The organism is Thermostichus sp. OS-CIW-32, from assembly GCF_054060415.1.
Window position 1 is genome coordinate 1 of sequence record NZ_JBSSDD010000012.1, and the last position, 55,162, is coordinate 55,162.

General features: G+C 58.5%; 55 protein-coding genes (1 of these 55 cut by a window edge). 27 read left to right on the forward strand and 28 right to left on the reverse strand.

All coding sequences use genetic code 11. The annotated features are described in order from the left end of the window. The first annotated feature begins 295 nt into the window (after positions 1-295). The gene (locus tag ACVWY8_RS11660; RefSeq protein WP_457395081.1) at positions 296-2,848 is read left to right on the forward strand and encodes a glycoside hydrolase family 10 protein; all 2,553 of its coding nucleotides are present in this window, start codon (positions 296-298) and stop codon (positions 2,846-2,848) included. Positions 2,849-2,914: 66 nt separating this feature from the next. On the opposite strand, the gene ACVWY8_RS11665 is transcribed toward ACVWY8_RS11660, so the two are convergent. Then, positions 2,915-3,328 (reverse strand): hypothetical protein, encoded by a 414-nt coding sequence (locus ACVWY8_RS11665; RefSeq protein ID WP_011431749.1) that lies wholly within the window; start codon positions 3,326-3,328, stop codon positions 2,915-2,917. 147 nt (positions 3,329-3,475) lie between these two features. On the opposite strand from ACVWY8_RS11665, the gene ACVWY8_RS11670 reads away from it, so the two are divergent. Further along, positions 3,476-4,075 carry a pseudouridine synthase gene (locus ACVWY8_RS11670; RefSeq protein WP_041436950.1) on the forward strand — a complete coding sequence of 200 codons (600 nt, stop codon included), beginning with the start codon at positions 3,476-3,478 and terminating at the stop codon, positions 4,073-4,075. Positions 4,076-4,353: 278 nt separating this feature from the next. On the opposite strand, the gene ACVWY8_RS11675 is transcribed toward ACVWY8_RS11670, so the two are convergent. The 5 genes from ACVWY8_RS11675 to ccsB all read right to left on the reverse strand — a co-directional run bounded on the left by ACVWY8_RS11675 (position 4,354) and on the right by ccsB (position 10,846). Next, positions 4,354-5,703: an adenylosuccinate synthase gene (locus tag ACVWY8_RS11675; protein WP_011431751.1), complete on the reverse strand. Its 1,350-nt coding sequence runs from the start codon at positions 5,701-5,703 to the stop codon at positions 4,354-4,356. Positions 5,704-5,914: 211 nt separating this feature from the next. Then, positions 5,915-7,414 (reverse strand): S41 family peptidase, encoded by a 1,500-nt coding sequence (locus tag ACVWY8_RS11680; protein WP_457395084.1) that lies wholly within the window; start codon positions 7,412-7,414, stop codon positions 5,915-5,917. A 165-nt stretch (positions 7,415-7,579) separates the two neighbouring features. After that, positions 7,580-9,250: a trigger factor gene (gene tig, locus ACVWY8_RS11685; protein WP_457395087.1), complete on the reverse strand. Its 1,671-nt coding sequence runs from the start codon at positions 9,248-9,250 to the stop codon at positions 7,580-7,582. 76 nt (positions 9,251-9,326) lie between these two features. Continuing rightward, complete coding sequence (locus ACVWY8_RS11690; RefSeq protein WP_414384315.1) at positions 9,327-9,710, reverse strand: lipopolysaccharide assembly protein LapA domain-containing protein; 384 nt, start codon at positions 9,708-9,710, stop codon at positions 9,327-9,329. 83 nt (positions 9,711-9,793) lie between these two features. Further along, positions 9,794-10,846, reverse strand: coding sequence for a c-type cytochrome biogenesis protein CcsB (gene ccsB / locus ACVWY8_RS11695; RefSeq protein WP_457395090.1), 1,053 nt, complete (start codon positions 10,844-10,846; stop codon positions 9,794-9,796). A 225-nt stretch (positions 10,847-11,071) separates the two neighbouring features. Between ccsB and ACVWY8_RS11700 the strand changes: the two genes are divergently transcribed. Beyond that, positions 11,072-12,424, forward strand: a complete 1,353-nt coding sequence (locus ACVWY8_RS11700; protein ID WP_457397130.1) for a hypothetical protein — start codon at positions 11,072-11,074, stop codon at positions 12,422-12,424. A gap of 256 nt (positions 12,425-12,680) precedes the next feature. On the opposite strand, the gene ACVWY8_RS11705 is transcribed toward ACVWY8_RS11700, so the two are convergent. Beyond that, on the reverse strand, positions 12,681-13,823 hold the full coding sequence (locus tag ACVWY8_RS11705; protein WP_414357479.1) for an AI-2E family transporter: 1,143 nt from the start codon (positions 13,821-13,823) through the stop codon (positions 12,681-12,683). A 175-nt stretch (positions 13,824-13,998) separates the two neighbouring features. Between ACVWY8_RS11705 and ACVWY8_RS11710 the strand changes: the two genes are divergently transcribed. From ACVWY8_RS11710 to folD, 4 genes are all read left to right on the forward strand, one after another. After that, complete coding sequence (locus tag ACVWY8_RS11710) at positions 13,999-15,192, forward strand: RNA-guided endonuclease InsQ/TnpB family protein (protein WP_457395182.1); 1,194 nt, start codon at positions 13,999-14,001, stop codon at positions 15,190-15,192. A 34-nt stretch (positions 15,193-15,226) separates the two neighbouring features. Further along, a complete protein-coding gene (gene xseA, locus ACVWY8_RS11715; protein ID WP_457395184.1) occupies positions 15,227-16,456 on the forward strand; it encodes an exodeoxyribonuclease VII large subunit in 1,230 nt (409 codons plus the stop codon). Continuing rightward, positions 16,437-16,673, forward strand: a complete 237-nt coding sequence (gene xseB, locus ACVWY8_RS11720; RefSeq protein WP_414357481.1) for an exodeoxyribonuclease VII small subunit — start codon at positions 16,437-16,439, stop codon at positions 16,671-16,673. Before xseA ends, xseB begins: the two co-directional genes overlap by 20 nt. Before the next feature lie 92 nt (positions 16,674-16,765). Then, complete coding sequence (gene folD / locus ACVWY8_RS11725; RefSeq protein ID WP_011431762.1) at positions 16,766-17,647, forward strand: bifunctional methylenetetrahydrofolate dehydrogenase/methenyltetrahydrofolate cyclohydrolase FolD; 882 nt, start codon at positions 16,766-16,768, stop codon at positions 17,645-17,647. A 263-nt stretch (positions 17,648-17,910) separates the two neighbouring features. On the opposite strand, the gene ACVWY8_RS11730 is transcribed toward folD, so the two are convergent. The 4 genes from ACVWY8_RS11730 to ACVWY8_RS11745 form a co-directional block, all read right to left on the reverse strand. Continuing rightward, entirely contained in the window at positions 17,911-18,387 is a 477-nt protein-coding gene (locus tag ACVWY8_RS11730; RefSeq protein ID WP_457395096.1) for a hypothetical protein, read from the reverse strand. A 337-nt stretch (positions 18,388-18,724) separates the two neighbouring features. Further along, complete coding sequence (locus ACVWY8_RS11735) at positions 18,725-19,342, reverse strand: Npun_F5749 family FMN-dependent PPOX-type flavoprotein (protein WP_414423877.1); 618 nt, start codon at positions 19,340-19,342, stop codon at positions 18,725-18,727. Positions 19,343-19,390: 48 nt separating this feature from the next. Continuing rightward, positions 19,391-20,665 carry a GNAT family N-acetyltransferase gene (locus ACVWY8_RS11740; protein ID WP_457395099.1) on the reverse strand — a complete coding sequence of 425 codons (1,275 nt, stop codon included), beginning with the start codon at positions 20,663-20,665 and terminating at the stop codon, positions 19,391-19,393. A gap of 227 nt (positions 20,666-20,892) precedes the next feature. Then, a complete protein-coding gene (locus tag ACVWY8_RS11745; protein WP_414422439.1) occupies positions 20,893-21,546 on the reverse strand; it encodes a DUF3386 domain-containing protein in 654 nt (217 codons plus the stop codon). Positions 21,547-21,891: 345 nt separating this feature from the next. Here ACVWY8_RS11745 and murA point away from each other — a divergent pair, with 345 nt between their 5' ends. The 3 genes from murA (at position 21,892) to sixA (ending at position 26,254) form a co-directional block, all read left to right on the forward strand. Then, complete coding sequence (murA, locus tag ACVWY8_RS11750) at positions 21,892-23,208, forward strand: UDP-N-acetylglucosamine 1-carboxyvinyltransferase (RefSeq protein WP_414331363.1); 1,317 nt, start codon at positions 21,892-21,894, stop codon at positions 23,206-23,208. 185 nt (positions 23,209-23,393) lie between these two features. Beyond that, positions 23,394-25,529 carry a lytic transglycosylase domain-containing protein gene (locus ACVWY8_RS11755; protein ID WP_457395102.1) on the forward strand — a complete coding sequence of 712 codons (2,136 nt, stop codon included), beginning with the start codon at positions 23,394-23,396 and terminating at the stop codon, positions 25,527-25,529. A 137-nt stretch (positions 25,530-25,666) separates the two neighbouring features. Beyond that, the gene (sixA, locus tag ACVWY8_RS11760) at positions 25,667-26,254 is read left to right on the forward strand and encodes a phosphohistidine phosphatase SixA (RefSeq protein ID WP_457395105.1); all 588 of its coding nucleotides are present in this window, start codon (positions 25,667-25,669) and stop codon (positions 26,252-26,254) included. 61 nt (positions 26,255-26,315) lie between these two features. On the opposite strand, the gene ACVWY8_RS11765 is transcribed toward sixA, so the two are convergent. Then, on the reverse strand, positions 26,316-26,606 hold the full coding sequence (locus ACVWY8_RS11765; protein WP_414408575.1) for a DUF3082 domain-containing protein: 291 nt from the start codon (positions 26,604-26,606) through the stop codon (positions 26,316-26,318). 79 nt (positions 26,607-26,685) lie between these two features. Between ACVWY8_RS11765 and ACVWY8_RS11770 the strand changes: the two genes are divergently transcribed. Next, on the forward strand, positions 26,686-27,366 hold the full coding sequence (locus ACVWY8_RS11770) for a J domain-containing protein (RefSeq protein WP_011431771.1): 681 nt from the start codon (positions 26,686-26,688) through the stop codon (positions 27,364-27,366). Here ACVWY8_RS11770 and ACVWY8_RS11775 read toward each other — a convergent pair. The 3 genes from ACVWY8_RS11775 to ACVWY8_RS11785 all read right to left on the reverse strand — a co-directional run bounded on the left by ACVWY8_RS11775 (position 27,358) and on the right by ACVWY8_RS11785 (position 30,152). Next, the gene (locus tag ACVWY8_RS11775; protein WP_414350282.1) at positions 27,358-28,227 is read right to left on the reverse strand and encodes an SDH family Clp fold serine proteinase; all 870 of its coding nucleotides are present in this window, start codon (positions 28,225-28,227) and stop codon (positions 27,358-27,360) included. The two genes, ACVWY8_RS11770 and ACVWY8_RS11775, sit on opposite strands and share 9 nt — an antisense overlap. Before the next feature lie 70 nt (positions 28,228-28,297). Then, positions 28,298-29,179: a hypothetical protein gene (locus ACVWY8_RS11780; protein ID WP_457395108.1), complete on the reverse strand. Its 882-nt coding sequence runs from the start codon at positions 29,177-29,179 to the stop codon at positions 28,298-28,300. Position 29,180: 1 nt separating this feature from the next. Beyond that, positions 29,181-30,152 carry a fatty acid desaturase gene (locus ACVWY8_RS11785; RefSeq protein WP_457395111.1) on the reverse strand — a complete coding sequence of 324 codons (972 nt, stop codon included), beginning with the start codon at positions 30,150-30,152 and terminating at the stop codon, positions 29,181-29,183. Between the two features lie 357 nt (positions 30,153-30,509). Between ACVWY8_RS11785 and psaK the strand changes: the two genes are divergently transcribed. Beyond that, positions 30,510-30,755: a photosystem I reaction center subunit PsaK gene (psaK, locus tag ACVWY8_RS11790; protein ID WP_011431775.1), complete on the forward strand. Its 246-nt coding sequence runs from the start codon at positions 30,510-30,512 to the stop codon at positions 30,753-30,755. Between the two features lie 121 nt (positions 30,756-30,876). Continuing rightward, a complete protein-coding gene (locus ACVWY8_RS11795; protein ID WP_414332566.1) occupies positions 30,877-31,014 on the forward strand; it encodes a photosystem II reaction center protein K in 138 nt (45 codons plus the stop codon). A gap of 338 nt (positions 31,015-31,352) precedes the next feature. Here the strand turns inward: ACVWY8_RS11795 and ACVWY8_RS11800 are convergent, their stop codons facing one another. Beyond that, the gene (locus ACVWY8_RS11800) at positions 31,353-31,892 is read right to left on the reverse strand and encodes a DUF3611 family protein (protein WP_011431777.1); all 540 of its coding nucleotides are present in this window, start codon (positions 31,890-31,892) and stop codon (positions 31,353-31,355) included. A gap of 88 nt (positions 31,893-31,980) precedes the next feature. Then, a complete protein-coding gene (locus ACVWY8_RS11805; RefSeq protein WP_457397133.1) occupies positions 31,981-32,325 on the reverse strand; it encodes a DUF4168 domain-containing protein in 345 nt (114 codons plus the stop codon). Positions 32,326-32,713: 388 nt separating this feature from the next. Here ACVWY8_RS11805 and bchI point away from each other — a divergent pair, with 388 nt between their 5' ends. Continuing rightward, complete coding sequence (bchI, locus tag ACVWY8_RS11810) at positions 32,714-33,772, forward strand: magnesium chelatase ATPase subunit I (protein ID WP_011431779.1); 1,059 nt, start codon at positions 32,714-32,716, stop codon at positions 33,770-33,772. Between the two features lie 3 nt (positions 33,773-33,775). Here the strand turns inward: bchI and ACVWY8_RS11815 are convergent, their stop codons facing one another. From ACVWY8_RS11815 to ACVWY8_RS11825, 3 genes are all read right to left on the reverse strand, one after another. Continuing rightward, positions 33,776-34,474, reverse strand: coding sequence for a cofactor assembly of complex C subunit B (locus ACVWY8_RS11815; protein ID WP_414355440.1), 699 nt, complete (start codon positions 34,472-34,474; stop codon positions 33,776-33,778). A gap of 384 nt (positions 34,475-34,858) precedes the next feature. Further along, entirely contained in the window at positions 34,859-35,392 is a 534-nt protein-coding gene (locus ACVWY8_RS11820) for a thermonuclease family protein (protein ID WP_457384643.1), read from the reverse strand. 202 nt (positions 35,393-35,594) lie between these two features. Continuing rightward, the gene (locus ACVWY8_RS11825; RefSeq protein WP_414328685.1) at positions 35,595-35,723 is read right to left on the reverse strand and encodes a hypothetical protein; all 129 of its coding nucleotides are present in this window, start codon (positions 35,721-35,723) and stop codon (positions 35,595-35,597) included. 492 nt (positions 35,724-36,215) lie between these two features. On the opposite strand from ACVWY8_RS11825, the gene ACVWY8_RS11830 reads away from it, so the two are divergent. The 3 genes from ACVWY8_RS11830 to ACVWY8_RS11840 all read left to right on the forward strand — a co-directional run bounded on the left by ACVWY8_RS11830 (position 36,216) and on the right by ACVWY8_RS11840 (position 38,566). Then, positions 36,216-36,803, forward strand: coding sequence for a CPBP family intramembrane glutamic endopeptidase (locus tag ACVWY8_RS11830; RefSeq protein WP_414328684.1), 588 nt, complete (start codon positions 36,216-36,218; stop codon positions 36,801-36,803). A gap of 120 nt (positions 36,804-36,923) precedes the next feature. Next, complete coding sequence (locus tag ACVWY8_RS11835; protein WP_457395118.1) at positions 36,924-37,772, forward strand: alpha/beta hydrolase; 849 nt, start codon at positions 36,924-36,926, stop codon at positions 37,770-37,772. 143 nt (positions 37,773-37,915) lie between these two features. Continuing rightward, a complete protein-coding gene (locus ACVWY8_RS11840) occupies positions 37,916-38,566 on the forward strand; it encodes a peroxiredoxin (protein WP_414355410.1) in 651 nt (216 codons plus the stop codon). Positions 38,567-38,736: 170 nt separating this feature from the next. Here the strand turns inward: ACVWY8_RS11840 and scpB are convergent, their stop codons facing one another. After that, a complete protein-coding gene (gene scpB, locus ACVWY8_RS11845; protein ID WP_414350273.1) occupies positions 38,737-39,234 on the reverse strand; it encodes an SMC-Scp complex subunit ScpB in 498 nt (165 codons plus the stop codon). Between the two features lie 171 nt (positions 39,235-39,405). After that, positions 39,406-41,562, reverse strand: coding sequence for an NAD(P)H-quinone oxidoreductase subunit 5 (locus tag ACVWY8_RS11850; RefSeq protein ID WP_457395121.1), 2,157 nt, complete (start codon positions 41,560-41,562; stop codon positions 39,406-39,408). Positions 41,563-41,898: 336 nt separating this feature from the next. Here ACVWY8_RS11850 and ACVWY8_RS11855 point away from each other — a divergent pair, with 336 nt between their 5' ends. Next, the gene (locus ACVWY8_RS11855; protein ID WP_414408589.1) at positions 41,899-42,255 is read left to right on the forward strand and encodes a single-stranded DNA-binding protein; all 357 of its coding nucleotides are present in this window, start codon (positions 41,899-41,901) and stop codon (positions 42,253-42,255) included. A 25-nt stretch (positions 42,256-42,280) separates the two neighbouring features. On the opposite strand, the gene ACVWY8_RS11860 is transcribed toward ACVWY8_RS11855, so the two are convergent. After that, the gene (locus ACVWY8_RS11860; protein ID WP_457397137.1) at positions 42,281-43,129 is read right to left on the reverse strand and encodes a cobalt-precorrin-6A reductase; all 849 of its coding nucleotides are present in this window, start codon (positions 43,127-43,129) and stop codon (positions 42,281-42,283) included. Between ACVWY8_RS11860 and ACVWY8_RS11865 the strand changes: the two genes are divergently transcribed. From ACVWY8_RS11865 to ispG, 3 genes are read left to right on the forward strand one after another with little or no spacing between them, the layout of a single operon-like run. After that, positions 43,128-43,643: a bifunctional nuclease family protein gene (locus tag ACVWY8_RS11865; RefSeq protein ID WP_457395186.1), complete on the forward strand. Its 516-nt coding sequence runs from the start codon at positions 43,128-43,130 to the stop codon at positions 43,641-43,643. The two genes, ACVWY8_RS11860 and ACVWY8_RS11865, sit on opposite strands and share 2 nt — an antisense overlap. Positions 43,644-43,673: 30 nt before the next feature. Next, complete coding sequence (locus tag ACVWY8_RS11870) at positions 43,674-44,495, forward strand: MOSC domain-containing protein (RefSeq protein WP_457395127.1); 822 nt, start codon at positions 43,674-43,676, stop codon at positions 44,493-44,495. Positions 44,496-44,544: 49 nt separating this feature from the next. After that, positions 44,545-45,774 (forward strand): (E)-4-hydroxy-3-methylbut-2-enyl-diphosphate synthase, encoded by a 1,230-nt coding sequence (gene ispG, locus ACVWY8_RS11875; RefSeq protein WP_414381657.1) that lies wholly within the window; start codon positions 44,545-44,547, stop codon positions 45,772-45,774. 69 nt (positions 45,775-45,843) lie between these two features. On the opposite strand, the gene ACVWY8_RS11880 is transcribed toward ispG, so the two are convergent. Next, positions 45,844-46,236 carry a hypothetical protein gene (locus ACVWY8_RS11880; protein ID WP_457395130.1) on the reverse strand — a complete coding sequence of 131 codons (393 nt, stop codon included), beginning with the start codon at positions 46,234-46,236 and terminating at the stop codon, positions 45,844-45,846. A gap of 127 nt (positions 46,237-46,363) precedes the next feature. On the opposite strand from ACVWY8_RS11880, the gene ACVWY8_RS11885 reads away from it, so the two are divergent. Both ACVWY8_RS11885 and ACVWY8_RS11890 read left to right on the forward strand, forming a co-directional pair. Next, positions 46,364-47,035, forward strand: a complete 672-nt coding sequence (locus ACVWY8_RS11885; RefSeq protein WP_414350264.1) for a hypothetical protein — start codon at positions 46,364-46,366, stop codon at positions 47,033-47,035. A 205-nt stretch (positions 47,036-47,240) separates the two neighbouring features. Beyond that, a complete protein-coding gene (locus tag ACVWY8_RS11890; protein ID WP_011431796.1) occupies positions 47,241-47,537 on the forward strand; it encodes a DUF2470 domain-containing protein in 297 nt (98 codons plus the stop codon). Positions 47,538-47,556: 19 nt separating this feature from the next. Here ACVWY8_RS11890 and grxC read toward each other — a convergent pair whose 3' ends face one another. The 3 genes from grxC to ACVWY8_RS11905 all read right to left on the reverse strand — a co-directional run bounded on the left by grxC (position 47,557) and on the right by ACVWY8_RS11905 (position 50,936). Then, positions 47,557-47,817, reverse strand: a complete 261-nt coding sequence (grxC, locus tag ACVWY8_RS11895; RefSeq protein WP_011431797.1) for a glutaredoxin 3 — start codon at positions 47,815-47,817, stop codon at positions 47,557-47,559. A 91-nt stretch (positions 47,818-47,908) separates the two neighbouring features. Further along, entirely contained in the window at positions 47,909-50,704 is a 2,796-nt protein-coding gene (gene polA / locus ACVWY8_RS11900; RefSeq protein ID WP_457395132.1) for a DNA polymerase I, read from the reverse strand. A gap of 28 nt (positions 50,705-50,732) precedes the next feature. After that, complete coding sequence (locus ACVWY8_RS11905) at positions 50,733-50,936, reverse strand: hypothetical protein (protein ID WP_457394863.1); 204 nt, start codon at positions 50,934-50,936, stop codon at positions 50,733-50,735. Between the two features lie 108 nt (positions 50,937-51,044). On the opposite strand from ACVWY8_RS11905, the gene ACVWY8_RS11910 reads away from it, so the two are divergent. The 4 genes from ACVWY8_RS11910 to cpdA all read left to right on the forward strand — a co-directional run bounded on the left by ACVWY8_RS11910 (position 51,045) and on the right by cpdA (position 54,457). After that, the gene (locus ACVWY8_RS11910; protein WP_457395135.1) at positions 51,045-51,728 is read left to right on the forward strand and encodes a polysaccharide deacetylase family protein; all 684 of its coding nucleotides are present in this window, start codon (positions 51,045-51,047) and stop codon (positions 51,726-51,728) included. Positions 51,729-51,792: 64 nt separating this feature from the next. Then, positions 51,793-52,551: a PspA/IM30 family protein gene (locus ACVWY8_RS11915; RefSeq protein WP_011431800.1), complete on the forward strand. Its 759-nt coding sequence runs from the start codon at positions 51,793-51,795 to the stop codon at positions 52,549-52,551. Between the two features lie 263 nt (positions 52,552-52,814). Beyond that, positions 52,815-53,339 carry a photosystem II reaction center PsbP gene (gene psbP, locus ACVWY8_RS11920; protein ID WP_414400767.1) on the forward strand — a complete coding sequence of 175 codons (525 nt, stop codon included), beginning with the start codon at positions 52,815-52,817 and terminating at the stop codon, positions 53,337-53,339. 323 nt (positions 53,340-53,662) lie between these two features. Next, a complete protein-coding gene (gene cpdA / locus ACVWY8_RS11925) occupies positions 53,663-54,457 on the forward strand; it encodes a 3',5'-cyclic-AMP phosphodiesterase (RefSeq protein WP_457395138.1) in 795 nt (264 codons plus the stop codon). On the opposite strand, the gene ACVWY8_RS11930 is transcribed toward cpdA, so the two are convergent. Then, positions 54,454-55,162: the 3' portion of an ABC transporter permease gene (locus ACVWY8_RS11930; RefSeq protein ID WP_457385586.1), read on the reverse strand. The gene runs 116 nt beyond the window's last position; 709 of the gene's 825 nt are visible here — the last part of the coding sequence; its start codon lies beyond the right edge, outside the window — the gene reads right to left on this strand; the stop codon is at positions 54,454-54,456. The two genes, cpdA and ACVWY8_RS11930, sit on opposite strands and share 4 nt — an antisense overlap.

A 55,162-nucleotide genomic window follows, 5' to 3' on the forward strand; every position in this document is an offset into this window, starting at 1 on the left:
GTCAGCGGGACGTAGTCCTCAAGCGCAGGAAACGTCCTTTTCGCGTTAGCGGCGCGGAGCGCTTTGCGTCAGCATGAGTGCGGGAGTATGTCACACTCCAAAATAAGCCCTATTTCTCAACCTGGACAAGCAACGGGATCCCTCGCCTGCCCTAGCGCCGCCTGGGGATTTCCCCCTTCCACTGGCAGGGATCCTCACCAACATCATTGTTGAATTGAATAATGTTGAATGGTCTGGGCGGGTGCAGGTTCATATCCGCGCTCCTGACGGATGGTCTTCAAAGAAAGGAGATCCAATGCTGTTGGCGGTTCGGTTCCCCAGTCCTTTGGCGGGACGGAGTCCTCAAGCAGGCTGGTCTGGGGTGGTGAGGGATCGTTTCTGGGGCTTCATCTTAAGATCCTTCAAGCCCCTGGCAGTTTGTCTGGGTTTCCTCTGGGTGGGTCTGCTGGTTTGGACGGGATCCCCGGTTGCCCACGGCCAAAGCGCTGTCCCCGCTGCGGAGCACTTTCTGACGGTGGTACGCTTGCCAGGGCAGAACTGGGCCAATATCGAGCGGCAACTGCAGCAGAGCGGCCTCAGCTACCAGGTGATCGACGGGATCGAGCCAGCAGGTTTGCGGGGGCGCAGCACAGTCTTTTTGCCAAACGTGAATCGCCTAACCGTTGCTCAAGCCCATGCTCTCGCCGAATGGATGCAACAGGAAGGGGGTCAGTTGATCGTCAGCGGCCCGCTGGAAATCCCTGCTGAGGCACGGGATCCCTTACGCAGCCTGATTGGCGCCTACTGGAGCGGAGATATTCCTCTGGCCAGTGCTGTGCGCCTGACAGAGTTTGCTGAAGCATGGGCCCGCAGCGTTCAGGCGGCCGATCGCGCCAGCGGTGCGGAGCACTTTGTGGTTGCCGGGGGAGCCCTCTTGCCCACCGGCCCGGAAAGTCGTCTGGTGGCCGTCTGGGAAGAGGTGGACATGGGGGACAATGCCTATGCGGTGATTGCCAGCCGCCAGAGTGTGTACCTGGGTTGGCGTTGGGGGGAGTTTCCCGAGGAGACGGCGCAGTTGGATCGGGAGTGGTTGCAAGCGGCTCTGCGCCGGGCCCAAGGCCGTTTCGCTGCCCTCAGACAGGCTGCTGCCACCCCATCCCCTTTGCCAGCGGTGCGGAGCACCATCAACACCCTGGAGTTGCTGGCCATGCGCCAAGAGCTGGGGAGCTTGCTGGGTCGGGTAGAGGGATCCCTGTTGCTGGCTCGGGCCACTCAAGGGGGGGTAGAAGCAGCCGAGTACAAGCCCATTTTGGAGCAAGCCCGCAGCGTGTTGCAACAGCTACCGGCCTGGGTGGAGGCAGGGCAATACGAGCAGGCGCGGCAGGCTTTTGAACAGGCACGGGCGGATCTGTGGGCCCACTACCCGGTGGATCGGTTGACGGCTTTGTCTGAGGTACGGGCCATTTGGCTGGATCGGAGCACCATTGTCGAGGCAGGCTCTGAGGCAGGGCTGGCTCAGATTTTCGATCGCCTGGCTCAGGCTGGCCTCAACACCGTCTTTTTCGAGACGATGAATGCTGGCTTTGCCATTCATCCCAGCCGCGTCGCCCCCCAACAGAACCCCCTCACCCGTGGCTGGGATCCCTTGCGGGCGGCGGTGCGCTTGGCTCATGAGCGGGGCCTCGAATTGCACGCTTGGATTTGGACTCTTGCGGTGGGCAACACCCGCCACAATCTGCTGCCGGAGATCAACTTGCCCCAAGACTACATCGGCCCGGTGCTGACGGCTCACCCCGATTGGGCCAATCTGGACAATCGTGGCCGTCTGTTCCCGCGCGGGCAGCCGGAAACCTGGCTAGACCCAGCCAATCCGCAGGTGCGCAGCTATCTCCTGGCTCTTACCCGCGAGCTAGTGCAAGACTACCAGGTAGACGGAATCCACCTGGACTACATCCGCTATCCCTTCCAAAACGCTGCCAGCCGCCAGGTGTTTGGCTTCGGTCGGGCCGCTCGTCAGGGGTTTCAGCAGTTGTCCGGCGTCGATCCGCTGGAGTTGGATCCCTTGAGGGATCGCTCCCTCTGGCAGTTGTGGACCCGCTACCGCACCCAGCAGGTGAACGAGGTGGTGGAGGCCATTGCCCGCACCGCCCGCTCCCTCAACCCGCGCGTGATCCTCTCGGCAGCTGTCTATGCTCTGCCCAAGCAGGAGCGCCTGCAAAGGCTGCAGCAGAACTGGGAAGAGTGGATCCAGGCAGGGGAGCTGGATCTGTTGATCCCCCTCACCTATGCGGGCAATACACGGCGTTTGGCGCAACTGGTGCAGCCCAATTTGGAAATTGTCAGCCGCTTCTCCACCCTCTTCGTCCCCAGCCTTAATTTGTTGAACTTGCCGCCCGTCGAGTTCTTGGATCAACTGCAGGTGGTGCGGGATTTGCCCACCGGGGGGTTTGCTTTATTCTCGGTGCGGCAGCTTACCCCAGAGCTGGAAGCCATCCTCAGGTCCTCCGCCATTGCCTCGACTCGCATTCCCTATCGGGATCCCTTTGGGGCTGTTCGGGATCGCTTCCAGGCGCTGCGGCAGGAGTGGATGTTTTTGCTCGAGCGGAAACGGTTGGGGTTGTGGGAGCACAGCCAATGGATGGAGCAAATAGAGCGGGTGCAGGGATCCCTGGCGGCCTTGGCAGCGGATCCCACCCCGGAAGCCCTGGAACAAGCCCGTCAGCAACTGGGCAACTTGAAAACCAATCTTGCCACTTGGATGCGGCTGGAATCTCTGCGCAACCCCTATCGAGTTCAAGTTTGGGGCAACCGTCTCGCGGCTTTGGAGATGATGCTGCGCTACGGAGAGCAAACCCTGATGAGGGCATGAAGCTCCCCTCTTGCGGGATGGGGATCCCATCTATCCCCAGAACTTCCCCAGAACCGAAAAAAACTGTTATGGGGTATCTTTCGGCATTTCCTCTGCGGGGTCAGGCCCTGTATCCGGCTCCTTGGGGAGAGCAGAGTCCTCAGGGCTGGGCAAGGACTCTGTCCTGCTGGCGCGAACTGCTTCCGGGGAGGTTTCTGGCTCCTCGTCATCGCTACGCGACGCTTCTGGGAACCCGTCAGCAGTGTGTGGCGCTGAAGCGGGCTGAGCAGCAACAGGTTCAGGAGCAGAAGGAGGAGGTGCAGCTGGGATCCCGGCTTCTTCTGCAGGAACAACCGCAGGTGGCTGAGCAGCTTCTTTTTCCTTTTGCTGTTCGTAGCGGCGACGTTTGTTGCCCTCATCCACCAGCACGTACACCAGGCTGAGGAGAGAGAGCCCTGCTGTTCCAACCAAAACCCAGAGTAAGTTGTTGTCTATGGTCATGGGGTGAGCCCCGTCAAACGCTGCTGGCGATGGAGGGATATTGCTCCTTAAGGCTTGATCTTACCGTTGAAGCCGCTCTGCCAAATCTTTCTGCCAAATCTTAAAGATTGGAAAGGTTGGGTTCACAGTTTTGTTGTTTTGTGTGTCATGCGCTATCTCAAGTTCTACAAGCCCTATGGCGTGCTCACCCAATTCACCGACCGAGAGGGACGGCCCACCCTCCAGTCTTTTATCCCGGTGCCCAGGGTTTATCCGGTGGGGCGACTGGATCGCGACAGCGAAGGGCTGCTCCTGCTGACCGATGATGGTCGCCTCAATGCCCGCTTGATCGATCCCAAGTTCGGCCATGAGCGCATCTACTGGGTTCAGGTGGAAGGGATCCCCACCCCCCAAGCCCTGCAACAGCTGCAACAGGGGCTGATCATCCAAGGGCGAAAAACGCGCCCGGCCCAGGTCAAAGTCTTGGCTGAGGAACCCACCCTGCCGCCACGGGATCCCCCCATCCGCTTTCGCCGCTCCATCCCCACCACCTGGCTGGAACTGACGCTGCGGGAGGGTCGCAATCGCCAGGTGCGCCGCATGACTGCCGCTGTTGGGATCCCAACTTTGCGGTTGGTTCGGGTTGGACTGGGGCCCCTCTCTCTGGCGGGGCTTGCTCCTGGCCAGTGGCAAGATCTCAGTGAGGTAGAACTGGCCCAACTGCGGCAATATTGTTTTTCTCAAACCATTAGAGTCATTTCAAGTTAGATTAAGACGCTTCCTATTCGCTCGGCAGTGAGGAGCTGGGAAGCAAGACAACGGAACAGTTTTATTCCCTCTTAAATGACTATAAACTAGGACAATGCATCCACACCTAAGACGTTGAACGCACAGGGCCGGAAGGCTTTTCTCCGTAGCTTAGGCGTTTCACCCTAACCTGAAATGACCATAACTTAACTCACATTGATCATTACTGAGCATTTGATCACTACATTGTTAATGATTGCCCTATGATTGCCCTTGTTCCCAATTGTTCTTGAGCCCACTCAGTCGGGCATGAGGGCGTGGGCGCGCTTGCCACCATTGGGGTAGAGAAGGGCCCGCTTGGGGCCGTGGATGGGATCCTCGACGATAATCGTCTGGTCGCGGCTGGCCCCCAGAGAAACAATGGCAATCGGCACCTGCATCAACTGTGCCAAAAACTTCAGGTAATCATGGGCTTCGGGGGGCAAGTCTTGGATGGAGCGGCAATCTTTGGTGGAACATTTCCAGCCCGGCAGGGTTTCGTAGATGGGTTTGCACTGGGCGAAAACCCGGGCATCGCTGGGAAAGTGACGAATTTCCCGCCCCTGGTACTCGTAGGCCACGCACACCTTGATCTCATCCAAGCCATCCAGCACATCCAGTTTGGTGATGGCCAGGCAGTCTAGGCCATTGATTCGCACCGCGTAGCGCCCAATTACCCCGTCAAACCAGCCGCAGCGCCGTTGTCGCCCTGTGGTGGTGCCAAATTCAGCACCGGTTGCCCCCAGGTACGCCCCGATCTCATCTTTGAGCTCGGTGGGGAAAGGGCCTTCGCCAACGCGGGTGGTGTAGGCTTTGGCCACCCCGATCACCCGGTCAATGCTGGTGGGGCCGATCCCAGCGCCAATACAAGCGCCACCGGCAATGGGATGGGAGGAGGTGACGTAGGGGTAGGTGCCGTAGTCGAGATCCAACAGGGTGCCTTGAGCCCCTTCAAACAGGATGTTCTCCCGATCTTCGATGGCTTGGGTGAGAAGCAGAGCAGCGTCGGTAACATAGGGGCGCAGCCGCTCGGCATAGGCCAGGTATTGCTCGATAATTGGCTCGGGATCCAAGGGCGGCAAGTTATAGATCTTTTCCAGCAAGACATTTTTGTAGGGAATGGCCCAACTGAGGCGCTCCCGCAGCTGGTCAGGGTACATCAAGTCCACGACGCGAATGCCCATGCGCTCGGCCTTGTCGGCATAGGTGGGGCCAATGCCCCGGCCGGTGGTGCCCAGCCGGTAAATGCCACGCCGCTCCTCTTCTGCGATGTCAATGACCCGGTGGTAGGGCAGGGTGACGTGGGCCGTTTCGGCAATGAACAGGTTGTCGGTGGAAATGCCCAATTGATGCAGTTGGTCGATCTCGGCCAGCAGAACCTCGGGATCGATCACCGTGCCGCTGGCGATGATGCAGCGTTTGTCGGGGTAGAGAATGCCAGAGGGGATCAAGTGTAGCTTGAAGGTTTGGCCCCCCACCACCAGGGTATGCCCTGCATTCACCCCACCTTGATAGCGGACGACCACATGGGCCTTTTCACTGAGGAGGTCGGTGATCTTCCCTTTTCCTTCATCGCCCCACTGGGCACCGACAACCACGACGTTTGCCAAGAGCTTCTCCTACAGTCCGTAGATGGCACAAAAAATCCCCTTTGCGGGGGTTGCTGCACTAATCTACCGCATCGCTCCGGGCGATGTTGAGAGATCAGGACAAAAAGATTAACAATCGATTAACTTTTCTCCGGCAGGGGACAACGTGGAGATGGGCGGGATCCCCGAACCCTCTGGCAAGCCAACAGAGATTCCCCAGTTGCCCTCGCCTTCAGCTCCCCGGCTTGAACAGGCCAATGGCCGTGACCTGGTTGGATCCCACCTCAAAGGCAAAGGCCAGGCCCAGGGCATCGTAGTTGACGTAGTAGCGGTCGTCGCGCAGATATTCTCGGCTTCCCTTGGGATAGGGTACCACCTCGTTGTAGCCGTTCTCGCCGGGCCCGCCGTAAACGGCGATCACTTCCGAATAGGTGGAGCCGATGCGGATCCCTTCGCCGGTCATGGCTTCCGGGTGGGTGGTGTAGATGCGGTTGGCGAAAAAGCTATCCACAATGCCCGGATGACGGTAGGTGAAGAGGATGTAGTCTTGTAGGTAAAAGATCTTCAAGTCGCTGTTGGGCTGAAACACATTGGCTCCAGAGGCCGCTGGGATCTGATCGACATTGCCCAGCAGGTGGGTATCCACGTTGCGGGTATCCATGCCCAGCTCAAAGCGACCGACTCGACCCTCTTGCACCAGCACTGTAGGCCGTGGGGGCAGGGTGGGTCGCCGTGGGGGCAAGGCCAGCGCTTGCAGGCCGGCATTCAGCCAAGCATTGTCATCTCCTTCCACCGTCTGCAAAGGCACTAAACCTCGCTCCAAAGAGCGACCATCTCCTGTCTTCCAGGTGGCCACGGCCAGTTCCACCGCCGCGCCGGAGGGAAGGGCAAAGAAGCGGGTTTGTCGTTCGCTGCCCTGGGTGGGCTGTCCCAAAATGAGGGTGCTACCGCTGGCTCCCAACTGGGCAGCCAGGAGGGTGGCCCCCTGGCGGGTGTTGCCATCTACCAGAACGGCCAACGGGATCCCGGCGGCAATGGGCAGATTTTCGCTGTTCCAGAGGGTGGGCTGCCCAAATCGGTCTTCGGTAATCAGCAGCGGCTGGACGGAGCGGGGCAAAAACAGGCGCGCCACATCGGCCACCACTTGGGGGTCGTAGCCCACAGCTCCGCGCAGGTCGAGGACAATGCCCTGGCTGTAGTCTTGGGTGTAGAGGGTTTGGCGGATCTGCTGAGCCGTGGCTGGGGTGAGATCCGGCACAGCCAAGTAAACCTGGCGCGGGCCAATCCCGCGGGCTTGTACGGGAGGACGGGGACGGTTGAGCAAGTCCTTGAAAGCTTGCGGATCCCAGAAACGATCGGCGGGATCCCCATACTCCCGCAGGATCTCTTGAATGAACTCGTACTCCACCTCAATAGAGGGGCGGGGATCCCCGTAGCTTCGGGCCAACAGGCGGGTGTAGAGGTCGTTGTAACTGACTGCGGCAGCTTGGTTGCCTGCACCCAAGGACTCGTTGATGAACAATCCCACCAGATGGCGGAGATCCAGCCCGACCGGCTCACGGGGAGGGGAAGGGGCTGCCGGGATCCCTGGATCGGGAAACGAACCTTGGGGATCCGAGGGCATGATGGGCACAGGAGGCAAGGCCGATTGGCCCACAGCGCTGCCGGGCGAGATCCCGGCGATCAGGGTGAGGATCCCCCAAGCCCCAAGTACGCGCGCAAATCCCTTCATGGCAGCCTGCCCTCTTGCAGATGTTGCGAATAGGATAAACCCTAAACGCTCCCCTTTGCCACTGCCAGCAGTGGTAGATATCTATTTTTTGCGACTTGGAACACTAGGGGCTGCGCCCCCTTGCTTTTGAAGGAAATGCCCTCAGCCAGAAAATCCCCAGCGCATTCACTTGCCTTTTTTGTCCTTTTTGCTCGGCTTGGGCTTTTCTGCTGCCGGGATCTCTGTAGCGGTCTCTGCCGCTTTCTCCTCAACTGGGAGCGTTGCCTCTGCCGCAGAGGCTGAGACGGTTTCAGCAGGGGATGCTTCTACAGCCTTTTCTGTAGCTGGCTCGGCTTCCGCAGCTGCAGCTTCTCCATCCGTTTCCGCCCCCGTAGCCGTCTCTGATGAGGATTCAATTGCCTCAGGGATCCCAGATACCTCTGCTTCTGGCTCATCGGCCTCAAAATCGGCCTCTGGCACTGCAACCTTCTCCTCCGAGCCTGCCAAAGAAGTGGGCGCCTGGGTTGGATTCCCCTCGCTATCGACCCAGTTGACCGTGGTCTGAGACTTCAGCCAAGCCATCACCTTGTTGGTCAGCAAGCTTTCATAGACGGCTTGGCGTACTCGTTCCCGATCCAGCTTTTGGCCTTGCTGGGCATAGGCCGCCATCACCTCTTCCACCTCCACGTCCAACTCCGTGGAACCTACGGCAATTTGCTCTTGCCGAACGATGGCGCTCAGGGCCAAGGTGCGCCGCAGCCGGTCGATGGCTTCGGGTCGGTGGCGCTCTTTCAACTGGTTAAGGGTTTCGGGAGGCAACTCGGACAAGAACTTACGGAGCTCCCCTGGCTTGATGCCTTCCTGCCGCAGGGCCTGGAGACTCTGGGCCAGCAGTTGTGTCGTTTCTTGTTCGATGAGGGTTTCCGGCAAATCCACCTCAGTAGTCTCCAAGATGGCGTTGAGGATGGCGGTTTCCAGGTTCTCCTCAGATTGTGTCAGGGCATCCTGTTCAAGGCGCTTTTGCAGGTGTTCCCGCAACTCGGCTACCGTTTGGAAGCTGCTGATCTCTTGCACAAAGGCATCGTCCAATTCGGGCAGCTCTTTGGCCTTGATCTCCCTCAGGCAGACAGTGAAGGTAACCGTTTTCCCGGCCAACTCTTTTCTGAAGTAGTCGTCGGGGAAGGTGGCTGCGATCTCCTTGGTTTCGTCGAGCTGCATGCCCACGATGCCCGCCACAAAACCGGGGATGAAGTTGTCTTCCTTGAGTTCCAGCTGGAAGTCCTGGGTGGTCATCTCGTCGAGGGGATTGCCTTCTGCATCGCGGGCTGCAAAATCGATCACCACCACATCCCCCAACTGAGCAGGCCGATCTTCTACCGGCAAGAGGGTGGCCCGCTGATCCCGCCATCGGTCGATGAGCTGGTCAATTTGCTCAGGCTTGACGTCAACACGGGTTGCCGTAACGGTCAGCCCTTTGTATTGGCCAACGCGGGCTTCGGGGTACACCTCAACGTATCCCGAGAAGCTGAAGTCTGCCTCGGGGTTGAACTGAGCCAAGAGCTGCCCCACCTCGTCATCCAGCTCGAACCGGCTAATGGGAGTGAGCCGAGCTTCCTTGAAAGCCTGTTGAATGGCCTCGCTGATCAGGTCATCCACAGCACTGGCCATGATGCGCTCGCGGCCCACCTGCCGCACAACGAGGTTGCGGGGGGCCTTGCCCTTGCGGAATCCCGGAATTTGGATATTCTGCTCCAGTTGACGCAAGGTTTTTTCGTAGGAGCGCTTCACCCGGTCGGCTTCTACCACGATTTTGAGACCGACCCGGCTGCCAGGGCGTTTTTCTTGGATAACCTGCATAGGAAGTATGAGCTAGGGAGAGGGGCAAGTAGAAGTTCAATTCTACCTCAACGGCCTGTGGGTCAACCTGGGGATTTTAGGCAGGGGATCCCTCGGTGGCCACTTCTTTCACATCCTGGATGTCCTCTTGGGGTTCGGCACGCTTGCTGGGAGGCAGTTGCTTCACTTTGGCTTCCAGCTCCACCACCATTTCCTTGAGTTCGGTGATGGTGACTTCCTTCTCCTGCAGTTGCCGATTTTTTTCCCGGGCTTCGATGCTGAACTGTACGCGCATCCAGAGGCTATACAGCCAGGCGAGGGCGGCCCCAATCCCAGCAGCAGCCAGAAGTTCCATCACCAGAGGGCTTTCGATGCTGACGCCAGGGGCAAAAGTAACCGTGACCGGGGTGGCGTTTTGCATGGCAAAGAGGGCAATGGCCAGGAGGGCTGAAAACAAGATCAGGTAGTTGAACAGTCGCATCGTTTTTCTCCTCTTGTCTCCTCTTGAGAGGGATCCACTACGGCTTGCCAGCACCAGGATACTCATAAACGGGGATCGGTTTCTTAGAAAAACCAGCCATAGCTGTGTAAGCCTTTGCCCAGAAAGTTGACCCCCAGGTAACATACCCAAACCACTCCAAAACCCAAGCTGGCCAAGAGGGCGGGGCGTCTGCCTTGCCAGCCTTTGGTGATGCGGGCGTGCAAATAGGCGGCAAAGGCCAACCAGGTAATCAAGGCCCAGGTTTCTTTCGGATCCCAGCTCCAGTAGGTACCCCAGGCTTCGTTGGCCCAAACGGCGCCGGCAATAATGCCGATGGTGAGCAGGGGGAACCCCAGCCCGATCAGCCGGTAGCTGGTGTTGTCCAAGATTTCTGCCAGGCTCAGCCGTTGCCAGGGGATCCCTTCGGGGGCCGGTTGGGGGGGGAGTTCAGCCGACGAGGGGGCAGGACGGGGGGAGCGGAGGCCGGCGTAGGCCAGTTCTGAAGCCGGGGAAGGCAGGGTGGCTTCCGCCCATTCGGGATGGGTTTGGGGTTGGGGAGGGCGAAATTGCAGGCCGAGGGAGTTGCCCTTGAGATGCACTTCCTGACCGCGAGTGACGATGAGAAAGCTGATGGAGAGAAGGGATCCCACCAGCAGCGCCGCGTAGGCCAGCAACATCACAGTCACGTGCATCATCAGCCAGTTGGATTGCAAAGCCGGCACGAGGGGCTGGGCTACCTGCATATCTTCCGGCAGCACCAAGGCAGCAAAGGCTACGATCCCGGTTACAACTGGGGCAGTCATGACCCCCACCCAGCGGCTGCGGCTCCAGTGGAGGGCCAGCAGGTGTAAAGCGGTGATCCCCCAGGCCAGGAAAAACAAAGACTCGTACAGATTACTCAAGGGGAAGTAGCCTGCATCGATCCAGCGGGCCGTCAACAGGGCGGCCATCGTCAAGTTTGCCCCGATCATCCCCGCTAGGCCCAATTCGGCCAAAAGCTGCACCTGGGGAAAAGCTGCCCCACCCCAGTAAAACAGCATGGCCCCCAGAGAAATGGCAAACGCCACGTTGTTGAGCAGAGCTTGCCACTGGGCCAGATCCATGCCCGCAAGAGCTGTTATCGCCAACAGAGCCATACACGACCTCAAAAGTGTCTCCGACCCGGCTTGAGCCAGGCCAGTTGATCCCATTCTAGGGCGGGGGAAGGGATCTTCCCCAAAGGACACATGCTGGTAATGTGGGGATGGCTTGTCTGCGGCTCGGCAGGATACAAAGAGCATTGGGATGTAAGGCTCATGCAAGAACACGCGGGAAATGCCAGGTTGAGAAGGTGGGGGTTGTTGAGATGGTGGATCTGTCTGTTGGCCGCCCTCGTTTTGGCCTCTTGTGGGGGATCCCCGCCTGAACCCTCCCAGGAACAGCTTCCCCAGCTAGAGCGCGTGCCGGTTCCCCCGGAGATTGCCAAGCTGGATGCCCATTTGCAGTATTGTCGCCCGCAAGTTCAGATCCTCAGCCCCAAGCCAGGTGAGGTGTTGTCAGAGCGGCAGGTAACCGTTCGCTTCGCGGTGCAAGGGTATCCGCTTTTCCAAGATCCGCAATTGGGTCTCGGCCCTCATCTGCACGTGGTGCTGGACAACCGTCCCTACATCGCCCATTACGATGCCGATGCTCCCCTCGTTTTCAAGGATTTGGAGCCGGGATCCCATACTCTGCGGGTGTTTGCCGGCAAACCCTGGCACGAGAGCTTCAAAAACTCTGAAGCCTATGCCCAGGTTAGCTTCCACGTGCTAGCTCCCACCCCCGAGTACGTGCCACAGCCGCAACTGCCCCTGCTCACCTACAACCGCCCCACAGGCAGCTACGGGGCCGAGCCAATCTTGGTGGATTTCTGGCTGGCCAATGCCCCAGTGCGGGAGAGCCTGTTGAGTGACTTGCCACGGGACTGGCGGATCCGCTACACCCTCAACGGCCAATCTGGCCTGCTGGATCGCTGGGAGTCTTTTTATCTGAAGGGCTTCAGGCCCGGTCGCAATGTGATGGTGCTGGAACTGGTGGACAGCAAAGGGGATCCCATCCGCAATGTGTTCAACAGCGCCGCCCGCGAGATCACCTACACCCCTGGCGGCCAAGATACCCTCTCCAAGCTGGTTCGGGGGGAGCTAAAAGCCGAAGAGGCCCTGGCCATCGTCCAGCCCCAGCCCACCCCTACCCCAACTCCGACACCGGAGCCCACCCCGACTCCAGAACCCACGCCAACGCCAACTCCGACACCCACGCCCACTCCTACTCCGACGCCAACACCCAGCCCGACGCCCACACCCACACCCACTCCGACGCCAACACCCAGCCCGACGCCCACACCCACACCCACTCCGACGCCAACACCCAGCCCGACGCCAACACCCAGCCCGACGCCCACACCTGTACCTCGTCGCCAGCCGCGCTTTCAACTGGGCCGCCCCCGTCCGACACCAGAGGGGATCCCGGCTGTTCCAACGCCACCGCCCGTGGTGGCCACTCCTGAACCTGAGCTTACGCCTGAGCCCAGCCCAGAGCCCTCTCCGCAAGCTGTGCCCACTTCAACTCCCCAGCCTATGGCTACGCCTTTGCCGCGCGTGACCCCCATTCCCTTCCAGGAGCGGCGGGTGCGACAGCAGGGGTTGCGGCTTTTCCCGCCGGGACTCCACAGTCCAACCTTGCCAGGTGAGCGATAGCGGGACAGAATCCTTGGTTGACAGAATGCCCTTCGCACAGCGGGCCGTGGGCCTCACTGTTTCCCCGATGCCGCTCTGCCTGGGTGCGCAGTTGCCAGTTGTCGCGTTCTCACACCGGTCAAGCGCGAGGAGCGTGGAGCGACGGGAAAGAATCCCCCGGCTCTAGCCGTGGGGAGAACGTCGATTCCTGCCCAATGGAAGGGCCGGTCGTGTGGCTAAGCTGATGGGGTTGAGCCAAGTCAGGAGCATTGCTCCCTTAACCATCTCGCACCGATTGCGGCGGCGGGATGGGATCCTGGGTGGAGCTCTGGATCCCGTTCTCTCCACTTTCCAACCTGAGCAAGGGCCGCAATCGGGATCCCTGCCAGGGATCCAGGACATCCCGAATTAGCACCTCCTGAATCCACACCTGCAGGATTGCCGCCAAAGGCACGGCCAGGAACAGGCCCAGCACCCCAAAGAAAAAGGCTGAAGTAACTTGAGCTACTAGGGTTAGGGCGGGCAGGAGCGACACCTGTCGGGACATAACGATGGGGGTGAAGACGCTGCTTTCCAACTGCTGGATCAGGATATACAGTCCCAGCACTGCCAAGGACTTCCAAGGGGCATCCGTGAGGGCTACCAGCATGGGGGCTACCACGCTTAAGGTGGGGCCGATGTTGGGGATGAAGTTGAACAATCCCGCCAGCACCGCATTGGCCAAGATCAGGGGCACCCCCAAAATCCACAGCCCGATCCCACTCAGCAGCATCACCAAGGTGCTGGTAAACAGGATCCCCATCAGCCACCCTCGCAGCGCCAGCTCACAGCGCTTGAGGATGTAGCGAATGCGGGGACGGTAAAAGGCCGGGAAAACCGAGACAAAAGCGCGACTGTAGGCTTGGGGATCCGCCAACAACAAAATGGTGAGGATGATTACAAACAACAGGTTGAGCAGGGTGCCAAAAAAGGCAGTGAAGGACTCGGAGAAAAAGTCGCGCACCTGTCGCACCAACTCGGTGGCCTGGGGCACCAAGCTATTGGCCAATTCCCGCAGCGTCGGCAGCTCAATATCCGTCGGCAAAGAGAGGATCAAGCTCTCGAACAGTCGCTGGGCCTGAACGATCCCGGCGGGCACCCCATCGGTAAACAGCCGCCGCAACTGCTCCGCCAGGGGGGGCACTACGATTAGCCCCACCAAGATCGCGGCCACCAAAACCGTCAAACTGGTGATGACAATTGAGGGGCCACGCCGAAAGCCGTAGCGCTGTGGGATCTGGGCCAAGGTATCCAATGCTACTGCCAACACAATGGCCGCGAACACCAACAGCAGGATCTGCCGGATCTGCCAAAGCAGAACTAGCAGGCCCAACAGCGCCCCTAGCCCCAGCCACTGGGCGAAGGTCACCCGCCAGCTCACCTCCTCTCTCGCCCGGTTGTCGCCTATTCTAGATGGGATCCCGACAAGTCCCATCGCTATTCGAGAACCCTGGATGCGCGATCCTGTCCCTTCAGCTAGAAATCGCAGGAGCCCCGCACTGTACCCGTAGGGTCGGTGTCGGGAGGAATGCGCTTTGATGAAGTACAATGAACTTATGAGCCAAGTCCTGACCATATCCTGTAAGCTCAAGGTGTCCCCGTCGCAAGCCGCCAAATTGGACGCGACGATGGAGGCTTTTGGCCAAGCCTTGAACTGGGTCAACCAAAACACACCAGAAAAAGTAGTCAACGCAGTCAAACTCCAATCCCTTTGCTACTACGAGATTCGAGCCCGGTTTGGCTTGTCCAGTAACTTGGCTCAACAGGTGTGCAGACGGGTAGCGGGTTCCCGCAAAGTGGCTAAGCAGAAAAAGCGTCCCGTCAAGGAGTTTAAGAGCGGCTTTGTTACCTACGACGCCCGTATCTTTTCGTTCCGTCAAAAAGACTGGACGGTGTCGCTCACCACGGTTGAAGGGAGAGAACGCTTTGAACTGGCCATTGGCAACTACCAGCGTGGGATGCTGGCTGGTTCCAACCCCAAATCTGCCACCCTGGTCAAGCGCAAAGATGGCTCCTACTACATCCAGATTTGCGTAGAGAAAAAACCACCCAAGCAACAAGATACCGACAAGGTGATCGGGGTGGACTTGGGGAGGACAGATATTGCCCATACGTCAGAGGGGGACAACTGGAATGGACAACAGTTGAACAGAGTCCGCGACCACTACTCCCGGTTGAGGGCGGTACTCCAACGCAAAGCCAGTAAGGGCACACGCAGTTCGCGGCGCAGATGCAGAGAACTGCTGCAACGGCTGTCTGGCAAGGAGAGACGCTTTCAAGTGTGGGTCAATCATCGCATCTCCAAAGCTATTGTCTCTAGGGCAAAAGCTACCAACAGCGCTATCGCTCTGGAAGACCTGACAGGGATCCGGGAAAGGGTCAATCAACAGCCACGCAGCAAAGCTGAGCGGCGCAGGGCCAACAGTTGGGCGTTCTACCAGCTTAGGATGTTTGTGGTCTACAAGGCTGCCATCGCCGGAGTACCTGTGGTGCTGGTTCCGCCTGCCCACACGTCGCAGACCTGCCACCGGTGTTTGCATATCCATCCCGACCCTGCGCAATCCTACCGCAATGGGAAGCAGTTTAAGTGTGGGCACTGTGGATGGGAAGGGGATGCGGACTGGAATGGAGCCAACATGATTGCTAAACTTGGGGCTGCCGTAAACCGGCCTAGAGGTCCGTGGTTGGCTTGCCAACTGCAGGGCTACCGAAAGCCCGCCCTGTACTGCGAAGTAGTCAGGGTCGGGTAGTTTACAAGTGACTTTAGCCGCCCGCAGCAGTGGGATGGAGTTTTTGCTCACGGATGAAGCTCCCCTGCTCTCGGTGGGGGGAGTGTCCCGTTATTTGAAATCGCTGCTGGCCGGGGATCCCTACTTGGTCAGGCTGTGGGTGAGCGGGGAAGTCTCCAGTTGCCAGCGCAACCGCAATGGCCACCTGTTCTTGACCCTAGTCGATCCGGAAACCGGTGACGTTCTCAAGGGGGTGGTCTGGCAGGGCCAAACTTCCAGGCTCAGCTTCTGGCCGGAAGTGGGGCAACAGGTGCTTGCCCTTGGGCAACTTGGCATCTATAGCGGCGGCAGCCATTATCGCCTCGTCATCTGGCAATTGCTGCCTGTCGGGGAAGGGCTGTTGGCGTTGCGATTTCAACAGCTCAAGGCCCGCCTCAGTGCTGAGGGCTTGTTCGATAACCAACGACCTCTGCCTGTTCATCCCCAGTGCATTGCCGTCGTCAGTTCCCCCCACGCTGCCGGCTGGGGAGATATTCGGCGCACCCTCAACCAGCGCTACCCCGGGCTACGGGTGCTGTTCTCCCCAGCTCAAGTGCAAGGGGAGGCGGCCCCGGAATCAATTGTGCGGGCCATTCGCCGGGTGGAACAGGATGGGCGGGCGGAAGTGCTTCTTTTGGCGCGGGGCGGTGGAGCCAGCGAAGATTTGGCCTGTTTTAACGATGAGCGGGTGGTGCGAGCCATTGCCGAATGTCGGATCCCGGTGGTCACCGGGATCGGCCACCAGCGGGATGAAACCCTGGCTGACTACGCTGCCGACTACGCCGCCCATACCCCAACGGCGGCTGCCGAGCGGATCGTGCCGGATCTGGGGGAATTGCAGCGTCAGGGATCCCAGTTGCGCCAGAAGTTGATCGAACGCACCCGCCAAGCTTTGGAAAAAGCCCAGCAGCGTTTGCAGCAGGCCCAGCACCACTTGGTCTACGTGCATCCAGAGCGGCTGTTGCAACAGGCCCAGGAGCGCTTGACCCAGCGCCAACATCGCCTGCTCCAAGCCGTGCGCCATCGCCTCCGGCAACACCAACAGCACCAACAGGCCCTGCAAGATCGCCTCCAAGCGCTCGATCCCGAAGCCATTCTGAAACGGGGCTATGCCTTGGTGCGAGATGAAGAGGGATCCCTGATCCGCACCCATCGCCTGCCTCCCCAAACCCGCCTGATGATACAACTGGCCTCGGGAAGCCTATGGGTACGAGTAGAGGAGAGCCATGAGCCGCCGCAAACGTGAGGAGCCGTGGCGCTATGAAGCAGCCATTGCCGAGGTGGAAACTTTGATTGCCCAGATTGAATCGGGGGAACTGGATCTGGCGGAAGTGGTGGAGCGCTTTCAACAGGCCGCCCAAACCCTGAAAACCTGCGCGGACTTTTTAGAGCAAAAGCGGCAGCAGGTGGAGATCATCATCGAGCAATTGGGCCAAGAGGAAGAAGACTCGCAGGCGTTCTAGGGATCCCACCTGATCATTCCCCCTGCACTGCTGTCGCCATTCTGCTTCACTATGGATGGTCGTTGGATGGTTGTCTTTATCCTTGCGCCCCCATGCCCGCAAAGATCCTCGATGGCAAAGCCTTAGCCGCCCGCTTGCAAGCGGAGATGGCCGCCCAAGTGCAAGCTTGGATACCCCAGGTGGGGCGGCCACCGGGATTGGCAGTGCTGCGGGTTGGAGAGGATCCCGCCAGTGCGGCTTACGTGCGTGGCAAAGAGCGGGCCTGTGAGCGGTTGGGCATTGCTTCTTTTGGCCGACATTTTTCCGCCCAAGACTCCCCTGCCCATTTGCTCGACACCATCGACCAACTCAATCAGGACGAGCGGGTGGATGGCATCCTCGTCCAACTGCCCCTGCCCCCCGGCTGGGATCCCATCCCCCCCCTTCTGGCCATCAATCCCGACAAAGATGTGGATGGACTCCATCCCCTCAACCTGGGCCGGCTGTTGCGCGGCGAGCCCGGCCTACGCAGTTGTACCCCTTTGGGCGTGATGCGCCTGTTGCAGGCAGAAGGGATCCCGATTGCAGGCCGAAAGGCAGTGGTGGTCGGTCGCAGCATCTTGGTGGGCAAGCCCTTGAGCTTGATGTTGTTGGCCGCCGATGCGACGGTCACCCTAGCCCACTCCCGCACCCCCGACTTGGCAGAAGTGACCCGCGCCGCCGACATTGTGGTGATGGCCGTGGGCCGCCCCCGCCTATTGAGGGCAGACATGGTGAAACCCGGCGCGGTGGTCATCGACGTTGGCATCAACCGCATCGAGACCCCCACCGGAGCCGAGCAATTGGTGGGAGATGTGGACTATGAAGCGGTCAAAGAGTTGGCCGCTGCCATCACGCCCGTACCGGGAGGCGTAGGGCCGATGACGGTAACGATGCTGCTGGCCAACACCCTACAGAGCTATAAACTGCGCAGCCACTTGTGTAGTCATTATTAAACAGGAATGAAACATTTCTGTTGCATTGTTCCCTAACTTCCCTCTCTCTCTGGGAGAAGAGCTGGGGTTGGTCGCGGCAGCGGCACAGAGCGCTTGGGGAGTGTCTCAATCTAGCTTGAAATGACTATGGTTTGGAGACTGTTCTCAAAATGTTCTGTTGCTTGGATCCTCCCCCTTTGGCCCAGAAGAGTGAGGAATGGAGAAGTTGCCCCAGAGGAGTTTGAGGTGACCGCTGCAAATGTCCAAGCTGCGCGCGGAGCACCCTAAGGCTGCAAGATCATCGACCAGGAGCCGCTCTCCCCATCCCAAAACGGGGCCAGAGACTCTCCCACCACATTGGGCCCCCAATAGCGGCGGGTTCCATCCAGGGCGAAAGCCACCACAATGTCTCCGGGGCCGATTTGCAGCGGTTCCTCTCCCAAGCTCAGCAGCAATCCCTCGCTGCCCCCTTCTCCAGGGGCAAAGTCCCAGTGGGCCGTTTCCGGATTGATCATCCGTTCGCCGCTGCGCATCAAGATCACCAGCCGAACCGGATGGGGCGTGCGATTGCCGACACGAAAGGGTCCTGTGCGGGCGGAGGTGGGGGCAGCCTGGGGGGATAAGACAGGCTCTGAGGGCAGAACAGGGATAACATTCCCCTCAACAGAATCTTCCAAGGCTTCCAGCATCGGTTTCTCCAGAGTTTGTGCTCTCAATCCCTGCACAAGAACCCCTACCCCAACCAAAGCGACAGACAACACTAGGGATCCCTTGCCCCTCAAAGCTCTGTTCAGCAATGGGCCGCCGGCGAAAAAAGAGGCAACAGCCTGAGCGAATGAGCAGATCAAGACGCACATCGAGACCACTGCAAGCCAAAGTGATACGTGTCGAGTTAGACAAAAGGCATCAACTGCTGCCCTACCCCTGATAGACCAGCCATACGCGTACAGAGTTCCATCAGAGGATAACGCCCCCACCGTGCAGAACACGATCGTTCAGCTACGTTAACACGTCCATTCCTCTATTCCCCGTGCTTTGGAGGAACAAGGAATAAGGGATCCCCCGCCCCAGACCAGGCTAAGCAAGTTTGGATCCCTTTTAGGGATTCACAGCCCGACGCTGCCACCCTTTGGAAGTGCGCTCGTACACCGTCCGCAATTGGGGATAGATCTGATCCCCCTTAAGCTGCAAGTGATCCACCTCTGTTGGCTCCAGCAGTAAAGCCACAAAGGTCTGCGGAGGCAGCGGATCTTTCTCTTTCGGCAACTCTTGAATAAAAGCCTCTGGCGGGGCGAGCGGCCCTTTGGGTTCCGGCCAAAACCAGAGGAGCCGTCCTTTTTCCGATATCTGTTGCCACAACTGCTGCCGCTGGCGCTGGGCCTGGGGATCCGGATGATCGGCGGCGATGGCCTCAAGGGTGCCAGCGATGCGGAATTGCTCGCGGGTTTTGCAGAAATACCAGCAGATCTGGGCTTGGGGGCAGTGGGCAATTTGTCGGATCTTCTCGCTGCGACTATCCACCGCCAATTGAATGCGGTCGGTATCGCCCAAAAACCCCCGGAAAACGACCGTGCGGTTGCGCGGATGCCCCTGGGGATCCACCGTGGCCAATTGCAAATACCGCACACCGGGATCGCTACGGTTCCGGTGCAGTGCCGCCTGAATCAGCGCCCGCCAAGAGGGATCCGCAGTAGAATTGCCCTTCGGGTCTTTCATCCGTTTTTCGCAAGGTGCAAGCAAGCCAGGATTGGGGCTCTCTCTCCCTTAGCTAGGGGGTGGAGAAGCCTCAGATTGGGAGTCTCTGGAGTGCCTTGGTGAGGACTCCGCACCGCCGACGCGACCAGAGCTGGGATCCGGCTCAGTTGGGCTGATGGGATGAAAGTGGTGCTCCAGCCAGCCTTCCGGTGGCCCCTCAAACCGCTCCGGCACCGGCTGCTTCACCTGCAATCCCCGCAACACCGCGTTGAGATAGGCGCTATCCCAGCTAAAGAAGCGGCTTTCGCGGATTTTGTGCCACACCGAACGCGACATCAGCAACGTCCGCTCTACATCCTGGGCTCCCAGCTTCAGCAAGAACTCCTCCCGTTCCGGCTGGTAATCGGTGGAGGCCAAGGCCAGAGATTGCGGCGGATGAGCCTGAGTAAGCTGGGCCATCTTGGCCATGAGTTCGGGGTAAAGCCAAGTGTAGGCGGGGTGAACCGTAAGCTTGGCCACATGAGGTTGCTGCCCGGTGCGATCCAACTTCAAGTTGAAGTAGCCGATGGCGGTTTTGCGTTCGGGCTCGTAAACACACACTTCCACCCGCTCCGTCTGGCTAATGGCGCATTTGGCCTGCTCCAAAAGCCAATCCAGTGGGCTAGTGCGAAAATCGTTCACCTCACGGTCGTACACCTGGCGCACAGTGGCCGGCATGGATCCCGTATCCAGTTGGTAGATGGCATAGGCATCCCGGTTGGTCACCGGCACCAGGTTGGGCAATTTGGGCTCGTGCTGGCTGAGAGCTGCCAGAATATCGGCTGGAATCGACCAGTAGGTGATCTGAGCCAAGGGTTGGAAGCCGTTGCGCCGGTAGAGCGCCATTGCCCCCTTGTTGTGGATGTTCACCTCCAGGATCCAGGTGCGAGCTTCCCGAAAGTGCTCCATGCAGTGCTTGAGCAGCCGGGATCCCACCCCCTGTCGCTGGGCAGAGGGCGCCACTGCGATATGATCAACCCGCCAGGTGCTGCGGGAATGGTTGAAGGGAGAAACCTGAATCACCCCCTGAATCTTGCCCTTCAGCTCCGCCACATGCACTGTAAACATGTGCTGGAAGCGATTGGGAAACAGGGTCAGGGTTTTCAGGGGCCCATACCACTGGCGCAACCGCCGCACTTGGCGACGAATATCCACCGAGCGGCTGCTGTACTCTTCATCAAAGGCTTGCGCCAAAATCTCTTCCACAGCCTCCAGATCCCCCAGTTGGGCGGGGCGAATGATCAGGTCAGGGGCACCAATGGGGGCTTCGGCATCCGGGTCGGGTCTTGCTGTGGTGTTGTCCATGCCAATCGCAGGCGGGAGAATATTCAAAGCATAGCTCAGGCTCTCTTGCTTTTTCTAACCGGGAGGATCGTTCTGCAACAAAGCTTGAAAGCCTACAGATCGGCTTTCCCGTTATCGAGAAAGGCTTGGCCGCCAAGAAGGGCGTGAACTCAGCCTCCCGGTAGCTGCCCAACAATGACGAATGGGAGAGCCGGCCCTCTACCCTGCTGGGGTCAATGCCGGGTCGCTCACGCCCCAACGTCTAGCAAGGTCAAGTTGCTGAAGGTGAAGCGCTTCTCCACAGGGCCGGTTTCCGTCTCGGTCTGGATACGCCGCTCCGAGAGGATGTAATACTTGCCCACTTTTGTGTACAGATCCTCGAATTGGCTGCGCCCGCCCTTTTGCTCGCCCGTTTGGGGATCGTGATAGACGGAATCGTAGCGGTGGGAAAGATAGCCTTCGCCGGTATCGTGGCTGCTGAAGGTGTGGATGGTAACCACCACTCCGTGGATATGCCGATGCACCATAGTAACCTGGTTATCGCGCACGTGGTAGCGATCCCCTTCGGCTTTGCCCCCCACCAGGATCTCTACTGTGCCATCGGGCAGGGTTTGGCCGTAACGGAAGGTGTTGTTCCCATGGGTCTCGTCGAAGCTGCGGCGCACCCGGTGAATGGCAATCTCCCAAAGTTGGTTGTGAATGGCTTTTCGAGCTTCCTCATCTTCTACGCCGGTAACAGTGGCCTTTAGGTCTGCCCCCACTCGCACCTGCCCAACGAATGTGCGCTCCCCATCCCAATAGGTGACCTCGGCGCTGTAGCCCGGGAAAGCGGGATCCCAGGTGTAGCGGTTTTCATAGGCGGCCCGAAACAACTCTTGGGCAGAGACTTGAGTGGCGATCATCGGCTGTCTCCTTCCTGTTTTCCTTGCAAGCACTTCCCCTGAGCATCCATCATACCGCCCCCTGCTGTTGGGCTGCCCCCCAGTTGCCTTCGCTGAGAGCCTGCATCTGGTGAACTGGCCTAGCCGCTCCCCTGTCCGCTGCTGCAGGATAGAAGCACAGCCATGGGAACTTCTTCCTCACACCCAATTTGGCTTGCGAGTTTAGCCGCTGCTGTGATCCCCAGAGTATTCTCTGAGAAGGGTTCGCCTATTTTTTGTGGGTGAGGAGGGAGATTGAAAGGTTTTGACAATCGCGTCAGCGGGGCGGATCCCCTAGAGCCTGGCCTGACGCCGCCCCAGACCGGCATGGCAACCGCGCCAGAGATGATGGGGCCAGTGCTGAAAATCATTGGCAAGCAGACCCTGAGTGGCCACATCCCTATTGGCGGGGCGAAAAACTCTGCCTTGGCGCTGATGGCCGGGGCCATCTTGGCTCCTGAGGCTTGTCGAATTCACAATGTGCCCCGTCTGCTGGACATTGAACGCATGGGACAGATCCTGGCCACGCTGGGAGTTAAGGTTTCCCATGTTGGCAATACCCTGGACCTGGATGCCAGCTCCCTCAAAACCTCTCAAGCCCCTTATGAATTGGTCAGCCAGTTGCGGGCCAGCTTTTTCATCATAGGGCCTCTGTTGGCGCGGCTGGGGGTGGCCAGAGTTCCCCTGCCCGGTGGCTGTGCGATTGGGTCTCGTCCCGTGGATCTGCATGTGCGGGGTCTACAAGCCTTGGGGGCGACGGTCCAAATCGAGCATGGGGTGGTTCATGCCTATGCCCGTAAACTGTTGGGAACCCGAATTTACCTGGACTATCCCAGCGTCGGTGCCACCGAGACCTTGATGATGGCCGCTACGCTGGCGGATGGAGAAACGGTGATCGAGAACGCCGCCCAAGAGCCGGAGGTGGCGGATCTGGCCCGCTTTTGTCAAGCCATGGGGGCCCGCATTCGCGGTGTCGGCACCAATACGGTTGTGGTGGTAGGGGTGCCCCGCTTGCATGGAACAGAGTACACGGTCATTCCCGACCGCATTGAGGCCAGCACCTATCTCATTGCCGGGGCCATTACCCGCTCTCACCTCACGGTTGGCCCTGTCATTCCCGATCATCTGCGGGCGGTGATCGCCAAGTTGCAAGCGATGGGGCTGCGGGTGGAAGAGGAAGGCCCAAACCGGCTGCGCATTGCCCCGGCTCAACTGAGCTCAGGCTGGCTGTGTCAGGCAACCGATATTCAAACGCTGCCCTATCCCGGTTTCCCCACCGATGTGCAGGCGCCGATCATGGCCTTGGCCGCCTTGAGCGAGGGCAGTTGCACCATTGAGGAGACAGTGTTTGAAAACCGCATGCACCACATTCCCGAGCTCAACCGCATGGGAGCCGATATTCGCCTGAAGAACCGAGTGGCCCTGATCCGAGGGGTGCCGTCCCTTTCCGGCGCTCCGGTGGTGGCTACCGACCTGCGGGCGGGTGCGGCCCTGGTGTTGGCCGGTCTGGCGGCTGAAGGCTGCTCCACGATCCACGGATTGCACTACATCGACCGGGGCTACGAAGCCATTGATGAAAAGCTGCGCAGTGTCGGGGCCAAGGTGTACCGCAGCGAAAGCCCGACAGCGCAATTGGGGAAATGAGCCGTTTCACCGCCGTTTGAAGTTTGAAGAAATCGTTGCATCTCTCCCTGCCTATCGCCTGGCCACAATGCGCGGCGACCGCTTGCTGGGTGAGCTTTCCAGCCGTTTCGCAAGTATCGAGTTGTCTGGTGACTCAACGCAGTCGGGTTGAGTATCTTAGTTCAGAGGTGGTGGGGAGGTAAAGCATGGGGATCCTGACAAGCAGCCAACGACGCTGGACAAGATGGGCTGCCGGTGTGCTGGCAGCAGGAGCGGCTCTGGGTGGAGCTGTCTGGGGCTTCTACACCTCATCCTGGGCAGAAACCGCGGAGGTGGCCTCTGCACGAGAAGGCAGGGATCCGGCGCAACTGCCTCAAACTTCCACAACGGCCTTTCTGCGGGCCTACGCAGCGCTGCAAGCCGGCCAAGCGCAATCTGCCTTGAAGGATTTGCAAGGGCTGGAAGAGAGCCTGCCGGTTTTGAGGGAAGAGATTTGGAAGCTCAGGGCCCAAGCCTATGAACAGTTGCAGGATAAGGAAACAGCCCAAGGGATCTGGTGGCCCAAGATTTTGCAGGAATATCCCCACAGCCCTGTCGCTGCCTACGCCCTCTGGGGGATGGGCCAGGTGGATCGGCTGCGGCAGCAATTTCCCACCCACCCGCTGACTGGACGTGCCCTCAAGCATTTGCTAGAGCTGAACCCCGACCGCTATGACCTGCTGCGGGATTTGGCCCAACATCACCCGCAAACCCCTGGGCTAACGCCGCTGCTGGATCGCTGGCGGCAGGCTCAGGAGGGATCCCTCACGGCTTCCGACTGGCAGATCCTCGCCGATGCCTACTGGGAGCAACGGGAGTACGGCAAAGCTGCCCGGGCCTATGGACGTGCCCCCGCCACCTCTCAGAACCTCTACCGCTGGGGCCGCAGCCACCAGATCTCGCGGGAGTTTCCCCAGGCCAAAGCGGCTTACCAAGTGCTGCTGGCACAGTTTCCCGATGGGCCAGAGGCTTCTCTCACCCGCCGCCGTTTGGCGGAACTGAGCGACCTGCCGACGGCGATCGACTTGCTTCGACAGGTGGGAGCCGGCTCAGATAAAGAAGCTCCAGAGGCGTTGCTTAGCCTCAGCCAGCTTTACGATCGCAACGCCAGCCCCCAATCGGCCCAGGCTACTCGGCAAGCCCTTTGGGATCGCTTTCCGGCCAGCGAAGCTGCAGCCAATGCCGCCTGGACGGTGGCCTGGAGCCAAGCACAAGCAGGCAATCTCAGCCAAGCCATCGCCCTGGCCCAACAGATCGGATCCGCCCAGCGGGATACAGAAATGGGGGCACAACTGCTCTACTGGGCGGGCAAATGGCGGGAACAGCAGGGGGATGTGGCTGCAGCTCGGCAGACCTATCGGCAGGTACTGCGTCAGTTTCCCCACACCTACTACGGCTGGCGGTCGGCAGTGCAACTGGGCTGGCCGGTGGGGGATTTCTACAGCGGGCGCAAAAGGGTTGAGGTGGATTTTCAGCCGGTGCGCCAACCGTTGCCAGGGGTCTCTGCAGTTACGCAAACCCTGCATTTGATGGGAGCCAGCCAACTGGCCTGGGAACGCTGGCAGGGCGAAACTCCGGTGCAGCGGGATCCCCGCCAGATGAGCGTTGCCGAGCGCTTTGTCACGGGCATTTTGCGCAACAGCGCCGGAGATCACCTGCGGGGCATTAACCAGGTGGCTGCTTTGCGCTTCAGCGAAGAGCCGGATCCCCTGCTGGAGACGTTGAGGCAGCGCCAAGATTTTTGGCAGGCCATCTATCCGCTGCACTACTATGCGGGCCCCGACAATTCCTGGAGCGGGGATCCCTACGCCCAACCCGGCTTGGCCCACTGGTCACGGCAATTTAACCTCAATCCCTTGATGGTGGCGGCTCTGATCCGGCAGGAATCCCGCTTTGAGCCAGAGATCGTCTCGGCCTCGGGGGCTTTGGGCTTGATGCAGGTGATGCCCGCTACTGGCCGCTGGATTGCCCAGCAGATCGGCCTGGCCCAGTACAGCCTCACCAACCCCGCCGACAATCTCTACCTGGGATCCTGGTACTTCGACTACACCCACCGCACTTACCAAGACAACACCTTGCTGGCCCTGGCCAGCTACAACGGTGGCCCCGGCAACGTGGCCAGATGGCTGAACCGCTTTGGCTTCGAGGATCCGGACGTGTTTGTGGAGCAGATCCCCTTCCCCGAAACCCGGGGCTATGTGAAGTCCGTGTTTGGCAACTACTGGAACTACTGGCAGCTCTACACCCAGGAGGGGCGCACTCTGGTCAGCCAGCGACTGCATAACCCCTCGTCTTCTTCATGACTTCCGGTTTTGTCGCGGGAGTGCTGCCGTAGAGGGAGTGGGCTTTTTTCCCACAGTATTCTGGGAGAGTTACAGTTATTCCAAGATTTGGCAGTCAAGATTTGACAGTGCCGTTCGCGCTGACAGGACGGGGTTCTATGGTCTCTGGGTTTGAACAACAGGAGGGCGTTTGCGTTAGCGGTGCGGAGCACTATCAGGGGGCGGCAGAAAAGCAGACTGCCCGACAGGAGCTGGCTGTGGATTTTATTCGCCATGGCATAGCCGAGGAACCCCGGCCAGAAGTCGAGGATGCCTTTCGGGCCCTTACAGACGAAGGTCGCAAGCGTTGCCGCAAGGTTGCCCGCCAGCTCAAGAACATGGGCTGGAGGTGGGATCTCCTGCTCACCAGTCCCTTGGTGAGGGCTCGACAGACCGCTGAGATCTTTTTGGACGAGAACCTGGCCGAAGCTGTGGAGGTGTTTGAACCGCTGGCTCCGGGGGGCAGTTTTGCTGACCTGGTGCGCTGGCAAGCAGAGCGGGAACCTCTGGCGTCTTTGGCTCTGGTCGGTCACCAGCCGGATCTGAGCCTGTGGGTACAAGCGGCTGTTGGTCTAAACCCGGCCAACGCCCACGCGATCACCCTCAAAAAAGCGGGCCTAGCCCAAGTGCGCTTTGCCGAAGGCCGGATTGACTACCGCCAGGGATCCCTGACTTTGTTGCTCTCCCCCAAGGTGGTGCTGCGCTGAGAAGAAGCTGGCTCATCATGATAAACGCCCAACGAGTCGGCCAGAGGTTGTGCCCCTAGGTTCAGCGCTGAGAGGAGGTCAGCCGCTCTCCCAGCAATTGCACACAATAGGCCGCCAGCCCCAACCCCACCATGGCAAACATGAAGGCAATCAGGGAAACGGAACCGACCAGCAGGTAGCGCACCAGAATGCTGATTCCGCGGGCCAACGATCCAATCTCCACCTCAATTGGCGGCAACTTGGCCAACATCGAGAGCAGCAGTTGAAAGAACCCGTAGCCCAAACTGACGGCGATGGCGGCCCCCAAGAGGGCACTGAAAGGATGGGGGGATCCCTGTGGAGAAGAAGACATGGGGCAGCACCGGAAAACTCACCTTTATTCTAGGCTGCAGGTAGAATATGGAAGTTTCTTTCCGGCAGGCCTGGGGAGTATGGAGAGCGGATCCCATTACGAAGTTTTGGGCGTTTCCGTGGCGGCGACGGCGGAGGAGATCAAGTCTGCCTACCGTCGTTTGGTCAAGTACCACCATCCCGACAGCCTGCTGGCCAAAAAAGATCGGGCCACCTCTGAGCGCATCCGCCAGATCAACGCTGCCTACGCGGTGCTCAAAGATCCGCAATCTCGCCGCGACTACGACCGGCAATTGCACTCCAGCCGCACCTCACCCTGCCCTCAGCCGAGGGGATCTCCCCATGAAACCGTCAGCCACGAAGCCATCGCCCGCGCAGCCTGGATCCAACAGGTCTACACCCCCCTAAACCGAGTTTTGGGGCCCCTGCTGTCTTCCCTAGAGCCTCAGTTGCATGCTTTGGCGGCGGATCCCTTTGATCCCAACCTGTTGCAGTCTTTTGCTGACTATCTGGAAGAGTGTGCGCAGAAACTGGCCCAAGCCCAGCAGATCTTTGGCCGCCTCCCCAATCCCAGCAGCCTGGGGGGAGTGGCTTCTCGCCTCTACTACGCCCTCAACCACCTAGAGGACGCTCTAGAGGAGCTGCAGTATTTCCCCCTGAACTTCGACGACCGCCATCTGCACACCGGACAAGAGCTGTTTCGCCGGGCAGGGGGGCTGCGCCTGGAAGCTATGGAAGCTTACGCCAAGAGTTCACCCTAAGCCAGAGCGGGATCCCCCCCTGGGCAGAGAGGGGCGAGGATCATAGGGGATGGGGATGTACTGCACGGAAGGGCGGCCCATGGTGGCCTGTGGGTACAAGTCCATCAGGGCATAGATTTGGGGTGGCAACTCAGTAGAAATGGGCAGGCCCAACCTTTGGGCTTCTTCGGCAGTGATCGGGTAGTCGTGGGTAACTTGTCCACTGGTTAGGTACTGGATGAGGGGCTCGATGCGTTCGGGGGCAATTTTGCGCTTGGGCACATCGTCCTTCAGGAGATCCCGCACGAAGTTCTGTACCTGTTGCATCGCTTTGCGGGCCAGATCTGCCAGGATCAAGGTTTGGTCATCGATTTCGGCAATGGGTTTATCCGCCACCACCTGCAGAATACTGGCGGCAGCATACCCCCCCAACTGTGGATCCACCGGCCCCAGGACTGCATTGGCATCCATGACGATTTCGTCGGCGGCCAGGGCCAGCATCGTCCCCCCCGACATGGCGTAGTGGGGCACAAACACTGTCACTTTTGCCGGATGGCGGATCAAGGCGCGGGCAATTTGCTCCGTAGCCAGCACCAGGCCACCGGGGGTATGCAAAATCAAATCAATCGGGGTATTGGGTGGAGTGAGGCGAATCGCCCGCAATACCTGCTCGGAGTCCTCGATGCTGATGTAGCGGGAAACCGGGATCCCCAAAAAACTGATCGACTCCTGGCGGTGAATGAGCAGAATCACCCGGCTGCCCCGCTTTTGCTCCAACTCCCGAATGGCCATCAAGCGCCGGAACTCTTGGGCACGACGGTTCAGCAGAGGTTGCAAAGAGCTGAAGATCAGAAAAATCCAGAACAGGCTGCCCCAGTCCACTTTCACACCTCAAGTGGGATCCCTTTGACTCCAGCATAGGGGATCCAAAATCTTCGGCGATCCCTGAGCCTCATGAGTTGGGTTCAGACGCCGCAAAAAAGCGATCCAAAGCCTGCAGCAAATCCGGTACGGAAGCTTGGTCAATCCAGGATCGAATATAAGCCTGCTGCTCCGCCAAGTTTTCAATGCGGCCCAACTTTTGCATGGCCAAGTAGCGGGTTTCTGCCGCGGCGCGATTGGTTTGCAAGTCCAGCCGCTGCTCCGGGGTCAGCGGATACTCCGTTTGGGCCAGCAGGTAATCCGCCACCATCATGAACAGCAGAGGCCCCGCCAATTCCACCTGAGGCTCGGCTTCTGGCTCAGAATCAGCAACATCGAGATCTTGGAGATCTTGAAGGAGATCCTGCCCCAGTTGCAGCAGCTCCTCTGCTGAAGCCGCCCGCAGCACCGTCTCGGCAGCAGCCTGCAGCGGCTCTGGGGAAACCCTGTGGTGGATGGCCAATTCCGCCAGGGCCTGTTCCCATTGATCCCGTTGGGCTTGCACCACAGCCCGCTCTTCTGGAGAAAAGTCCAACCGCTCCAGCAACACCTGCAGAGCCACAGCCCCCACCAACAGGGGGGGGAAGCGCAGCACTGTAGAGGCGGATCCCGCCTGCTCCAAAAAGGCTTCCAAATCCGGGCCAGATCCCCTGTCCAGCAAGTCCTGCAAGTAGGCCAGCACCTCTTGGGGCGAGGTCAACCTGAGGATCCCTCGCACCTGTGCCCGCAAGTCTGCGGGGATCCCAAGGAGCTGCACCTGGACTTCGGCCCGCGCCTGCGCTTCTGCAATCAACTCCGGCAAATCTGCCGTTGCCCGACCGGCCTGCAACAAAACCTGGCTAGAGTCCTGCAACAGGCTGGCCGCTTCCACAAACAGCAGCACCTGCGGGACTTGCAGCGTTGGCCAAACCATGCTAGCCGGGCTGTGGATCCGCAGGGGATCCCTCCGATTCTGGATTGGCTGGCGCAGCGGGGTGAGCTGAAGTGGGCTTGTGCCAGTGCAGACCGATCAGAGCATCGTACAAAAAGCCCCAAAACTCTCCCTTCTCCCAGATCCCCAGCGTTTGCTGGCAGTTGCGCACGTCCAGCTCAGGTTTGGCTGCCCAGTAGGCTGCTTGGTATTTGTACCAGGGAACAGAAGGCCAGAGATGGTGGATCAGGTGATAGTTTTGCCCCAACAGCAGAATGTTGGTCAGCCATCCGGGATAGACGCGGGCATTGTACCACCGCTCTTGGGATTGAAAAGGGCGATGGGGCAGGTAGTCAAAAAACAAGCCCAACAAGAACCCCATGATGAAGGCAGGGGGTAGCCAATAGTTCATGATGTAGTCAGTGTAGCCGAAGTAACCGGCCAGACCAAAGGTCAAGACTACCACCAGCCGACTCAAGCCCCACTCCAGCAGATCCCAGCGACCTTTCCGCCAGAGCTGCCGCTTAAAGAAAAACACCTCATGGTAGAAAAACCGCGGCGCGATCAGCCACAGCGGCCCTCCCGTTGAGACATAGTGATCGGGATCGTCTTCAGGATGGTTGACGTGGGCGTGGTGCTGCATGTGTACCCGCTTAAAGACGGGATAGACAAAACCCTGCAACAGGGCAGAGCCGTGTCCGAGCGCCTCGTTCAGAAAGCGGTTGCGGTGGGCCGAGCCATGGGAAGCATCGTGAATCACCGTGCCCAGAACATAGAGGGCCACAAAATTGAGCCAGAACACCATCCATTTGGGCCAGTGCCAAAAGGCGTACCCGCCAAAGCAAGAGGCCGAAAGCACCACCGCAGCCAAAAACATCAGCAAGGTGGGATTCCAAAATTCCGAGGGTGGCCCCAACAGCTCACGAGGCAATGCGAAAGGTTTTTGGGCTGGTTCAGCAGTAGCAGCAACAGTCATCGGCAGCCATCCTTAGGTGCGCACAGTGCAGACAGAGAGGATGGGTCGAGGCAGCGCGTCCCAGTCATCACACCGAAAAGAGATCGAAGAGATAAGTTTGTTAACTTTCGTTAGTATACGGCAGAGACCTGCCCAGCTTCTCAGCCCAAGCCTTATTTTCCTCACAACCCCAGCCATGGGGGCACCTTCCTCTCCTGGCCAAGGATTCCTGAAGGATCCCGGCAACGGCAAACTGCCCCTGAAGCCAGAGAAAAGCCGTAGTGTGAGGTTTTGTTGCAATTCATGTGCAGATTGCGAGGGGATCCCAGCAGGAGGGGTAATCTAAGGGTCGGTTAACCTGAGCTGAGGATGGAAACCATGATGCCTGTTGTTGCGCTGTTGGCTCTGACCGCTCAAACCAGCCCCTGGTCCCCCCTGAACGCCGTGATCATTCTGCTCTGCACAGGGCTGGCTTACTTGAGCTTCAAATCCTCCTCTGGAGTGGCCTCAGAGACTGGGCCGGTACTGGGAATGACCTGGCCAGAAGTCATCGGGGTTGCCAGCTTTGGCCATTTGTTGGGAGTGGGGGTCGTTTTGGGTCTCTCTAACATTGGCGTTCTCTAGGTCGCCACTTCCTTTACATTTCTTGAACTTAGTCCGGATCCCTGCTGGATGATGTTAGGCTCTATTTTAATTCTGAAAGAAGCAGTTTCTTCAGCCGCATTTTCCCCTGAGGTTTGTTGCTATGTCAGCGATGGTGCTCCTGGCCAGTTTGCCGGAAGGCTATGAATTGTTTGACCCGCTGATCGACATTTTGCCGATCATCCCTGTTCTGTTTTTCCTGCTGGCTTTTGTCTGGCAAGCGGCAGTGGGCTTTAAGTAAAGCCATTGCTTTTACTGAGGTCGCAAAGGTCTCAAAGGCCTGGGTGGTCTGGAGAAAACTCAAGCAAACCTAAAGGGCTTCCCCCAGCTTATCTCCCAAGTTGGGGGCTCTTTGCTTTGCCCATTTATGGTCATTTCGATTCAAACTAGGACACTGCACCCACGCCTAAGACGTTAAATGCACCGTGCCAGAAGGCCTTTCAAGGACTCCGTCCCGCTAGCGCGAACAGTAGCTCAGGTGTCTTGCCCTGAACTGGAACGACTGTAAACGACTATAAAAACAACAAGCCGTCTCGCCACTGTCCACATGACTCCCAAAGGTGGGCCAGGGATCCGGCGCTAGGGTTCGCGGTCGAGGACACCGGTAATCCAGAGAACCCCTGCCAAGCAGACGAAGTGGGCAAACGTCACGTTGATGTTGGCGGCCAGCAGCAGCACTCCTGTCACCTGGTTGGCCTGGGTGCGGGAAAACATGCGCGCCAACAGCTCGCCCACTTGGGCTTCCATACCAATCAGAGCGAGGAAGGCCCCAATGAGGCTGATATAGGTGACCAACTGCAACTGCTTGGGCAGATCCAATTGGCTTAAGGCATCGGCAGAAGCTGAGCGGCGCTCCGCGTGGAGCAAGTAGCGCCAGTTGAAAAATAGACCGGCTGCCAGGGTGAGCAATGTAAACAAGGTGAACCAGAAGGCGATGATAGCCCCCAGCGAGTCATCTCGATAGACGGTATTTTGGCCGATTAAAAAGCCGAACCACAGCAGCAGCGCCGTCGCCCCCAAGATCGCCTGGAACCAAAACCCGAAGCGACGAGTCAGGCGCAAGCGAGACTTCATCCGCTCGACAGCCGCCCGCACTGACGGCGACATGGGCTCGTTCATCTTTTTCCCCCGCTCGCCTGGATGAACACCAACGTTCGCTTCCAGCCTATCTTCATTCTCCGGCCCCAGTCACTTTTACCAGTCACTTTTATCGGACTGGCGGTCGGGGATCCTCGCTTTGCAGGCGGAGAATTTCGGCCTCAATGCGCTGTTTCAAAGCTTTGCCCTCTTCGGAGCGGATCAAGAGTGTAATGCGGTTGTAGTCGGGCACGGTCATACCGTGGCGAGTGATGATCTCGGTCGCGGTGCGGATGAATTCTCGCCGGATTTGATCTTTGCTGGCCGGGTCGTTCGTGGCTTGGGAGCGCTTTTGGGCCTCTTGCCGGTGGGGCTCCATCTCCAAGACGATACGGGCGTACCTCGTCACCTGCTCATCACTCAACACCACAGAGGTGGTGGGGGTTTGAGCCACGGCAAGAGAAACAGTCAGCACAGGGATCCAAGTGCAAACCCAGATCAAACCCACCAGCCCTTTTTGGACCACGCTTTGGATTGGAAATGCCGTCCACCGTCTCCGACTTGCTTTGCCTGACACCGCTGATGTCTCCCCACCCGCCAACTGTTGCTCAGGTTGCCTAGGGTTTTTGTGAGCTTTCGGCCCCACGCCGGTTCAACACTCTGATGAACCCCGCGGGCTTCGATCCTATCTGCTCCTCTCTGTGAAAGCCCAGGGCGTCGTCCACGCTGACAACTGAGCTTGCTTTTCCATTTGACCGAAAACTGGTCTTTAGGTTCCAGTTCCAGTCCCTTTCCAGCCTATCTGACACCCAGAAGGGAGTGGCCTCTGGGATAATGGGGATGAATTGTTGGTTATTGCCCCTATGCATTTGGAACGTCGCCCGGTTTTCCCGTTTACGGCCATCGTCGGCCAAGAGGAGATGAAATTGGCCTTGCTCCTCAACGTGATCGACCCGCGCATTGGCGGAGTGCTGATCATGGGGGATCGCGGCACGGGCAAGTCCACCACCATTCGCGCTTTGGCCGACCTGCTGCCCCAGATCGAGGTGGTGAAAGGGGATCCCTTCAACAGCCACCCACGGCAGCGGGACTTGATGAGCGATCAAGTGTGGGAGCGCCTGCAGGCGGGAGAAACGCTGGAAAGCACTTGGATCCAGGTGCCGATGGTGGATCTGCCCTTGGGGGCAACAGAAGACCGAGTGTGTGGCACTCTCGACATTGAGCGGGCCTTAGCTCAGGGGGTGAAGGCTTTTGAGCCGGGGCTGTTGGCCAAGGCCAATCGAGGCATCCTTTACGTGGATGAAGTCAACTTGCTGGATGACCACTTGGTGGATGTGTTGCTGGATGCGGCGGCCTCAGGCTGGAACACCGTGGAACGGGAGGGCATTTCCATTCGTCATCCGGCTCGGTTTGTGCTGGTGGGATCCGGCAACCCGGAAGAGGGGGAATTGCGGCCTCAACTGCTGGATCGCTTTGGCATGTTCGTCCAGATCGAAACGGTGCGAGATGCTGCCCTGCGGGTGCGGATCGTGGAGGAGCGCAGCCAGTTCGACGCCGATCCCCAGGCTTTTTTGGCCAAGTATGCCGATTCCCAGCAGCGCCTGCGGGAGCGCATCGAAAAAGCCCAACATCTTTTGCCCAACGTGGCAGTGGATCCCGACTTGCGCTTGAAGATCTCCGGAGTATGTGCGGCTTTGGAGGTGGATGGACTGCGCGGAGACATTGTCACCAACCGGGCTGCCAAAGCCCTGGCAGCTCTAGAGGGGCGCAGTGAGGTCACCGTCGCCGATATCCGTCGGGTGATCAGCCTGTGTTTGCGTCACCGCCTGCGCAAGGATCCTCTGGAGACCATCGACTCGGGCTACAAGGTGGAAAAAGCCTTCAGCGAAGTGTTCCAGGTGAGCTTGGAGAGCGCCGCCTAGCCCTCACCCCCCAGCCCCTCTCCCAGGGGGAGAGGGGAGTAGGGTGGCTGCTAGCTTGTCGGCAATGGCGGCAATCCAGGTTTGCTCCTGCCGGCTGAAGCTGCGTGGGGTATCGCTCCCCAAAATCAAGCACCCTCGCTGGCCGATGGGCTGGCACAGCACGGCCTGGGATCCGGGGGGCAACAGGCCATCGAACTCGGCGCGGGCCGGGAACAGCTTGAGATCCACCAAATACACGGGCCGCCCCGTCTGCAAGACCCGCTGTAAAACGCTCTTGGGCTGAATGGAGGGCATCTGGCCGGGGGTGGCTAGGATCCCCCGTTGCAGGAGGGTTCGCCCACCCACCCAGATCACCACGGTGCGGGCGGCGGTGGTGCTGAGCAGGGTATGGGAGGCCCAAGCCAGCTCCAGTTTCTCGCTTTCGGAAAGATCGGGATGCCAATCACAGCCGGGGATCCCCTGCAGGGGGGCCGTTTGGGGTGGAAGAGGCTGGATCTGCTGCCACAGCAGGCCGGTCAGGATCAAAACGGCGCTGAGGAGGATCCCCAAGGCATCTGAACGGGACTGGCTGGTAAGCAATTCCGGCGTAAAGGCCAGTCGATTAATAACCAAAAGGACGCTGCCCAAAAGGCCGGTCACCAGAGGCAGCCGCCTCACCCAGCGATTGGGATCCCTGGGGGCTGGAGTGGGTTCAACCGTCAAGGCAGGCTAGACATAACCTAGAGGAAGTAACGGGAGAGAAGGGAGAAGCTGATACATTTACGCTGAACACTGCTGAACATCACTGTTCAACTATGCAGCGATAGCATTCTGTTTGTTTCCAAACAGAATGGCGGTATCCCGCAAACCTTTGAGTAGAATACCCAAAGCGCAGTTTCCGTGTCGTCTTACTACCAATTTTCTGCTTTGCTTTGGCTACCATGTTGGCAGACTCGAAAGTAAACAGAAAGATCAACTGGTAGTAATCCGTACTGAACATATTATACATTATTTTCAGTATAGTTGAGCTTATTATTGACTAGAGTCATGCTCTTTCCTCTCTGCTCCCTTGAAGATTAAAGAACTGAAGTTCAGTATAAAGCCAACTCAGAGACGGCTCCAAATGCCAAGGCGCTCCTGCTGGGCTTTTTCCTGTAGGCCACCGTAGTAGCTGTCGTACTTGATGTTGTGGCTGTAGGGGACGATACGGGCCAGGCCATTGCGCACCAACATGGCGTTCATCTGATGGCCTTCTAACCAGACATAGGCCTCCACCAAGCCCGTAGCATCTACGTTGCGCAGCAACTTATCCCCTTCCAGCTTGACGGTGCGGTAGAGGATGCGCTCCCGCATCAGTTCAATGGCTTGCTGGTAATAGGGGTTTTCTTCCGGGCTGAGACCCTCGATCCCGGCCAACCGGATTAGGCGCATCTTCTGTTCCCCTTCGATTTGCACCACTAGGGTGTCGCCGTTGACCACCCGCACCACAACCGCATCTGGGTAGCGATCGAAGCGGTGGTTGTCGAAGTAGAACGGGGTATCGGGAACGACCCGGGGCTCTCCAAACCCGTGGCTGGGAAGGACGGGTATGGCCAGAAGCAATCCCAATGCAGCAGAGCCGAGAGCAATACGCTGGAACATGACCTTAATCCCCCACTTTGGACGCAGCCCCCTCTTCTTTTCCCGCCGGGGAGTTTCCGGTGGCAACGCTCAAAGTGTAATGGTAGCGGCAACTCTCCAGAAAACAATCCCACCGCAGATTTGAATTGGCCAGCAGTAGATCCGCCGTTGGTTGGGTTGCCCAAGGTTCCCAGGCGACTGAGCCATTCCTGCTCGCTTTTCTTCAGTTCCCCGGCTCTCCCCGCAGTTGCTGGGCAAATTTGTCGGCGAACTTGTCGCTGTCGAAGCGAGCCTGCGCGTTTTGAATGGCTTGGTGAATGCGCCGCTCGGTCGCGTCCGTGGTGCGGAGCACTTTGCACCCATCTCGGGTGTGGGTATTCGGGGTATAGCCGGGCTGAGGGTAAAAGCTTGGAAGCCCTTCTCTACTCTAAGCCTTGAATCACGTTTTTCTTTCTGCTTCTCCCAAGGCGGCTCCGGCGGTCGTTGCCAAGGTATTAAAAGTTCCACGGCTCCTGCTCTCTTTGGGAGACATTCTGAACTCAAAAAGAGGCTCTGGGGTGGTTATTTGTAGAACCCAAGCTACTACGCGGGTACAGCGGGGCAAGTTTCCGGAGAGGTTATCAAGCGCTACACAGAGGCTCAGAAGACAGAGCAAGGGGGCGATTGAGTCCCTTTGGTCACACTCAAGGCTCATATCCATGCTGGCTTACAAGCTGAGGCAGTTTTGAGGGACGCTCTGTAGCTGCTGTCAACCTGCCGTGAACCTAGGACCGCTGAGATAAACGATGATAAAAACAGCAGCTGCTGTTAACCCTCCGGAGTTCGAAGCCTAGGGATCCCCTCCATGACTTCCCAGATTCAGCCCTGCACACGCGAACAGATCTTGAATGGAATGGGCATCACCACCCTGTTTTCGGCTCTCATTGTGGGTCTCTGGATCTGGCTGGGATCCTCCTTTCCCGTGCCGTTTCGCTGGGATCCCCTAGCCTTGGCGTGGGGGGCAGGGCTGGGACTGGGGGTGGCTCTGCTCAGCGGCGGGGTTTACCGGCTCTGGCCAGCCTATCGTCGGGCAGCCACTGCCTACTTACACTGGGTGGCGGATCCCTTGCAGTGGGGAGATATCCTTTGGGTGGGCCTGCTGCCGGGCTGGAGCGAGGAATGGCTGTTTCGCGGTGTGCTGCTGTCAGCTCTGGTGGCCAGCCCCTTAGGGTGGACAGGCGGGATCCTGCTGAGCGGCCTCTTGTTTGGCGCCTTGCATTGGCTGGGATGGCAGGGCTGGCCCTATGCCGTCTGGGCCAGCGGGGTTGGTATCCTCATGGGGATTGGCTTGTGGCTGTCGGGAAACCTGTTGGTCACCATTGTCGCCCACACCCTTGTCAACTGGATTGGGGTTTGTGCCTGGAAATGCTTTTTCTCTCAAGCGGAGCCCTGAAGGATGCAGTTTTCCTGCTCCCCTCTTCCCTTATGGGAAAGGGGTTGCCTGTAAGCAGCGCAGAACCTTGGGCAAGTGCCGCAAATTGAGCTTAACTTACTTGTCGATGCCTTCCTGTCAATGCCCCACCGAGATCTCCTACAACTAGTTTGGGGATCCTTCCCATGGCTGCGCGTGGGGCGATCCTTGCTGCTGGTCGGGCTGGTGGTGTACGGCTACCTGCTCTGGCTGGGCTGGTTTCAATCGGAGCGGCTGATCTTTCTGCCCCAGCCCGCCAGCTATCGAGATGGGGACGCCATTCTCAAGCTCACGACCTCTGATGGGCTGCAGATTTCAGCGGTATATCTGCCCAATCCGGCTGCTGCTTATACCCTCCTCTACAGCCATGGCAACGCCGAAGACTTGGGGGATATCCTGCCCCGCCTGGTGGGCCTGCAGCAGGCCGGGTTTGCCGTCTTGGCCTACGACTACCGCGGTTACGGCACCAGCGAAGGGATCCCTTCCGAGGCCGGCGCTTACAAAGATATCGAGGCCGCTTACACTTACCTAGTTGCCCAAGGGATCCTGCCGGAGCAGATTTTGGTTTATGGGCGCTCGGTGGGGGGTGGGCCATCGGTTTATTTGGCAGCCCAAAAGCCGGTGGGGGGCGTGATCCTGGAATCCACCTTCGTCACAGCCTTTCGCGTCTTAACCCGCATCCCGCTGCTGCCCTTCGATCGCTTCGATAACCTCAGCCGCATTGCCAAGATCGATTGCCCGCTGCTGATTTTGCACGGCACCCATGATCGTTTGATCCCCTTTTGGCACGCTGAAACCCTTTATCAAGCAGCGAGGGATCCCAAACGCTTGGTGCCCATCGAGGGAGCCGATCACAACAACTTGCTGCAGGTGGCCAGAGAGCGCTATGTCACCATCCTGCACCAATTCGTGGCCGAGCTGGTGGATCCCCATGTCGTCTTCCCTCAGTAGCGGCTTAGGTGAGGACAATCTTAAAATCACCTGTAATCCGCTCGGAAAAGTGGAGTTATGTGGCAAGATCGGGAGGGATCGGGTCGAAGGATTCGGATCCCTGTCTCACCGGATTGAACCCTTTTACGGAGGATCAAGAGCGTATGTCTCTCCGACTTGGCGATACTGCTCCCAATTTCACGCAAAAGTCCACCCACGGCGAAATTGACTTCTACTCTTGGGCCGGGGATAGCTGGGTGGTGTTGTTCTCTCACCCCGCCGACTACACGCCGGTCTGCACCACGGAGCTAGGCACTGTTGCGAAGCTGATGCCCGAATTTGAAAAGCGGGGTGTGAAGGTGATCGCCCTCAGTGTGGACGATGTGGAGTCCCACGTGGGCTGGGTGAAAGACATCGAGGAAACCCAGAACACCACCCTGAACTATCCCATCTTGGCGGATGCAGACCGCAAGGTTTCTCAGCTCTACGACATGTTGGATCAAACCAACATCAACCAAGAAGGGCTGCCCCTGACGGTGCGCTCGGTGTTCATCATCGATCCCAACAAGAAGATACGCCTCATTCTTACCTACCCGGCCAGCACAGGCCGCAACTTCGACGAGCTCCTACGGGTGATCGATGCCCTGCAGTTGACGGATAAGTATAACGTTGTCACTCCCGCCGACTGGAAAGACGGTGACGATGTTATCATCCCGCCTTCGCTGAAAGATCCGGAAGTGCTGAAAGAGAAGTTCCCAAAAGGCTACAAGGAAATTAAGCCCTATTTGCGGGTCACCCCTCAGCCCAACAAGTAGAAGTCTCAGCAATCGAACCTACTTTCGGCTGATCCCTTCTCTGCCGAAGCTGCGCTCCTCTTGATTTGGATCCCCGACCAGGGGATCCTTTTTTATTTCAAGCCAGATTGAGACACTTTCCCTTTGGGAGAGAGGAGTTAGGGATCCCTCATTTTGCAGTTGGGGAAAGTTTATTCTTCGGGGAAAGAAGCCGCCTCTGCTGCTTTTTTGGCCAGCTCATCTACTGTGAAGTAGCGATGAAACTTATCGGTCACCCGCAACCAAGGGGAACGGCAGCCTTCTTTGCGATAGCGGGTAACGAAGCCTTTTTCTACCAGCTCTGCCACGTGCTGATAAGCACCTTGGCCGCGCAACTCCACCAACTCCGCCTGCGAGAGGGGGCCACGCAGAATGATGGTGGCCAGGGTACGGGTGGCACCCACCCCAATCTCAGGGGGCAAGAGCCGGTTGGCCAGCTCCAAAAACGGCTCCCGCAACTGCAGGGCAAACCCTTCCCCCACCTGTAGGACTTCCAGGGCAGAATCGCGATGGGCATAGTCTTCCATTAATTCCAGCAGCGCATCGTAGGCTTCGTCGCGACTGCAATGGGCCAACTGGGCCAGGGCGGATAGCTCCAGGGGCTGCCCTTTTAAGTAGAGGATCGCTTCGATCTGATTTTTCAGGGCCAAGACACGCTCCCTCTGACCTTGCCTTTCCGCCAACAAGGGATGCGAAATCGACTTAAGAGAACGCGGGGCCATTGCAACAAGGGATCCGCTTAACTTGCTCCGTAGCATAGCAGCAGTTCTAGGCTGAGGGATCCCTTGGCCAAGCGGGCCGGATCCATCCTCGCCTTCGAGCTAGAACCCTACCCCTGATGCCACCACCATCACCACCACCGCTGCAAAGATAATCAAGGCGTAAAACTGGGCCTTGCCGCTCTCCAGGTATTTCATCGCCTCGCCGCTCACCATGGTCACCAAGCCCGTCAGGTTGACCACACCATCCACAATGCGGCTGTCCACCTCCAGCGCCTCCCGTGCCACGAAGCGGGTGCCCTGCACAAAGACTCGCTCATAGAGGTCGTCAATGTACCACTTGTTGAGGGAGAAGTAGTAGAGCGGCTGCAGGCTTTGGGGGAAGGTGCCCGGGTCGATGCGCTTTTGCCAGTAGATCAAGCTGGCCAAAGTGATGCCGATCAGCCCGATGCCCACGGAGCTACCCGCCATGATCAGAAACTCTGCCCAATCGAAATGGCCCGCCAGCACCTCCTGCCACTCTGCTGCCACCAGCGGTAAAATCGAGCCTGCCTCTGCCACAGACTCAGTCGGTGGGTGGATGAAAGCTTCAAAGAAGTTGGCAAAAGGGGTGCCCACCAGGCCAATCAGCACAGAAGGGACGGCCAGAGCCAACAGCGGGAAGGTCATCGACCAAGGGGACTCATGGGGCTCTGAGGCATGGGCATCTCCGTCGTGCAGGTTTTCCTGGGCTTCAGGATGGCTGCTGGGCTGGGGTTTTTCTTGAATGTTCATGGCTCCAGGGCCAAAGGCCGGTTGTTTCCCCGCAAAAACGTAGGCAAAAGCCGGCACAGGACGGCCCTGGCTGATGGCCACCTCCTGCCGCAGTCTCAGGTTGGTGCCGCGAAACTCCCCTTCGAAGGTGAGGAAGTAGATGCGGAACATGTAGAAGGCGGTGATCCCGGCGGTGAGGAAGCCCACCCCCCACAGAGCTGGGTTCCGTTCGAAAACAGCGCCCAAGATCTCGTCTTTAGACCAAAAGCCGGCGAAGGGCGGGATCCCACAAATGGCCAACGTGCCGATCAAAAACGTGATGGCCGTAACCGGCATGTATTTGCGCAACCCCCCCATCAGGCGCATGTCTTGGGCCAAAACCGGGTCATGGCCGACCACCGCTTCCATGCCGTGGATAACTGAGCCAGAGCACAAAAAGAGCATCGCCTTAAAGTAGGCGTGGGTCATCAGGTGAAACAGGCCCGCCCCATAGGCGCCGCACCCCATGGCCATGACCATGTAGCCCAGCTGGGAAATGGTGGAGTAGGCCAAGCCTTTTTTGATGTCGTTTTGGGTGATGGCAATGGTGGCCCCCAAGAAGGCTGTGCCCGCCCCCGTCCAGGCGATGATGTCCATGGCCACCGGGATCCCTTCCAGCACCGGGAACATGCGGGCCAAGAGGAATACCCCAGCCGCCACCATCGTCGCCGCGTGGATGAGAGCGGAAATGGGCGTGGGACCTTCCATAGCATCCGGCAACCACACATGCAGGGGGAACTGAGCGGACTTGGCCACCGGCCCCAAGAACACCAACACCGCAAACAGGGCAATTAAGCTGCTGCTCACCGCTCCGGCAGCCAACATCTCCTGCAAGTTGCGCCCGATCTCGTCAAACGCGAAGGTACCGGAAATCCAGTAAAAACCTAAGATGCCCAACAGCAGGCCGAAATCTCCCACCCGGTTGACCACAAACGCCTTTTGCGCTGCTTCTGCCGCCGCCTGCCGGTCGTGCCAAAAGCCGATGAGCAGGTAGGAGCACATCCCCACCAGCTCCCAGAAGATATAGATCTGCACCAGGTTGGGGCTGACCACCAAGCCCAGCATCGAGGAGCTAAATAAGCTCAGGTAGGCGTAGAAACGCACATAGCCGGGATCGTGGGCCATGTAGCCGTCGGAGTAGATTTGCACCAAAAAGGCCACCGTGGTCACCACCACCAGCATCATGGCGCTCAGGTGATCCACGACAAAGCCCATATCCACCGAGAAGGATCCCGCCTGGGCCCAGGTGAGGGTTCTGAGGACGGCTTCGTGCCCCTGCACCTGGCTGACCAAAAGGGCAAAGGCATGAACCATCGCCGTCCCAGTCGAGAACACGCTCAAAAAGGCAGCCAGAGAGCGGTTGGCCCTTGTCCAGGCGTTGAACATCAGGATGCCTAAGCCGAGTAGAAAGGCCGCCACCAAAGGATAGACGGGGATCAACCAGGCGTACGTGTAGATGAATTCCATGGGAAATGCTTCTGAATGCGTCCTCTCACAGCAACGAACCTGCTCTGCTAGCCCTGCAATTGGCCGGTGGGAGTGTCTGGTGGGCTGGCATTTGCTCAACTGCTTCTGCCATTGTAAACTTTTGCGACAGAGTGCGGATCCGGATCCCGAGCATCAAGTCCATCACAGCAGAGGCTTTTCCCAGAGATCAATCGGGATCCCCGCAGCTAAATCTGTAAATATCCTAAAGAATCGGCTCTGAGCCCAAGCTGACGGTCGCAAGCAAAAAGATGACAGGGATCCCTTGCGAGCGCTACAACGAAGGCTAGATCTACTGGCGGTCTGGAGAAACTACCCATGAGCTTGAACCTGGTGACCCTGGTGGGGCGAGCCGGCATGGATCCGGAGGTGCGCTACTTTGAGTCAGGCAAGGTGGTCTGTACTTTTAGCTTGGCGGTCAACCGATTCCGCAAAGGGGAAGACAAGCCTGATTGGTTTAACCTGGAGCTGTGGGGCCGCACTGCCGAGGTGGCCGGAGAGTATGTGCGCAAAGGCAGCCTCATCGGGGTAACGGGCAGCCTGAAGTTTGATCGCTGGACAGACAAATCCACCGGAGAAGAGCGCCAGAGACCCATCATTGCTGTGGATCGGCTGGAATTGCTGGGATCCCGTCAAGACCGCGACTCCAACCTGCCCCCCGAAGAGCCGTTTTGACTTGTCTGGCCGGAGCCGGGCAACCTCAAGGTTTGGCTCTGCCCAAGCATCGCCTGCATTCCTGCACCACCTCTGTCAAATCCTGGCTGCACCAGGGATAGTCCAACGGGGGTCGCCGGATCACCCACAGAGGGATCCCCAGGGTTTTGGCCACCGCCTGCTTGATCCCCAGCCCGCCTGCTTCCCCAGAGGCTTTGCTGATCACCACCTGAGGGCTGAGCTGTTGCCAAAGCTGTAGTTCCTGCTCCAAGCTGAGGGGTAAGCGCATCCCAATCACCCGCTCGGCAGGGATCCCGGCTTGCACCGCTTGGGGAACCGATTCCGGCAGCACCCGTGCCCACAGTTGGCAGCGATCTTGCCAAGGTACAAACAGGGGCAGGGCCTTCACTCCCACCGTCAGCAGCACCCGCCGCCCCGCCAGCACCGCCTCTGTGAGCACTCCCTGCCAGTCCGGCACCACCTGGACCCAGGGATCCAGCTCTACAGGAGGGCGTTCGTAGCGCAGGTAGGGGATCCTCAGTTGAGCCGTCACCTGGATGGCCAGTTGCGAGATTTGCTGGGCAAAAGGATGAGAGGCATCCACCACTACGCGGATCCGGCACTCTTGCAGGAATTGTTCCAGAGATGGCGGCGAAAATCGGGTGACCACCACCTGACCAGGCAAATCCTGATACAGTCTTCTGGCCCCTTCGGTGGTGACGGTTGCCACCCAAGGGATCCCCTGCCGGCTGAGGGCGTCGGCCAAGCTGCGGCTCTCGCTGGTGCCCCCGATCAAAGCCACTTCAACTGGACTACCAACTGAGCTCATGGTGTGTTGCCAAACTTTGACGCCCGTAGATACGATCAAGATCACCGGCTGGAGGCAATTGCTCATGATCGAGATGCATGTGGCTGGGATTGCGGTCGATGCCGTCAACCAAAACCCCATTGTCATCCTGCGCGATGGCAGTGAGCGTCGTGCCCTGCCCATTTGGGTGGGAAAAGCAGAGGCCAACGCCATTTTGCAGGCCCTGGACGACCAAAAGCCACTGCGCCCCATGACCCATGATCTCATCCTCAACTCCTGGAAGACGTGGGGGATCAAGCTGGAGCGAGTCATCATTCACGCGTTGCTGGATAACACCTTCTACGCGGTGCTCGTCACCGTGAATGGTGACAAAAAACAAGAGATCGACTGCCGCCCCAGCGACGCCATTGCCCTCGCTCTGCGGGCCCATGTTCCCATCTGGACGGTGGAAGAGGTCATTGCGGAAGCCTCGATCCCCATGAACCAGGATGCCGACGAGGCGGAGCGGGAGGCCTTTCGCAAGTTTGTAGAAAATGTAACCCCCAGAGACTTTATCCGCAGCTACCACATGACCGACCATCCCACCGAAGCCGACAGTTAAGCAATTCAGGCGGAGCCCGGCAAACAGGCCATGCCCCAGGTTGCCAGGTTAACGGTCTATCCCATCAAGTCCCTGGATGGGATCCCTCTGTCTGAGGTGAGGCTGACGGCGGGGGGAACTTTGGAAGGGGATCGCCGCTACGCCCTCTTGGATGCGGAGGGGAAGCGGGTGAACGGCAAACGCCATGCTGCAGTCCACCGCCTGCGGGCCCGGTTTGATCCCCGGTTGTGCCGGGTGCAGTTGTGGGGGGAGGGCAAGGCGGCTCAGTTTGACCTGCAGCAGCAGCGGGATGCTTTGCAGACTTGGCTCAGCGATTGGTTCGGTTTTCCGGTGCAACTGCTGGAGGAGCCTCTCAGGGGGTTTCCGGATGATCCCTATGCCAACGGCCCCACCCTGATCAGCATAGCCACTCTGGAGACGGTGGCCGGTTGGTTCCCCAACTTGACCCTGGAAGCGGTTCGGCAGCGCTTTCGCATGAATATCGAGCTGTCGGATTGCTCTGCCTTTTGGGAGGATCGTCTCTTTGCCCGCGCAGATCAAGGGGTGCGCTTTCGCATTGGGGAAGTGGAGCTGCTGGGCCTCAACCCCTGCGCCCGCTGTGTGGTGCCCACCCGGGATCCCCTGAGCGGAGAGGCCTATCCCGGTTTTCAAAAGCACTTCGTAGCGCAACGGCAGAAAACCTTGCCACCCTGGGCCGAAGCCAGCCGCTTTGACCATTTCTATCGCCTTGGGATCAATACGTGGATCCCGAGAACGGAGGCGGGCAAGCACCTGAGGGTTGGGGATCCCGTCGAAATCCTCGGGGTTGAACCCCTCAGCCTTTACCCTGAGCTGAATCGAGCCCCAGGTTAGTTTCCGACCTACAATCAAGCTAGAGCAGCTCTTTTGGCTTGACCAAGCTATGCAAACCCTGGATCGGCCCAACGCCCCCACCCAGCAGCCCTACCCAGAACCGGTCTATCCCCGTCGCCCCACCCGCACGGTGGCCGTAGCCGATGTGTTGATCGGCAGCCAGCACCCGGTGGTGGTACAGTCCATGATCAACGAGGACACCCTCGACGTCGACGCGGCAGTGGCCGGGATCCGCCGTCTGCACGAGGCGGGCTCAGAGATTGTGCGGGTTACCGTTCCCAGCATGGCCCATGCCAAGGCGATGGAGGCGATTCGGGAGAAGCTGATCCAAACCTACAAGCCGGTGCCTTTGGTAGCCGATGTCCATCACAACGGCATCAAGATCGCCCTGGAAGTAGCCAAATACGTGGACAAGGTGCGCATCAATCCAGGGTTGTTCATCTTTGAAAAACCTCAGCCCGGTCGCACAGAATATACCCAGGCGGAATTTGAGGCCATCCGCAACAAAATCCGGGAAACCTTCACCCCCCTTGTCCAGACCCTCAAAGCCCAGAACAAAGCCCTGCGCATCGGGGTAAATCATGGATCCCTGGCAGAGCGGATGCTCTTCACCTACGGGGATACGCCTGAGGGCATGGTGGAGTCGGCCCTGGAATTTGCCCAAATCTGCGCCGAGCAAGACTTTCACAATGTGGTGCTTTCCTTCAAGGCTTCCCGCCCGCAGGTCATGTTGGCGGCCTACCGGCTGGCAGCCCGTCGCTTCGATGCCCTGGGCCTGAATTACCCCTTCCACTTAGGTGTCACCGAGGCGGGCGATGGAGAATATGGGCGCATCAAGTCGGCGGTGGGGATCGGAACCCTCTTAGCTGAAGGGATCGGCGACACGATTCGGGTTTCTCTCACGGAAGCGCCAGAGAAGGAGATCCCGGTGGCCTACGGCATTTTGCAAGCTCTGAACCTGCGCAAAACCATGGTGGAGTATGTGGCCTGCCCTTCCTGTGGCCGCACCCTCTTCAATTTGGAGGAGGTGCTGCAGAAGGTGCGCGCCGCAACCCAGCACCTGGTGGGGCTGGACATTGCCGTGATGGGCTGCATTGTCAATGGGCCGGGAGAAATGGCCGACGCCGACTACGGCTACGTGGGCAAGACGCCGGGGGTGATCTCCCTCTACCGCGGCAAAGAAGAAGTGAAAAGGGTGCCGGAATCGGAAGGCGTGCAGGCGCTGATCGATTTGATCAAAGCCGATGGGCGCTGGGTGGATCCCCCTTCTTCCCATTAACTCTGCTTCCCCCTCAAGAGGCGACCTGCCCAGCCATCCTGCCGCGCTCTTGCTTCGCTCAGAAACTGGCTAGTGGCGTTTGCCACGCAGAGCTCTGGCGCGGTTGTTCACCTGCCTTACAAACAGCGGCAGCAGGTGCGTCTGGATGTATTCAAACGCTGCTTGCAGACCTTCTTTTTCGTAAACCAGGCCGATTTCCGCCTCAACCTGCGTGGGATCCCTAAAGGTCGACAAAAATTGGTTGGAGGTCAGCCAAGTGAAGAGTTCTGCGCGATTCAGGTCACAACTGGGCGGGGAAGGCACTTGCCAGTCTTGAGGTGGCCCAAGCAGCCACTGCCGGGCAAACAAGCTCAACACCGCATCCCCCAGCCAAGCCTTGTCGCGACGGGATCCCTCGTCCAATTGGGCCACCTGCTGTCTGATGGCCTGGCTGGTCGAGGAGCAATGGGATCCTGTCGGCATGGAAGTGGCAAGTGCGCAAGGACTGGCAGCAGACAAGCCCGGCGGCGAAGCGCCCCTGCCTCATTTTAATTAAGATAGGGTCTGGCCCGTTGCAGATGGAGTGTGGCATTGTGAGGATCCTTGGAGCATGTTGTTGGAGCTAACCCCAGAAGAATGCGAATCGGTGATTCCGGTGGTGCCAACGCGCCTTCAGTATGCGGCTTACTGGAGCGATGCCCTCAAGAGCACGGGCCGCATCATCACGGCCATTTTGGTGGGTGTGGCGTTGCTGGTTCTCTCTCGCGCTTTCGGCGAGGGATCCTTTCTGGGGGCAATCGCCTTCCTGGTCGGGATTCTCTCGTTGCTCTATCCCTTCCTGTGGGGGCCGCTCTATACCATCTCCCGCCGTCAGCTAGCCTTTCGCGAGATTCCCTATGGGGGATTGTTTTTTGGGCAGGTGTTGCGCACTCGCCGCTACGAGGTGGTGGTGGAAGAGCGAGAAAAGCTGGATGAAGAGGGCAACTTCTACATTGAAGAGGTGCGGGAGCGCCAGTTTGAGATGGAAATTGGCGATGAGACCGGAGTCGTCTATCGTGTGCGGGCCAAGGACGATCCCCGCTACAGGCGAATTGTCAAAAAGCAATCGGTGCTCGGGTTGGTGAAAGCCTATTCCCGCGATTTGCAGCGCCGGCCCACCTTGAGCGAGGTCTACGTGGTCAAGCTGGGGGAGTGGGTGGGAGATGTCTCCTATCTGGATCGGGAGGCTTTTTTGGATATGGCAGATGAGCTGTTGGAGCTACAGGCCCAAGGACAAGCTTGATCCCCTGGATCCCTGGTGTTCTCTGGGATGGAGGGGAAGGGATCCCTGCCTTTTTATTCTGAAACCTAAACGGCTGCCTATCCGGGAGCGCCGCTTTTAACGCTGGGTTAGCCGCATTATTGTACTGGCCAGGGGTAGGGTTGGGTAGTTTACTGTGGACTGGCGGGAGCTTTAAACTGAGGGCTGTAAGCCAAAAACAACTGCCATGGGCGATCCTCTCACCCCCCAAGTTAGCGAGCGCATCTGCAAGCACATGAACGAAGATCATGCCGATGCAATAGCTCTCTACGCCAGGGTCTTTGGCCAGGTGGAAGGAGTTACCCAAGCCCGCATGCAGGCCATTGACCCGGAAGGGATGGACTTGCGGGTGCAGGTCGACGGGGCCGTACAAACGCTGCGGATCCGCTTCGACCACCCCCTGCGGGACTCCGAGGACGCCCATCAAACCTTAATTGCCATGGTGAAGCAGGCTCGCGCTCAAGTTAAACAGGCTACAAAGTGATGAGAGATACAGTTGAGGCTTAGCTGGCCTGCTGTAGGAGCAGATCCAACTGGCCGCGAGCCTCTAGCGCGTAAAGATCGTCGCAGCCGCCGATATGCTGGTCGTTGATGAAAATTTGCGGCACCGAACGGCGGCCGTTGGCCCGCTTGGCCATTTCCGCCCGTGCTGCCTCGTCTCCATCGATGGCGTACTCGATATACTTCACGCCTTTGCGATCCAGCAGTTGCTTAGCCCGGATGCAAAAGGGACAAAAACGCCAGGTGTAAATCTCAACAGTCATAAGAAAACAACAACGCTTTTACATAGCTTAACATTTTCACGGAGCCGGGATCCCTTTCCTTGCAAACCTGGGGTTTTCTGCCTCCCATGGTCTAGTTGGCTTCCTTCCAATTGTGGCCAATTTGGATATCCACCACCAGCGGTATGGAGAGGGGCACTGCTCCTTCCATTTCCCTTTGGATCAGCGGTTTTAGGGCCTGCCATTCCGAGGGATCCACCTCAAACACCAGCTCATCATGCACTTGCAGGAGCAAGCGGGAACGAAAGTTCTGCAGCTTTTGCCGCAGGCGCACCATTGCTACTTTGATAATGTCCGAGGCGGATCCCTGAATGGGAGCATTCACAGCTGCCCGCAATTCCGCTTGTTTGCGATGGCCTGTCAGACGAGACAAATTGGGAAAATAGCGACGGCGACCCAAGATCGTTTCTACATAGCCATGCTTTTCCACAAAGGCTTCAGTGGAGCGCAGATAGGCAAAAATGCCGGCGTAGCGCTCGTTAAATCGCTGTAAAAATTGCTTGGCTTCCGACAAAGAAACCCCCGCAGTGCGGGCAAAGCGCTGCGCTCCCATGCCATAGATCACCCCATAGTTGATCGTTTTGGCCAGGCGGCGTTCTTCGCTGGTTATTTCCTGTTTTTCCAGGAGCAGGCGGGCGGTTAGGGTATGCACATCTTCCCCTGAGCGAAAGCCTTCCAGCAAGGCAGGTTCTTGGCTGAGGTGGGCCAAAATGCGCAGCTCAATTTGAGAGTAATCTGCTGCCGCCAATAGCCATCCCTCTTGGGGAATAAAAGCTTGTCGAATCCGGCGACTGAACTCGGTGCGAATGGGAATATTTTGCAAGTTGGGGTTTGAGGAGCTGAGCCTGCCAGTGGCAGTAACGGTTTGGTTAAAGTCGGTGTGGACTCTGCCGGTATCGCCTCTTACCAGGGCAGGCAGAGCATCCACATAGGTCGATTTCAGCTTGGCCAAGGTGCGGTATTGCACGATGGTTTCGATGAGAGGATGATCCCCCTCTAGCTTTTCTAAAACTGAGGCATCAGTGGAATAGCCAGTAGCCGTTTTGCGGGTTTTGCGAATGTCCAATTTCAGCTTTTCAAAGAGCAGGGATCCCAGTTGCTTGGGAGAATTGAGGTTAAAGGTTTCTCCAGCCTGGGCATAAGCTTTCTGCTCCAAACTTTGCAGCTCTTGTTCCAGCTCTTGGGAAAATTGCCTCAGAAACTCGGTATCAACGCGAATGCCGATCCACTCCATCTCTTCCAAAACTTGGGCCAAGGGCAGCTCGACTTGAATAAAAAGATCCCACAGGCGTGGATCGGTTTTCTGCAGCTTTTCGGTGAGGATTGGCACCAGACGATAGGCACAATAGGCGTCGGTTCCACAGTATTCTGCAACTTTGGAAATCGGGATATCGGCAATGGACTGTTCCTTGCCCAGCAACTTTTTGTAGCTGGTGGTCGGCAAATTCAAATGGGTGGCTGCCAAATCGGCCAAGTTGTGGCTGGCTTCTGGATCCAAAACGTAGCTGGCCAACATGGGATCAAACTGGATCCCTTGCAGGCGGATCCCGTGGGCGCGGAAAATGCTCAGGTCGTACTTACAGTTTTGTAGGCTTTTGGGTCGGTTGGGATCTTCCCAAAGGGGTTGCAGGCTTTGTTTCACCAGCTCCCAATCCAGATTGGATCCCTGGCGGTGGCCGATGGGCAAGTAGGCGATATCTCCCTCTGACCAACAACAGCCGATCCCCACCAATTGGGCATCCCGTGGATCTAGGCTGGTAGTTTCGGTATCCCAAGCTACAATTCCTGGGCAGGCCAACAGCTCTTGCCGCAACAGCTCCAGTTGCTCCGGCGTATCGATGATGCGCACCGCCGGCAGAGAAGGGACGGGATCCACGGCAAAATCAAACCACAGGGCTTCGTCAGGAGCGTTTGCGGGATCCCCGGTGGGATTAAAAGCGCCAACCACCTCTGCCTCGGTTGGGATCCCCCCCAAAGCCGTTTGTATTTTGCGCACTTGGGCGATGAAGCTGTGAAACTCCAATTTTTCCAGCAGCGGCAGCAATTCTGCTTGATCAAACCCGGTTAATTTCATGCTCTCCCAGTCGGGAGAAAGAGGAACGTCGCATTTGATCCGAGCCATAAATTGCGAGTGATGGGCCGCCGGGATCCCTTCTTTGAGGTATTGCTGGACTTTTCCTTGGATCTCGTCCAGGTGGTCGAAAATTTCATCCAAACTGCCGTAGCGCTCCAGCAGCTCCACAGCTCGCTTGGGGCCGATCCCTTTCACCCCGGGAATGTTGTCAGAAGGGTCACCACAGAGGGCCTTATAATCCACCACCTGCCAAGGCCAGATGCCCAATTTTTCTTTCACTTGTTCGGGGCCAAACTCGCTGATGCGATCTTTGCTGTTGAGGTGCAAAACCCGAACTCTTCCATCGGTATCGATCAACTGGAACAGATCTTGATCCCCACTTAAGATCTGCACCCGGTAATCTTGGGGGGCTAGCCTACTGAGGGTGCCCAAAATGTCATCGGCTTCAAAACCAGGCACCACCAAAATCGGGATGCGTAGTGCCGTCAACACCTGCTTCAGGTTCTCCACATCTTCGATAAACTCCGGTGGCGTTTCCGGGCGGCCTGATTTGTAGGTTTCGTCGGCCTCGTGGCGAAAAGTGGGCTGCCGTGTATCAAAGGCAACGGCTACATGGGTAGGGGTGTATTTGTCCAAGACTTCTAACAGCGATTTCAAAAAGCCAAAGCTGACGCTGGTGGGGATCCCAGTGGAAGTGCGCAACCCCCCCTCGCGGCTGTAGGCAAAGGCGTAGAAGGAGCGATAGGCCAGAGAGTGACCATCCACCAGCAGCAGTGTTGGAGTTTGCCAAGCCATCAGCTGATACCTTGAGGGTGAATCTAGCCTATCGGATCTGGGCTATGGGCAGAAGGGATCCCACATCCGTCTCAAGAACTCGAGCGGCGGGCTGCTGCCGACACCCAATGGCAACTTCTGTAATCACAATCTGTAGGCACAATCTGTAATCACAACTGGCTAGGACGAGATCCAAAAGTCCATCGACGGGCCCGCCAACCCTGATTTCCGTTTTGCGGGCTACAATGCTCATGCCCATTTTTTCAATTTATTGGCTTGATCGGCAACACCTCAATTTGCCAACCCAACTGATCACCCAAAGCATTGGCTTCTGGTTTTGGACAACATACAGCCCACCACAATGCTCTTCTCTTCTCAGCAAATCCTGCCCCCATCCCTCTACCCACCCCTGCATTGGGGCCTCAAGACTCTCTTTCCCGACGGCCTGTGGGAGTTGCCGGCAGATCCCTGTACCCAGCGGGTGGCCCTGACGTTTGACGATGGCCCTCACCCCGAGTACACTCCGGCTTTGCTGCAGGTTTTGATGGATTTTCAGGTGTCGGCCACGTTTTTTGTGTTGGGAGAACGGGTGCAGCGCTGGCCCCACCTAGCCCGTCAGATCCGCCAACAAGGCCACCGCATTGGCCTTCACGGCTGGCAGCATCGCTCCTTCACCCAGCTTGCCCCTGACGAACTTCAACAGAGCCTGAAGCGCAGCCAAGCTGCCCTGGTGGCTGCCTGTGGCGGGATCCCTGACGATTATCGGGCTGTGCGCCCGCCCAATGGCTTGTTTTGGCCGCAGACGCTTGCGGATTTGCGCCGTTGGGGCTTTTGTCCGGTGATGTGGAGCGTGGTGCCTGAGGATTGGCTGATCCCACCGGTATCGGTGGTGGTGGAGCGGGTGCTGGCCCAGGTGCGGCCTGGCTCCTTAATCGTGCTGCACGATGGGGTACAAGGAGGAGCCCAAGTGGTTGAGGTAACGCGGCAGTTGATCCCAACTTTGAAGAAGCGGGGATTTGAATTTGTCCACTTGCCGGATCCCTGAGATCTTTCCAGTCAGGGAGAAAGTTAAATACAGTAGAGGCACGCGTAGGCAGGAGGGTCAAGCCATGGGCGCACGCAAGATCATCTACGGCATTTTTGGGCAACGGGCCGGCAGCGTCATCGTCGGAACTTGGAACTGGCTGTGGGGGATCCCGGTGGAGAAAGGCGGCACAGGAGCGGTGATGGTGGCGGAAGAATCCCTACGCACGATGCAGGAGACGGTTCAGCGTCTCACGGAAGCCGTTGCCACCCAAGTAGCCGCCTATCAGCGGGCTGAGCAGAAGTACATGCAAAAGGTGCGGGAGTACCAGGCCCTGGAGAACAAAGCTCGCCTGGCCGCCCAACGGGGCGATCAAGAGGCTGCCCGCCTGGCTATGTCCCAAGCGCTGCAAATTGAGGCCATTCTCGGCCCCCTTAAGGAGAACGTGGAAACTGCCGAGCGCTACGTCAACGCCGCCAAGCAAAAGCTGGCCCGCGAGAAAGAACGACTGGCCGCTTACAAGAGCGAGCTGAGCAACCTCAAAGACATCAACGAGGTGAACCAAGCTCTGGAGCAGATGACCCGCGTCAACAACTCCTACAACATCGACTCGGCCAAGTCCCAATTTGAGGCGGCAAAGAATGCTATCCAGGCTCGCCAGCTCAAATCCCGAGCCATGAGCGAACTCTCGGAAGATCGCAGCGAGCAGATTGCTGCCCAACTGGATGAAATGGCCATGGACGACGAAATCTCCCGCCGCTTGGCAATGCTCACCGGCCAAGGAGGTGCCCAGGCCAACTTGCCGATGCCGGATTTGGATTTCGAGAAGCGGCTCCCTCAATAGCGGCAGTTGCTTCCAAGCTTGGGGATCCCTCGCTTTTCAACCCACGTCGGCAACCCCGCTGCTAAGTTGCAGGGGGAGTTTTCCGTTGGGAATTGACGGTCAACGGGCTAGAGGGAGTGCGCTCGTACTAGGATGATAAAGGAACAATAGGCAACCCATCTGAGGAGAGGATCCCAGCAATGTCAGCAGCACGAGGCGCGCATTCTGCCCGATCAGGCCTGTGGCCCACTTACGCAACCAGCCTGTGGCTGTCTAGGGCGTTGTTGCTGCTCTGTGTTTGCCTCAGCTTGGTGGTTTGTGCCTGTTCCGCGGGCTCTAACCTGCGGGCCTACAGGGATCCCAGCGGAGCCTTTGCTTTTGCTTACCCCAACGGCATGGTGGCGGTCAATCTTGGGCCGGGGAAAGGGCCGGTGGTACTCCTGCGCGACCTGGTGTACGAGACCGAGAACGTCAGCCTGATGATCGCCCCGTTTGACAAGGGGGAGACGATTGCCGATTTGGGCAGCCCGGATGAGGTGGGGCAGTTGGTGGCGGAGAAGATCATTGCTCCTGAGGGATCCGGTCGCTCGGCCAAGCTGTTGGCTGCCGAAGCCTTTGAGCGGCAGGAGCACCCCTATTACCTGCTGGAATACCAAACCGATATGGGATCCCAGCTTCGCCACGAGGTGGTGACGGTGACCGTTCGGCACCATCGCCTCTATACGCTGACGGCCTCTACCCAGGAATCCCGCTGGCCTCAGGTGCAAGCTGCCTTTAGGAACGTGGGCCGCTCTCTGAATGTTTCCTAAAGCTTTTCCTGAGAGGATTTTCTCAAGGGATTGAACCGGGTTGACGGACTTGGGTAGGTTAAGGTTGAGCCCTTTAGGGCTGAGTTATGGTCGTTTTAGGTTGGGGGCGAGACGCCTGGGCTACTGAGAAAAGCCTTGTGGTTCTGGGGATTATTGCTCCGCAACGCTGACGCGAAGACGCGACCAACGTTTTGGGTGTGGGTGCAGTGTCCTAGCTTGAATCGAAATGACCCTACCTACGGGTTCCAGCCGGGCCATCTGGTGCTAGAACGGTAGTGTTTTGAACCTGCGGAGATGGGATCCCACCCTCTTAGGCCTGCTCTATGACCGTGTACGTGGTTCAGATCAGCGACCTGCATCTGTTTGCCAAGCCCCATCACCGGCTGCTGGGGGTGGACACGGAAGCCTCTTTCCTGCAGGTGCAAAAGGCCATTGCCGCTCTGGATCCCTTGCCCGATCTGCTGCTGCTCACCGGAGATCTCTCTCAAGATGGCAGTGCAGCATCCTACGCTCGTTTGAGAGCCCATTTGCAAACTCTCCCCATCGATACTTACTGGTTGGCAGGCAACCACGATCGCCTGCACAACATGAACCAAGAGCTTCATGCCGAGCGGCTATTCGGGGACAAGAGCTTCAGCCGGGAAAATTGGAGCTTTATTTTGTTGAACTCCCTCGTGCCCGGCAAAGATAGCGGTTACCTGACGGAGCGCACGCTGCTGTGGCTGAGACAGGAATTGCAGCGGAGCAAAGCTGCCCAACACCATGTTTTGTTGGCCTTGCACCATCCCCCTTTTTCGGTGGATTCTGCCTGGCTGGATCAAAGTGCCCTGCAGCAGCCGGAGCGGTTGTTTGGGGTTCTGGACGAGTTCGACCACATCCGCCTCGTTGTATTCGGCCATATTCACCAAGACCTGCACCGCCGGCGGGAGGGGGTTGATTACCTGGCTTGTCCCTCAACCTGTGTGCAATTTCGTCCCAAGAGCCCCCAGTTTGGCCTGGAGGTAATTCCCCCTGCCCTGAGGCAGATATGGTTGGAGCGAGATGGCAGCTTCAAAACTCAGGTTCAACGGGTGGGAGCTGCTCTGCAACGGCCCAACCTGGCCCTGAAGGGATATTAGCTCTCCCCCTCTTGAACCTCTGTGGGGGGTAGCCCGATGGCCTGCCCCAAGCAAACGCTGGCCCCCAGCAAGGCCAACCACCCCGGCACCACTGACAGGAGGGCCACCACGGCCACCAAGGTGTTGTTTCCCCCCTGCAAAAGGCTGTAGAGCAGCATCGGCAGCGTGAGAACCCGCCCACCGCCGACGAAGAAGGTGAGCAAAAATTCGTTCCAAGAGATCAAAAAGGCAAATACCGCCCCAATGGCTGCCCCAGGGGCAATGAGGGGCAACGTCACCTGCCACCACACTTGCCAGGGATCCGCCCCCAAACAGCGGGCCTGCGCCTCGTAGCCGCGGTCGAAACGGGCGAACACACTGCCCATCACCAGAGCCATGTAGGGAATGGTGGGGATCAGATGCACCAGCACCACCCCCAGCAGGGCACCGTCTAGCCGCAGGCGAATCAGCACCCCTTGGATCCCCATCAGCACAGCCAGAGGAGAGGTGATGACGGGCAACAGCAACAGCAGGCGCAGCCAGGCGGGCACAGGATGGGTGCCCAAAACTCGTCCCGCCGGGATCCCCACCCCCAGGGCCAGCAGGGTGGTGAACAGGGCAATTTGCAAGCTCTGGCCGAAGGCTGCCCGGAACTGGGATCCCCAGCTCAGCAGTTGCTGCCAACCGGCTATGCTCCATGCCCGGGGCAGGGCATCGGGAAAATAC

Bases quoted from the DNA above. Each gene is read 5' to 3' on its own strand.
- ACVWY8_RS11660 (WP_457395081.1), top strand. From the start codon at position 296: ATGCTGTTGGCGGTTCGGTTCCCCAGTCCTTTGGCGGGACGGAGTCCT.
- ACVWY8_RS11665 (WP_011431749.1), bottom strand. From the start codon at position 3,328: ATGACCATAGACAACAACTTACTCTGGGTTTTGGTTGGAACAGCAGGG.
- ACVWY8_RS11670 (WP_041436950.1), top strand. From the start codon at position 3,476: ATGCGCTATCTCAAGTTCTACAAGCCCTATGGCGTGCTCACCCAATTC.
- ACVWY8_RS11680 (WP_457395084.1), bottom strand. From the start codon at position 7,414: ATGAAGGGATTTGCGCGCGTACTTGGGGCTTGGGGGATCCTCACCCTG.
- tig (WP_457395087.1), bottom strand. From the start codon at position 9,250: ATGCAGGTTATCCAAGAAAAACGCCCTGGCAGCCGGGTCGGTCTCAAA.
- ACVWY8_RS11690 (WP_414384315.1), bottom strand. From the start codon at position 9,710: ATGCGACTGTTCAACTACCTGATCTTGTTTTCAGCCCTCCTGGCCATT.
- ccsB (WP_457395090.1), bottom strand. From the start codon at position 10,846: ATGGCTCTGTTGGCGATAACAGCTCTTGCGGGCATGGATCTGGCCCAG.
- ACVWY8_RS11710 (WP_457395182.1), top strand. From the start codon at position 13,999: ATGAGCCAAGTCCTGACCATATCCTGTAAGCTCAAGGTGTCCCCGTCG.
- xseA (WP_457395184.1), top strand. From the start codon at position 15,227: ATGGAGTTTTTGCTCACGGATGAAGCTCCCCTGCTCTCGGTGGGGGGA.
- xseB (WP_414357481.1), top strand. From the start codon at position 16,437: ATGAGCCGCCGCAAACGTGAGGAGCCGTGGCGCTATGAAGCAGCCATT.
- folD (WP_011431762.1), top strand. From the start codon at position 16,766: ATGCCCGCAAAGATCCTCGATGGCAAAGCCTTAGCCGCCCGCTTGCAA.
- ACVWY8_RS11735 (WP_414423877.1), bottom strand. From the start codon at position 19,342: ATGAAAGACCCGAAGGGCAATTCTACTGCGGATCCCTCTTGGCGGGCG.
- ACVWY8_RS11740 (WP_457395099.1), bottom strand. From the start codon at position 20,665: ATGGACAACACCACAGCAAGACCCGACCCGGATGCCGAAGCCCCCATT.
- ACVWY8_RS11745 (WP_414422439.1), bottom strand. From the start codon at position 21,546: ATGATCGCCACTCAAGTCTCTGCCCAAGAGTTGTTTCGGGCCGCCTAT.
- murA (WP_414331363.1), top strand. From the start codon at position 21,892: ATGGCAACCGCGCCAGAGATGATGGGGCCAGTGCTGAAAATCATTGGC.
- ACVWY8_RS11755 (WP_457395102.1), top strand. From the start codon at position 23,394: ATGGGGATCCTGACAAGCAGCCAACGACGCTGGACAAGATGGGCTGCC.
- sixA (WP_457395105.1), top strand. From the start codon at position 25,667: ATGGTCTCTGGGTTTGAACAACAGGAGGGCGTTTGCGTTAGCGGTGCG.
- ACVWY8_RS11765 (WP_414408575.1), bottom strand. From the start codon at position 26,606: ATGTCTTCTTCTCCACAGGGATCCCCCCATCCTTTCAGTGCCCTCTTG.
- ACVWY8_RS11770 (WP_011431771.1), top strand. From the start codon at position 26,686: ATGGAGAGCGGATCCCATTACGAAGTTTTGGGCGTTTCCGTGGCGGCG.
- ACVWY8_RS11780 (WP_457395108.1), bottom strand. From the start codon at position 29,179: ATGGTTTGGCCAACGCTGCAAGTCCCGCAGGTGCTGCTGTTTGTGGAA.
- ACVWY8_RS11785 (WP_457395111.1), bottom strand. From the start codon at position 30,152: ATGACTGTTGCTGCTACTGCTGAACCAGCCCAAAAACCTTTCGCATTG.
- psaK (WP_011431775.1), top strand. From the start codon at position 30,510: ATGATGCCTGTTGTTGCGCTGTTGGCTCTGACCGCTCAAACCAGCCCC.
- ACVWY8_RS11795 (WP_414332566.1), top strand. From the start codon at position 30,877: ATGTCAGCGATGGTGCTCCTGGCCAGTTTGCCGGAAGGCTATGAATTG.
- ACVWY8_RS11800 (WP_011431777.1), bottom strand. From the start codon at position 31,892: ATGAACGAGCCCATGTCGCCGTCAGTGCGGGCGGCTGTCGAGCGGATG.
- bchI (WP_011431779.1), top strand. From the start codon at position 32,714: ATGCATTTGGAACGTCGCCCGGTTTTCCCGTTTACGGCCATCGTCGGC.
- ACVWY8_RS11820 (WP_457384643.1), bottom strand. From the start codon at position 35,392: ATGTTCCAGCGTATTGCTCTCGGCTCTGCTGCATTGGGATTGCTTCTG.
- ACVWY8_RS11830 (WP_414328684.1), top strand. From the start codon at position 36,216: ATGACTTCCCAGATTCAGCCCTGCACACGCGAACAGATCTTGAATGGA.
- ACVWY8_RS11835 (WP_457395118.1), top strand. From the start codon at position 36,924: ATGCCCCACCGAGATCTCCTACAACTAGTTTGGGGATCCTTCCCATGG.
- ACVWY8_RS11840 (WP_414355410.1), top strand. From the start codon at position 37,916: ATGTCTCTCCGACTTGGCGATACTGCTCCCAATTTCACGCAAAAGTCC.
- ACVWY8_RS11850 (WP_457395121.1), bottom strand. From the start codon at position 41,562: ATGGAATTCATCTACACGTACGCCTGGTTGATCCCCGTCTATCCTTTG.
- ACVWY8_RS11855 (WP_414408589.1), top strand. From the start codon at position 41,899: ATGAGCTTGAACCTGGTGACCCTGGTGGGGCGAGCCGGCATGGATCCG.
- ACVWY8_RS11865 (WP_457395186.1), top strand. From the start codon at position 43,128: ATGATCGAGATGCATGTGGCTGGGATTGCGGTCGATGCCGTCAACCAA.
- ACVWY8_RS11860 (WP_457397137.1), bottom strand. From the start codon at position 43,129: ATGAGCAATTGCCTCCAGCCGGTGATCTTGATCGTATCTACGGGCGTC.
- ACVWY8_RS11870 (WP_457395127.1), top strand. From the start codon at position 43,674: ATGCCCCAGGTTGCCAGGTTAACGGTCTATCCCATCAAGTCCCTGGAT.
- ispG (WP_414381657.1), top strand. From the start codon at position 44,545: ATGCAAACCCTGGATCGGCCCAACGCCCCCACCCAGCAGCCCTACCCA.
- ACVWY8_RS11880 (WP_457395130.1), bottom strand. From the start codon at position 46,236: ATGCCGACAGGATCCCATTGCTCCTCGACCAGCCAGGCCATCAGACAG.
- ACVWY8_RS11885 (WP_414350264.1), top strand. From the start codon at position 46,364: ATGTTGTTGGAGCTAACCCCAGAAGAATGCGAATCGGTGATTCCGGTG.
- ACVWY8_RS11890 (WP_011431796.1), top strand. From the start codon at position 47,241: ATGGGCGATCCTCTCACCCCCCAAGTTAGCGAGCGCATCTGCAAGCAC.
- grxC (WP_011431797.1), bottom strand. From the start codon at position 47,817: ATGACTGTTGAGATTTACACCTGGCGTTTTTGTCCCTTTTGCATCCGG.
- polA (WP_457395132.1), bottom strand. From the start codon at position 50,704: ATGGCTTGGCAAACTCCAACACTGCTGCTGGTGGATGGTCACTCTCTG.
- ACVWY8_RS11905 (WP_457394863.1), bottom strand. From the start codon at position 50,936: ATGAGCATTGTAGCCCGCAAAACGGAAATCAGGGTTGGCGGGCCCGTC.
- ACVWY8_RS11910 (WP_457395135.1), top strand. From the start codon at position 51,045: ATGCTCTTCTCTTCTCAGCAAATCCTGCCCCCATCCCTCTACCCACCC.
- ACVWY8_RS11915 (WP_011431800.1), top strand. From the start codon at position 51,793: ATGGGCGCACGCAAGATCATCTACGGCATTTTTGGGCAACGGGCCGGC.
- cpdA (WP_457395138.1), top strand. From the start codon at position 53,663: ATGACCGTGTACGTGGTTCAGATCAGCGACCTGCATCTGTTTGCCAAG.